48 protein-coding genes and 3 pseudogenes (1 of these 51 running past the window's edge) are annotated in these 57,671 nt (G+C 51.5%); 29 read left to right on the forward strand and 22 right to left on the reverse strand.

What is annotated here, in order from left to right; translation table 11 throughout:
* Window positions 1–206: 206 nt before the first annotated feature.
* Window positions 207–1,166: a tRNA 2-thiocytidine(32) synthetase TtcA gene (ttcA, locus tag Q9J80_RS06985; RefSeq protein WP_301673249.1), complete on the forward strand. Its 960-nt coding sequence runs from the start codon at window positions 207–209 to the stop codon at window positions 1,164–1,166.
* 238 nt (window positions 1,167–1,404) lie between these two features.
* On the opposite strand, the gene Q9J80_RS06995 is transcribed toward ttcA, so the two are convergent.
* The 6 genes from Q9J80_RS06995 to Q9J80_RS07020 form a co-directional block, all read right to left on the reverse strand.
* Window positions 1,405–1,959 (reverse strand): peptidylprolyl isomerase, encoded by a 555-nt coding sequence (locus Q9J80_RS06995; protein WP_301818716.1) that lies wholly within the window; start codon window positions 1,957–1,959, stop codon window positions 1,405–1,407.
* A gap of 63 nt (window positions 1,960–2,022) precedes the next feature.
* Window positions 2,023–2,949 (reverse strand): CobW family GTP-binding protein, encoded by a 927-nt coding sequence (locus tag Q9J80_RS07000; RefSeq protein WP_304671588.1) that lies wholly within the window; start codon window positions 2,947–2,949, stop codon window positions 2,023–2,025.
* Complete coding sequence (locus Q9J80_RS07005; RefSeq protein WP_002258597.1) at window positions 2,937–3,413, reverse strand: Fur family transcriptional regulator; 477 nt, start codon at window positions 3,411–3,413, stop codon at window positions 2,937–2,939. The genes Q9J80_RS07000 and Q9J80_RS07005 overlap by 13 nt, the downstream gene beginning before the upstream one ends.
* 229 nt (window positions 3,414–3,642) lie before the next feature.
* Entirely contained in the window at window positions 3,643–4,098 is a 456-nt protein-coding gene (locus Q9J80_RS07010; protein WP_441338256.1) for a low molecular weight protein-tyrosine-phosphatase, read from the reverse strand.
* A gap of 64 nt (window positions 4,099–4,162) precedes the next feature.
* On the reverse strand, window positions 4,163–5,269 hold the full coding sequence (locus Q9J80_RS07015) for a conjugal transfer protein (RefSeq protein ID WP_301673245.1): 1,107 nt from the start codon (window positions 5,267–5,269) through the stop codon (window positions 4,163–4,165).
* Window positions 5,270–5,350: 81 nt separating this feature from the next.
* Window positions 5,351–6,889 carry a class I SAM-dependent methyltransferase gene (locus tag Q9J80_RS07020; RefSeq protein ID WP_301673257.1) on the reverse strand — a complete coding sequence of 513 codons (1,539 nt, stop codon included), beginning with the start codon at window positions 6,887–6,889 and terminating at the stop codon, window positions 5,351–5,353.
* 301 nt (window positions 6,890–7,190) lie between these two features.
* Between Q9J80_RS07020 and Q9J80_RS07025 the strand changes: the two genes are divergently transcribed.
* Window positions 7,191–12,419: a RecQ family ATP-dependent DNA helicase gene (locus tag Q9J80_RS07025; RefSeq protein WP_301673244.1), complete on the forward strand. Its 5,229-nt coding sequence runs from the start codon at window positions 7,191–7,193 to the stop codon at window positions 12,417–12,419.
* 72 nt (window positions 12,420–12,491) lie between these two features.
* On the opposite strand, the gene Q9J80_RS07030 is transcribed toward Q9J80_RS07025, so the two are convergent.
* Window positions 12,492–12,710 (reverse strand): heavy-metal-associated domain-containing protein, encoded by a 219-nt coding sequence (locus Q9J80_RS07030; protein WP_301673243.1) that lies wholly within the window; start codon window positions 12,708–12,710, stop codon window positions 12,492–12,494.
* 147 nt (window positions 12,711–12,857) lie between these two features.
* Between Q9J80_RS07030 and Q9J80_RS07035 the strand changes: the two genes are divergently transcribed.
* The 4 genes from Q9J80_RS07035 (at window position 12,858) to Q9J80_RS07050 (ending at window position 17,750) form a co-directional block, all read left to right on the forward strand.
* Window positions 12,858–14,015 (forward strand): sugar transporter, encoded by a 1,158-nt coding sequence (locus Q9J80_RS07035; protein ID WP_301673242.1) that lies wholly within the window; start codon window positions 12,858–12,860, stop codon window positions 14,013–14,015.
* A 129-nt stretch (window positions 14,016–14,144) separates the two neighbouring features.
* Entirely contained in the window at window positions 14,145–15,581 is a 1,437-nt protein-coding gene (locus Q9J80_RS07040) for an MBOAT family O-acyltransferase (RefSeq protein ID WP_301673241.1), read from the forward strand.
* 10 nt (window positions 15,582–15,591) lie between these two features.
* Window positions 15,592–16,560, forward strand: coding sequence for a peptidoglycan O-acetyltransferase PatB (gene patB / locus Q9J80_RS07045; protein WP_301673240.1), 969 nt, complete (start codon window positions 15,592–15,594; stop codon window positions 16,558–16,560).
* On the forward strand, window positions 16,557–17,750 hold the full coding sequence (locus tag Q9J80_RS07050) for an SGNH/GDSL hydrolase family protein (protein ID WP_301673239.1): 1,194 nt from the start codon (window positions 16,557–16,559) through the stop codon (window positions 17,748–17,750). Before patB ends, Q9J80_RS07050 begins: the two co-directional genes overlap by 4 nt.
* 69 nt (window positions 17,751–17,819) lie before the next feature.
* Here Q9J80_RS07050 and Q9J80_RS07055 read toward each other — a convergent pair whose 3' ends face one another.
* Window positions 17,820–17,948, reverse strand: coding sequence for a hypothetical protein (locus Q9J80_RS07055; RefSeq protein WP_257623275.1), 129 nt, complete (start codon window positions 17,946–17,948; stop codon window positions 17,820–17,822).
* A gap of 50 nt (window positions 17,949–17,998) precedes the next feature.
* On the opposite strand from Q9J80_RS07055, the gene Q9J80_RS07060 reads away from it, so the two are divergent.
* Window positions 17,999–19,552 carry a fatty acid--CoA ligase gene (locus tag Q9J80_RS07060; protein ID WP_301670062.1) on the forward strand — a complete coding sequence of 518 codons (1,554 nt, stop codon included), beginning with the start codon at window positions 17,999–18,001 and terminating at the stop codon, window positions 19,550–19,552.
* 89 nt (window positions 19,553–19,641) lie between these two features.
* On the opposite strand, the gene Q9J80_RS07065 is transcribed toward Q9J80_RS07060, so the two are convergent.
* Window positions 19,642–21,669, reverse strand: a complete 2,028-nt coding sequence (locus Q9J80_RS07065; protein ID WP_301673238.1) for a BCCT family transporter — start codon at window positions 21,667–21,669, stop codon at window positions 19,642–19,644.
* A 297-nt stretch (window positions 21,670–21,966) separates the two neighbouring features.
* Between Q9J80_RS07065 and Q9J80_RS07070 the strand changes: the two genes are divergently transcribed.
* Entirely contained in the window at window positions 21,967–23,964 is a 1,998-nt protein-coding gene (locus Q9J80_RS07070; RefSeq protein ID WP_500796407.1) for a site-specific recombinase, read from the forward strand.
* Window positions 23,965–24,085: 121 nt separating this feature from the next.
* Here the strand turns inward: Q9J80_RS07070 and mltB are convergent, their stop codons facing one another.
* The 3 genes from mltB to Q9J80_RS07085 are packed head-to-tail and all read right to left on the reverse strand — an operon-like array spanning window position 24,086 to window position 26,763.
* Window positions 24,086–25,195 (reverse strand): lytic murein transglycosylase B, encoded by a 1,110-nt coding sequence (gene mltB, locus Q9J80_RS07075; RefSeq protein WP_301673236.1) that lies wholly within the window; start codon window positions 25,193–25,195, stop codon window positions 24,086–24,088.
* The gene (locus tag Q9J80_RS07080) at window positions 25,104–25,313 is read right to left on the reverse strand and encodes a hypothetical protein (RefSeq protein WP_301673235.1); all 210 of its coding nucleotides are present in this window, start codon (window positions 25,311–25,313) and stop codon (window positions 25,104–25,106) included. Before Q9J80_RS07080 ends, mltB begins: the two co-directional genes overlap by 92 nt.
* A 22-nt stretch (window positions 25,314–25,335) precedes the next feature.
* Entirely contained in the window at window positions 25,336–26,763 is a 1,428-nt protein-coding gene (locus tag Q9J80_RS07085; RefSeq protein WP_301673256.1) for an acyl-CoA dehydrogenase family protein, read from the reverse strand.
* A gap of 208 nt (window positions 26,764–26,971) precedes the next feature.
* Here Q9J80_RS07085 and mfd point away from each other — a divergent pair, with 208 nt between their 5' ends.
* From mfd to ftsB, 7 genes are all read left to right on the forward strand, one after another.
* Entirely contained in the window at window positions 26,972–30,385 is a 3,414-nt protein-coding gene (gene mfd / locus Q9J80_RS07090) for a transcription-repair coupling factor (protein ID WP_304671589.1), read from the forward strand.
* A gap of 7 nt (window positions 30,386–30,392) precedes the next feature.
* Complete coding sequence (locus tag Q9J80_RS07095; RefSeq protein WP_301673233.1) at window positions 30,393–30,914, forward strand: DUF2004 domain-containing protein; 522 nt, start codon at window positions 30,393–30,395, stop codon at window positions 30,912–30,914.
* A 161-nt stretch (window positions 30,915–31,075) separates the two neighbouring features.
* Entirely contained in the window at window positions 31,076–31,459 is a 384-nt protein-coding gene (gene panD, locus Q9J80_RS07100) for an aspartate 1-decarboxylase (protein ID WP_003752675.1), read from the forward strand.
* A 20-nt stretch (window positions 31,460–31,479) separates the two neighbouring features.
* Entirely contained in the window at window positions 31,480–32,322 is an 843-nt protein-coding gene (gene kdsA, locus Q9J80_RS07105) for a 3-deoxy-8-phosphooctulonate synthase (protein ID WP_301673232.1), read from the forward strand.
* Between the two features lie 14 nt (window positions 32,323–32,336).
* Window positions 32,337–32,777: a DUF4149 domain-containing protein gene (locus Q9J80_RS07110; RefSeq protein ID WP_301673231.1), complete on the forward strand. Its 441-nt coding sequence runs from the start codon at window positions 32,337–32,339 to the stop codon at window positions 32,775–32,777.
* A 44-nt stretch (window positions 32,778–32,821) separates the two neighbouring features.
* Window positions 32,822–34,108: a phosphopyruvate hydratase gene (gene eno, locus Q9J80_RS07115; protein ID WP_301673230.1), complete on the forward strand. Its 1,287-nt coding sequence runs from the start codon at window positions 32,822–32,824 to the stop codon at window positions 34,106–34,108.
* A gap of 14 nt (window positions 34,109–34,122) precedes the next feature.
* A complete protein-coding gene (gene ftsB, locus Q9J80_RS07120; protein WP_002213385.1) occupies window positions 34,123–34,401 on the forward strand; it encodes a cell division protein FtsB in 279 nt (92 codons plus the stop codon).
* 40 nt (window positions 34,402–34,441) lie between these two features.
* On the opposite strand, the gene yfaE is transcribed toward ftsB, so the two are convergent.
* The 6 genes and pseudogenes from yfaE to nrdA all read right to left on the reverse strand — a co-directional run bounded on the left by yfaE (window position 34,442) and on the right by nrdA (window position 40,684).
* A complete protein-coding gene (gene yfaE, locus Q9J80_RS07125; RefSeq protein ID WP_301673229.1) occupies window positions 34,442–34,732 on the reverse strand; it encodes a class I ribonucleotide reductase maintenance protein YfaE in 291 nt (96 codons plus the stop codon).
* A gap of 16 nt (window positions 34,733–34,748) precedes the next feature.
* Window positions 34,749–34,856, reverse strand: a pseudogene (locus Q9J80_RS07130) (IS5/IS1182 family transposase); the annotation flags it as partial.
* A 102-nt stretch (window positions 34,857–34,958) separates the two neighbouring features.
* Window positions 34,959–36,092 carry a class Ia ribonucleoside-diphosphate reductase subunit beta gene (gene nrdB / locus Q9J80_RS07135; RefSeq protein WP_003752662.1) on the reverse strand — a complete coding sequence of 378 codons (1,134 nt, stop codon included), beginning with the start codon at window positions 36,090–36,092 and terminating at the stop codon, window positions 34,959–34,961.
* A gap of 60 nt (window positions 36,093–36,152) precedes the next feature.
* On the reverse strand, window positions 36,153–37,340 hold the full coding sequence (locus Q9J80_RS07140; RefSeq protein ID WP_002213380.1) for a type II restriction endonuclease: 1,188 nt from the start codon (window positions 37,338–37,340) through the stop codon (window positions 36,153–36,155).
* On the reverse strand, window positions 37,333–38,346 hold the full coding sequence (gene dcm, locus Q9J80_RS07145) for a DNA (cytosine-5-)-methyltransferase (RefSeq protein WP_002222381.1): 1,014 nt from the start codon (window positions 38,344–38,346) through the stop codon (window positions 37,333–37,335). The genes Q9J80_RS07140 and dcm overlap by 8 nt, the downstream gene beginning before the upstream one ends.
* A 58-nt stretch (window positions 38,347–38,404) precedes the next feature.
* Window positions 38,405–40,684, reverse strand: a complete 2,280-nt coding sequence (gene nrdA, locus Q9J80_RS07150; protein ID WP_301673228.1) for a class 1a ribonucleoside-diphosphate reductase subunit alpha — start codon at window positions 40,682–40,684, stop codon at window positions 38,405–38,407.
* Between the two features lie 528 nt (window positions 40,685–41,212).
* On the opposite strand from nrdA, the gene Q9J80_RS07155 reads away from it, so the two are divergent.
* Window positions 41,213–41,524, forward strand: a complete 312-nt coding sequence (locus Q9J80_RS07155; RefSeq protein WP_301673255.1) for a stress response protein — start codon at window positions 41,213–41,215, stop codon at window positions 41,522–41,524.
* 111 nt (window positions 41,525–41,635) lie between these two features.
* Window positions 41,636–41,746: pseudogene (locus tag Q9J80_RS07160) on the forward strand (IS5/IS1182 family transposase); the annotation flags it as partial.
* Between the two features lie 40 nt (window positions 41,747–41,786).
* Here Q9J80_RS07160 and Q9J80_RS07165 read toward each other — a convergent pair.
* The 3 genes from Q9J80_RS07165 to Q9J80_RS07175 all read right to left on the reverse strand — a co-directional run bounded on the left by Q9J80_RS07165 (window position 41,787) and on the right by Q9J80_RS07175 (window position 44,187).
* Window positions 41,787–42,554 (reverse strand): 1-acyl-sn-glycerol-3-phosphate acyltransferase, encoded by a 768-nt coding sequence (locus tag Q9J80_RS07165; protein WP_301673227.1) that lies wholly within the window; start codon window positions 42,552–42,554, stop codon window positions 41,787–41,789.
* Window positions 42,555–42,641: 87 nt separating this feature from the next.
* Window positions 42,642–43,469, reverse strand: coding sequence for a DNA-formamidopyrimidine glycosylase (gene mutM / locus Q9J80_RS07170; RefSeq protein WP_301673226.1), 828 nt, complete (start codon window positions 43,467–43,469; stop codon window positions 42,642–42,644).
* A 52-nt stretch (window positions 43,470–43,521) separates the two neighbouring features.
* Window positions 43,522–44,187: a class I SAM-dependent methyltransferase gene (locus tag Q9J80_RS07175; protein ID WP_301673225.1), complete on the reverse strand. Its 666-nt coding sequence runs from the start codon at window positions 44,185–44,187 to the stop codon at window positions 43,522–43,524.
* A 177-nt stretch (window positions 44,188–44,364) separates the two neighbouring features.
* Between Q9J80_RS07175 and Q9J80_RS07180 the strand changes: the two genes are divergently transcribed.
* The 7 genes from Q9J80_RS07180 to Q9J80_RS07210 all read left to right on the forward strand — a co-directional run bounded on the left by Q9J80_RS07180 (window position 44,365) and on the right by Q9J80_RS07210 (window position 52,553).
* Window positions 44,365–46,338, forward strand: a complete 1,974-nt coding sequence (locus tag Q9J80_RS07180; protein WP_304671590.1) for a lytic transglycosylase — start codon at window positions 44,365–44,367, stop codon at window positions 46,336–46,338.
* Window positions 46,339–46,405: 67 nt separating this feature from the next.
* Window positions 46,406–47,098 (forward strand): 16S rRNA pseudouridine(516) synthase, encoded by a 693-nt coding sequence (locus Q9J80_RS07185; protein WP_301673223.1) that lies wholly within the window; start codon window positions 46,406–46,408, stop codon window positions 47,096–47,098.
* 340 nt (window positions 47,099–47,438) lie between these two features.
* On the forward strand, window positions 47,439–47,831 hold the full coding sequence (locus tag Q9J80_RS07190) for a DUF596 domain-containing protein (RefSeq protein WP_301673222.1): 393 nt from the start codon (window positions 47,439–47,441) through the stop codon (window positions 47,829–47,831).
* 290 nt (window positions 47,832–48,121) lie between these two features.
* Window positions 48,122–49,486: a sodium-dependent transporter gene (locus Q9J80_RS07195; protein ID WP_301673221.1), complete on the forward strand. Its 1,365-nt coding sequence runs from the start codon at window positions 48,122–48,124 to the stop codon at window positions 49,484–49,486.
* A 244-nt stretch (window positions 49,487–49,730) separates the two neighbouring features.
* Window positions 49,731–50,387, forward strand: a complete 657-nt coding sequence (cmk, locus tag Q9J80_RS07200) for a (d)CMP kinase (RefSeq protein WP_301673220.1) — start codon at window positions 49,731–49,733, stop codon at window positions 50,385–50,387.
* 155 nt (window positions 50,388–50,542) lie between these two features.
* Window positions 50,543–52,228 (forward strand): 30S ribosomal protein S1, encoded by a 1,686-nt coding sequence (gene rpsA, locus Q9J80_RS07205; RefSeq protein ID WP_196428203.1) that lies wholly within the window; start codon window positions 50,543–50,545, stop codon window positions 52,226–52,228.
* Window positions 52,229–52,238: 10 nt separating this feature from the next.
* Window positions 52,239–52,553: an integration host factor subunit beta gene (locus Q9J80_RS07210; RefSeq protein WP_301668896.1), complete on the forward strand. Its 315-nt coding sequence runs from the start codon at window positions 52,239–52,241 to the stop codon at window positions 52,551–52,553.
* 198 nt (window positions 52,554–52,751) lie between these two features.
* On the opposite strand, the pseudogene Q9J80_RS07215 reads toward Q9J80_RS07210, so the two are convergent.
* Window positions 52,752–53,160: pseudogene (locus Q9J80_RS07215) on the reverse strand (MerR family transcriptional regulator).
* 121 nt (window positions 53,161–53,281) lie between these two features.
* Between Q9J80_RS07215 and Q9J80_RS07220 the strand changes: the two are divergent.
* The 5 genes from Q9J80_RS07220 to rlmN form a co-directional block, all read left to right on the forward strand.
* On the forward strand, window positions 53,282–54,418 hold the full coding sequence (locus tag Q9J80_RS07220) for an S-(hydroxymethyl)glutathione dehydrogenase/class III alcohol dehydrogenase (RefSeq protein ID WP_439652350.1): 1,137 nt from the start codon (window positions 53,282–53,284) through the stop codon (window positions 54,416–54,418).
* Between the two features lie 8 nt (window positions 54,419–54,426).
* The gene (fghA, locus tag Q9J80_RS07225; RefSeq protein ID WP_301673219.1) at window positions 54,427–55,254 is read left to right on the forward strand and encodes an S-formylglutathione hydrolase; all 828 of its coding nucleotides are present in this window, start codon (window positions 54,427–54,429) and stop codon (window positions 55,252–55,254) included.
* Between the two features lie 526 nt (window positions 55,255–55,780).
* Entirely contained in the window at window positions 55,781–56,932 is a 1,152-nt protein-coding gene (zapE, locus tag Q9J80_RS07230; RefSeq protein WP_117373714.1) for a cell division protein ZapE, read from the forward strand.
* A gap of 57 nt (window positions 56,933–56,989) precedes the next feature.
* The gene (gene ndk, locus Q9J80_RS07235; protein WP_301673217.1) at window positions 56,990–57,415 is read left to right on the forward strand and encodes a nucleoside-diphosphate kinase; all 426 of its coding nucleotides are present in this window, start codon (window positions 56,990–56,992) and stop codon (window positions 57,413–57,415) included.
* Window positions 57,416–57,558: 143 nt separating this feature from the next.
* On the forward strand, window positions 57,559–57,671 hold the 5' end (the start) of the coding sequence (gene rlmN / locus Q9J80_RS07240; RefSeq protein WP_301668898.1) for a dual-specificity RNA methyltransferase RlmN. The gene runs 982 nt beyond the window's last position; only the first 113 of its 1,095 coding nucleotides appear in the window; its start codon is at window positions 57,559–57,561; its stop codon lies off the right edge, out of view.

A 57,671-nucleotide genomic window follows, 5' to 3' on the forward strand; every position in this document is an offset into this window, starting at 1 on the left:
CTACCTATCCCCTTAGAATACAAAGAGTATATTGAGATCATATCAACCTAGAATCAACGACTTAAAGGGCTGAAATAATACACTCAAAAAAACCGAAAATGCAGAATAATCCCTCTAATGCCGTCTGAACCTTTTTCAGACGGCATTTTAAAACCTCCCCTGTTTTCGGTTACAATGCCGCATCCCTAATTTTTCAAACCACCGCCATGTCCAAAAAAACCAAACAAGAACTGGAAAACAACAAACTCAGCAAACGCCTGCGCCACGCCGTCGGCGACGCCATTAACGATTTCAACATGATCGAGCCGGGCGACAAAATCATGGTCTGCCTCTCCGGCGGCAAAGACAGCTACGCCCTATTAGACATTCTGCGCCAGCTTCAAGCTAGTGCGCCGATTGATTTCGAGCTGGTTGCCGTCAATCTCGACCAAAAGCAGCCGGGCTTCCCCGAAGAAGTGCTGCCGACCTATCTCGAAAGCATTGGCGTTCCCTACAAAATCGTTGAAGAAGACACCTACTCCACCGTCAAACGCGTGTTGGACGAAGGCAAAACGACTTGTTCGCTGTGCAGCCGCCTGCGCCGCGGCATCCTCTACCGCACCGCAAAAGAATTGGGCTGCACCAAAATCGCCTTGGGACACCACCGCGATGACATCCTTGCCACCATGTTCCTGAATATGTTCTACGGCGGCAAACTCAAAGCCATGCCGCCCAAACTGGTTAGCGACAACGGCGAACACATCGTCATCCGCCCACTAGCGTATGTGAAAGAAAAAGACTTAATCAAATACGCCGAATTGAAACAGTTCCCGATTATCCCGTGCAACCTCTGCGGCTCGCAGCCCAATCTGCAACGCCAAGTCATCGGCGACATGCTGCGCGATTGGGACAAACGCTTCCCCGGCCGTATCGAATCGATGTTCTCCGCCCTGCAAAACATCGTCCCTTCCCACCTTGCCGATACCGAACTCTTTGACTTTGCCGGATTGGAACGCGGTCAAACCCTGAAACACGGCGGCGATTTGGCGTTTGACAGCGAAAAAATGCCCGAACGTTTTTCAGACGGCAGCGAAGAAGACGAAAGCGAAATCAAAATCGCGCCGCAAAAAGCCGAACGCAAAGTCATCAACATTCTGGCGAACAAGCCGAAAACCTGCGGCGCGTAAACCTCCGCCGTCAAAAATGCCGTCTGAAGCCCGTTTGGCGTTTCAGACGGCATTTTATAGTGGATTAAATTTAAATCAGGACAAGGCGACGAAGCCGCAGACAGTACAGATAGTACGGCAAGGCGAGGCAACGCCGTACTGGTTTAAATTTAATCCACTATAAAATCCCGAAGCAGACGCTTTTCAACCCCAAACGCCTGCTTTTTCCGTTTCAGCTTTCTGAAGGTTTCCCGTTATATTACTCGACAACAACGCGGCGGATTTTGACGGGCTGTACGGGTACGTTTTGGTAAAGGCCGCGCGTGGCGGTTTTGACGCGGGCGATTTTGGAAACGGTGTCCATTCCGCTTTCGACCCTGCCGAAAACGGTGTAGCCGTATTGTCCGTTTTTGTAGTTGAGTGAATCATTGTCCGCCAAATTGATAAAGAATTGGCTGGTGGCGGAATCCGGATCGGCCGTCCGCGCCATAGCGATGGTACCGGCGGTGTTTTTCAAGCCGTTGCCGGATTCGTTGGCAACGGCCTTATCGGTTGCCTTTTGTACCAAGTCTTCGGTAAATCCGCCGCCCTGGATAACAAAACCGTCGATAACGCGGTGAAAAATCGTATTGTCGTAAAAGCCTTTTCGGGCATAACGCACGAAATTGGCAACGGTTTTGGGTGCTTTGGATTCGTCCAAAACCAAACGGATATTGCCCATATCAGTTTCCATCAAAACATGAGTTGCCGCCATAGACGGCAGGGAAGCCGCCAAAAGCAGCGCGGTTAAAACGGTTTTGAATTTGGGTTTCATCCCGTCCTCCTAAAGCTTTCAGACGGCATTTTCATTTCCTATGCCGTCTGAAGCGCGTGAACGCTATTCCAATGCGTCTTTGAGCTTTTGTTCGATTAAATCCGCATCAAACGATTTGGCAATCAATTCAAAACGCGAATCGCGCCGCCAAGACACTTGGTTCGCGCCCCATTGCCCGTCCACCCAGTTGAGCCACACCCACGTTCCCAATACTTGAAACACGCCTTTGGCGCGGACGAGTCCTTCGGTCATTTTGGGCAGGTCGTTGAAGAAGTTGGTCAATTTTTCGCCGTCGAAATCGCGTCCGGCGGGGAATGTGAAACCTTGCGATTGGAAGCCCATCGTGTTGTCCGGCAGGGCTTTGAGGCGGTAGCGTGATTTTTCGATGACGGGAATATCGAGCCACCGGATGTCGAGTTGTGCGTTTTGGACTTCAACCACTTTGGCTTTGGGCGGGAACAGTTTTGCCGCTTTGTCGTGAAATTCAGCAAGCTGTTCGGGTGTGCATAAATCGGTTTTGCTGGCGACCAATACGTCGCAGATGCCGATTTGGTCTTTATACAACGCCTGCTGCGCGTAATCGGGGTTGACGAACTGGCGCGGATCGACGACGGTAAAGACGGCGCCGATTTCCAAAAGGCTGTCCAGCGGTTTGGCTTTCAATTCGTCGATGACGCTGGCTGCGTGCGCCAGTCCGCTTGCTTCAATCATCAGGCGGTCGGGCTTGGCGTCGCGCAGCATTTTCTGCACGGTTACGCCCATTTGCGGGCCTGCGGTGCAACACAAACAGCCGCCGGCGATTTCTGCCACAGGGATGCCGTTGTCGCTCAATACCGCGCCGTCAATACCGATTTCGCCGAACTCGTTGACGATGATGACCCATTTTTCGTTCGGCTCTTTTTGCGCCATCAGGCTTTTAAGCGCGGTGGTTTTGCCTGTTCCCAGAAAACCTGAAATCAGGTGGACTTTGGTTTTTTTCATTTCTGACATTTTTTACAGATTCCGGTTAAAACAACGTGTTCTTCTTTCAGCGCAAAGCCGCTTTCGGCAACGCCTGCGCGCAGTGCCGCCCACTCGTGGCTGAGGGTTTGCTCGTCCGCCGTGCCGCATTCGGTGCAGACCAAAATAAACGCGCTGTGGTGCGCTTCGGCTTCTTCGTGGTCGTGGCAATGGTCGTTGCACTCGTGCTGCGCGTGGCTGCACAAAATATAGCCGTTGACCGCCGCCACTTTGTGCAAAACGCCCTGCTCCGCCCAAAAATCAAGGGCGCGGTAGGCGGTAGGCGGCGCAACCGCGCCCTCGCTTTGCTGCTGCATCTGCGACAAGACGTTGTAGGCTTTAATCACGCCGCTTTGCTGCAAGACAATATCCAATACCTGCTCGCGCAAAGCGGTTACCTGCAAGCCTTCGCTGCGTGCCTGATCGATGATTTTCTGTTTGAAGTTTGTTTTCATAAATTTCCTGTTTATGCCGTCTGAACGACCGATACGGCAGGAGGCGGTTTTATAGTGGATTAACAAAAATCAGGACAAGGCGACGAAGCCGCAGACAGTACAAATAGTACGGAACCGATTCACTTGGTGCTTCAGCACCTTAGAGAATCGTTCTCTTTGAGCTAAGGCGAGGCAACGCTGTACTGGTTTTTGTTAATCCACTATATATTTGTGTTTGTATTCAATTACTTTATTTGGAAATCTTTTCCAACAATGCCCGACAGCCCGCATCCGCAAGCCTGTATGTTTCTTCAAAATCGCCCGTGTACCACGGATCGGGGACATGGTCGTAACCGCTTTCGGGTATCAGGTCGGTCAGTTTGAATATTTTTTCCGGCTGCCTGCCGAAGGTTTTTTCCAATTCGGACAAATTATTGCCGTCCATCGCGATGATGTAGTCAAACGCCGCCGCATCGCTTTTCCGTATTTTGCGGCTGGTAAAGCCTGAAGCATCGATACCGTGTTTTTTCAATATTTTCGCCGTCTCGCGGTGCATATCTTCGCCGTCGTGCCAGCCCGATGTCCCCGCGCTGTCCGTTTCAAGGGGAATGCCCGCTTCGGCGGCACGGCGGCGCAAAATGTATTCCGCCATCGGCGAACGGCAGATGTTGCCGAGGCAGACAAAAAGGATTTTCGGTTTTCTCATATCTACGCCCTGTTCCAACGCGATGCCGTCTGAAGCGGAAACCCTTTCAGACTGCATCGGCAGGTCAATCGTATTGTGTACTGAAAAACGGATTGTGCCCTTCCCGTTTCAACGCTTCCGCATAGCTCGGGATGTTTTCCTGTTCGCCCAAGGCATTATGCAGCAGGTAAACGTGTTCCACGCGGCATTCTGCCATTAAATCCAAAAAATTTTGCTGAACAACGGCGATGTTGTCGGTAAAGGAAAGCTGCCACGAAAACACCTGCGGCACGACTTCAAACGCGCCGTCGGTCGCATTAAATCCGAATAAAACCTGTCCGCCCGCCTTTGCAGCAACGACTACGCCGACGCGCGGACTCTGCATCCGCACGGCGCGTATCGCGTTTGCCGCAAAAACATCCATCGCCATACGTTGGCGCGTGTGGCTGCCGTCTGAAAGCGCGCGTACCGGAGAATCCGGGGAAAGCGGATTGGCAAACAGTGTAACGCCTTCCGATGCAAGATTTTCCTGCCATACCTGCATTAAGGGCAGGCCTGCCTGAAGAAGGTTCTGACCCAATGCCGTCTGAACCTTGCCGCTGCCGAAACCCAGCGCATAGACCACATGGACAGATTGTCCTTCAGGCATGACGAGCGGACGTTCCTCAAAACTGCGCAAATGTCTGGCAGCCGCCTCTTCGTTCTGTTTTGCGCGCCACCATATATCGGGGGTAACGGCACTCAAATCGGAAGAATGCACAAGATAAGGCAGCCATTGTGTCTCTTGCGTCAACGCGCGCAGCTGCGGATAGTTTTGCAAACAGGCAAACAATGCCTCCGTCGGCAGCTTCATCTCGATTGCCCGTTCTTTCTTGCAGCCGGACACCAGCACGACCGGCAGGGCGAACCACTGCACTTCGCCTTCTTTCTCGCAATCGAGTACCGCGTTCACACTGGAAAGCAGCGCGGCATAAGTTCCGGCATCGGGCGACATCGTCAGCGCGAGGGAAAGGTTGATATAGTGGTTTTGCTCAAGCATCCCCCTGATTTCGGTTTGAAGTTGGCCGGACGAGAGTTTGCGCGAAGCCTGTGAGGAATTGTGCGCCAACTGGTAGGCATTGAGCAGCAGGTGGTTTTTAATCGGATTTTGGGGATACGGGCGCGTATCGGGCAAGGTAAATGTCTGGTTCATATGTGTCGCGTACCGCTTTTCGCAGTGTGTGTCTTTCCTGTCTGAAAATATATCGGACGGATTGCCGCCGGGACTTGCCCGTCAATCCGCCGAAACGAGAAAATGCCTGTCTGCCAAGTCTGCCAATATTTCTTCCACATACACTTCGGCAGGCGGATGGAATGTCAAACCGTCGGGCGTGGTGCTGACGATGTTCAAGTTTTCGGCAACCGCATCTATCACCGCCTGTTTGGTCGTCGGCTGCGACAATTGCCGCATAATGTACAAGTGCCCGTATCCGAACGAGGGCGTGCTTTCGTTGTAACGGTTGGCAGGCCGGACAAACGCTTCCGCACCGTGTTCCACAAAGGCGGCAACATAGTCTGTAAAGCGTGCAGGTACGTAGGTTTTATGGTCTTCGAAAAATTGTTTGCCCGCATTGTCTGATGAAACAGAAAAACGCCCGAGAATGGTTTGCAATAAAAGCTGGGAATTGATTTTCATGCGGTCGAATTCCAAACCGGGAAACCGGCGGGCAAGATTTGCTGCAACATCTTCCGTTTTAAACGGCTCTCCGGTTTTCATCACATCGCGTATGCCCGAAAGCAGAGTATCGTTTTCATCAAAATCAATCCTTTCCCCTCTTGCCGGGCGGAAATTCAAACTTTCTATCACTTCGACAGCAACTGACTCATCACGCCTGACAGCATCCCCGACTTCCTCACGGCATAAAAGCGAACGACGGAATTGGCGGTCGGATAAAATATCGCTATAAAATTCCTTGGCAATATAATCGCCCCCGGCCAACGCCAGAATCCGCTCCCGCGTATGCTCCGCCATCCAAGAAACAAAAGACACGTGCAAATCGGTATCCCCGATATACGCCAGCCGGTGGCGGTTTGCCCATTCAATGAAGCCGTTGACGTAAATCGGGTCGTTAAACGCCTCCATATATTCGTGTGCGATGTAATAAAAATTATGATTCAATATTTTTTGAATCGCCGGAAGTTTGCCGCCGCCGCCCAAGCCCTTGTCGTTTTCCAAAATTTCCGCCAGCGCCTTGAGCGCGTCCAAGCCTTTCCGCGTCCGTGCTTCCAAGGTTTCTTCAAGCACATCCCTGCCGGCAAAGTACATAATTTCGCGCAACTGCTCCTGCCGTTTCCAGCCGGGGTAAACATTGTATGAAATATAGGCAATGCCGTGTTCGGTCAGGTTGTTCCGGCAAATCGAAAAGATTTTGTCTTTAACTGCGTCAGGCACCCACGACCAAATGCCGTGGACGATGATATAGTCGAACTTCCCGAATGATTCATCGATGGTCAAAATATCTTTTTCTTCCAGGCGAACATTTTTCAAGCCCATTTTTTCAATGATGGCGTTGCCCTGCGCAACCTGCCTGCCGGACAAGTCGATACCGGTAAATTCCGCATCCGGGTAATAAAGTGCCTGCGTGATGATATTGCCGCCCATCGAACAGCCCAGCTCCAAGACCTTGGCATTGGCGGCGGGCGCGGGCTGCAAACCCATCAGGCGGGCGCGTGCCTCCAAATTATTGATGGCTGTTTGAGGGAACGCGCCGGATTCGTACATCAAATCATCATATGAATTTTTGATGTCCGATATTTCCGAAGGTTCCGCCATATGGGAGGCGAGACTGCCGACAACCGTCTGCTGCGCTTTCTTCGCCATAACGGGGTGTGCGGAAGCGGCTTTTTTCTTCTTGCTCGACATATTTTGTTCACTCTAAAGACAATATGCCCGCAAGTTTAACCAATTCGCCTGCCTACTTCAACCGCACGAAAATTATCGGGCTTCCGAACAAGTATGCCGTCTGAAGGTATGCGCATACGTCCGGACGCATCCCTCCGCCATCTTCCGAAATCAGGGATAAAGACTCAACACTATGGTATATTGACCGTTTTATGCTAGCATCCCGACCACCATGGATTTTGCCGTACCTGCCGTTTTAATCATCGACTTGGAAATTAACCCCAAAACCGATACCGTCTTCAAAATCGGTGCATACCGGCCCGACCTTGACCTCGGGTTTGAACGAAGCTTCCGCCATGAAGAAGGATTCAGGAAGGCATTGGCGGAAATGCAGCCCCTTGCGGAAGGTGCGGAATGGCTGATGGGACACAACTTCCTCGAACATGACCTGCTGTATTTGAAAAAAGCCGCGCCCGACCAGGCATGGCTTTCATTGCCCGTTATCGATACGCTGAAGCTGTCGCCACTCGCCTTTCCGCAAAACCCGTACCACCGCCTGATTAAAAACTACAAAATCATCTCTTCCGAACTCAACTCTCCGTTGGCGGATTGCCGCGCCTGTTGGCAGCTTTTTCAAGACCAGTGTGCCGCATTCGGCAAAATCAAAACCGAAAGACCCGATGAATTTACCCTGTGGGCGGCATTGTCCGATATGCGTCTGCCGTATCGTTCTTCAGACGGCATCTCCTTCGCCGAACGTACCGAACACCCAGATACCAACCGATTGATACGCATTATTTGGATGATGATGCAGGACAACGAAGGAAAAGGGCGTTTGAAAGTCTGCCGCACGCGTTTTTTAGAGTTGATGAAAACCGACATCCGCAATCGCGACATCTATCCTTCGCTTGCCTATGCCCTGTCATGGCTAAACGTCTCCGGCGGCAACTCCGTGCTTGCCCCGTGGGTGCGGAGCCGTTTTCCTGAAACGGCGCGGCTGATTGCCGAACTGCGCGATCACGACTGCGGCGACAGCAACTGCAACTACTGCGCCGACATGCTCAATCCCGAAGCCCAGTTGCAGCGTTATTTCAAACTGTCCGAATTCCGCCATTTCAAAGGTTTCAAAGGCGGTCAGCGCGCCATTGTGCAGTCGGGGATGAAAGGTCTGCACACGCTGGCAGTCCTGCCCACGGGCGGCGGAAAATCCCTGTGTTATCAAGTTCCCGCACTCAACCGCTATTACCGTAACGGCGGGCTGACCGTCGTCATTTCGCCCCTACAGTCGCTAATGAAAGACCAGCTGGACGGAATGCTCAGAAAAAACATTACCTGCGTCGCCATGCTCAACGGCCTGGTCGAAGTGGTCGAACGTGCCGAAATATTGGACAAAACCGCATTGGGCGACATCGGCATCCTGCTGGTCGCCCCCGAACAGTTCCGCAACGACAGTTTCATTTCCGCCATTTCCCAACGTCAAATCAACGGCTGGGTATTCGATGAGGCGCACTGCCTGTCCAAATGGGGGCACGATTTCCGACCAGATTACCTGTATGCGGTCAAATTCATCGCCGAACACGGCAGGAAAAACGGCGGCACCGCACCGGTAAGCTGCTTTACCGCCACCGCCAAACCCGATGTACTTGCCGACATTACCGATAATTTCCGCGAGCAGGCCGGCATAGAATTTAGGCAATTTATCGGCGACAACGCGCGCGACAACCTGTCTTACGAAGTTTTCGAAGCTTCAGACGGCATCAAAAAACAAAAAATCGACGAACTGCTCCACCGAGAACTCGACCATCAAAGGGGCGGCGCAGTCGTTTTCGTCGGCAGGCGCAAAAGTGCGGAAGGCTATAACGAATACCTCCAAAAACAAGGCTGGGCATGCGAATACTTCCATGCAGGCCTGGAAACCAATGCCAAAGCAGACATACAGAACCGCTTTATCGAGGGCGGGTTGCGCGTCATCGTCGCAACCAACGCCTTCGGCATGGGCGTGGACAAACCTGATGTACGGCTGGTCATTCATGCCGAAATCACCGGTTCGCTGGAAAACTACCTTCAAGAAGCCGGGCGCGCCGGACGGGACCGTGCAGAGGCAAAATGCATCCTGCTTTATGAAAAAAGCGATGTGGATACCCAATTCGGCATCAGTAAAATGTCGCAAATAGAATTGCGCGACCTCAAAACGGTATGGCGCAAAATCAGCATGCTCAACGCGGCGGCACACGGCAAGGACGGTTGCGGCGAAGTCATCGCCACCGGCGGCGAGATTCTGAAAGACAGCGAAGAATATATGAGCTTCGACAGGGACGACCGCCAGTCGGACACCAAAATCAAAACCGCCATTTCCTGGCTGGAACGTGCCGAACTGCTCGACCGCAAAGAAAACCGCACCAAAATATTCCCCTCCCGCTCTGGCAAACTGACTCTGGAACAGGCTTCAGAGCTGATTCAAAAAGGCCGGTTCGCCCGACGGCTCAAAGAAATCTACCTAACCATTGCCGAAATCGTATTCAACGCACCGGATGACAAGCCGCTCAGTACCGACGACCTGATACAGGCGACCGCATGCAGCTTGGAAGAATTGCGCGGACACCTGCACAGCCTCGAAGAAATGGGCATATTGACCAACGATACGCGTATGACCGTCATCCTGCGTACCGATAATGTCAAACCGTCGTCGGGGCTTTTGGAAAAAATAACCCGATGGGAAGAAAAACTCTGGCAGATATTGAAAACGGAAATTCCCGATGCCGACCAAGGAATATGGCAAAATCTCGCCGTCAATGCCGTCTGCTACGAAATGCACGATTCGGGACTGGAAAGCACGCCCGCCGAAATCAAGCAACTCATCCTGTCTTTTGCGGACGACAAATCCGCACTCAAATCCAATAAAAACGGCAGCTTTGAAATCCGCGACTTAGGCAACGGCTGCCTGAAAATCCGCTTCAAAAACAATGACAGCTGGGAAGATATTCAGGAAACCGCCCTTTTGCGCCGCAACATCTGCGCCCGCATCCTGTCCTTTCTCGTCGGCAAGACAGAGGGTGTCCGGCGGAAAGATGTCGTCGTGGAAACCGGAATCGGCGAAATGGTGCAGCAGCTTGCCGACGATATGCAATTGTCGGTACAGATTCCGGCAAACCGCCGCGAAACCCTGCTCAAGCAGGCGCTGCTGTTCATGCACAAACTGGGCATCATCAAACTGAACCACGGCATTACCATCCTGCGCCACGCGATGACCATCGTCCCCAACCGGAACGCGCTGGAATCCAAACGGCAATACCTCAAATCTGACTACCGCCCCTTGGAAACGTTTTACGGGGAAAAACGTTTCCAAATCCACGTCATGCGCGAATATGCGGAACGCGCGCTCAAAAACATCACCGAAGCCTTAAACCTGGTCGCCGACTATTTTAAAACGGATGAAAAATCATTTAAGGACAAATGGTTCTCAGGAAGGCTGAAAGAATTAGAAGAACCCGTCTCTCCGGGTACCCTCCATGCCGTCACGGACGGTCTGAACAGCGTGCAAAAAGCCGTCGTTACCGATCAGAGCGGCAGGAACCGCCTGGTGCTTGCCGGCCCCGGTTCCGGCAAAACGCGCATCATCGTCCACCGCGTCGCCTATCTTCTGCGTGTCCAGCACGTTCCGGCATCCTCCATCATCGTCCTGACCTTTACCCGGCTTGCCGCACTGGAAGTCAAACGCCGCCTGCACGGACTGGTCGGCAACCTTGCCCGGGCCGTTACCGTCCTGACTTACGACGGTATGGCAATGCGGCTTTTAGGCGTACGTTTCGACAGCAAAGGCTTCGACAGCAAAAGCAGAGAACAGGAGGAACAGAAAACCAAAGAACAGTTTGAAAAATGGTGCGAAGAAGCCACCGCCATGCTTTCAGATGGCATCAGCGGCGTCGACGGGGATGAAGCGCGCGAGCGCATCATGTCGGGATTCCGCTATATCCTCGTAGACGAGTACCAAGACATCAGCGAACGGCATTACAGGCTGGTTTCCGCACTGGCAGGCAGGAAACGCGATGATGAAGACAAGCTGACCATTCTTGCAGTCGGCGACGACGACCAAAATATCTTTGCCTACAACGGCAGCAGCAACGAATACATCCGCCGTTTTCAGGAGGAATACGGCGTGGATTCGCCCGATTTCCTGACTTTCAACTACCGCAGCACGCAAAACATCATCACCGCCGCCAACTGCGTGATAAGCGGAATGCCCGACCGCCTGAAAAACCTGCACCCTATTGCCGTCAATCCCGAAAGGCGGCAAGACCCCGACGGCGGCGGCTGGGCGAAAACCGACCCCGAACGCCAAGGCCGCGTCCTCGTTATCCGCCTGCACCCCGAGTTCCACCGGAGAAAACGCTTCAACATCCAATCCCAAGCCGTCATTGCGGAAATACAGCGTTTGCGGAATTTGGCGGATATCTCTTGGAACAGCATCGCCGTCCTTGCCCGCAACAACGACACACTCAACCCCATGCAGGCATGGTGCGAACAAAACGGCATTCCCTACTTCCTGAAAAACGAACAAAGCCTGTCTTTATGCAAAACACGCGAATTTGTCCGTCTGGTGCACGGCATCGAAACGGCGGTGGACGGTATGCTTTCTTCGGCGGATTTCTGTCGGCTGATAGAGAAAGAAATCGGGCGCAGCGGCAAGAAATGGGAAAACTGGTTCGTACAGCTTAAAACCGACTTCCTCAACGAATTCCCCATTGCCCGGCCGTCTGAAAACACTGACGCGCAACAACATCCTGCGGCATTTCTGAAAAACTGGCTGTACGAATATGTCGGCAACGAAAAAATCAGCCGTTTAGACGGCATATTCTTGGGAACGGCGCATTCATCCAAAGGTTTGGAGTTCGACCACGTCTTTATCCTGGACGACGGCTGGGAAGAGCGCAGCGACGAAAACCGCCGCCTCTATTATGTCGCAATGACCCGTGCCAAAAAGACGCTGACGCTGATCCACCACACGCCACACCACCCATGGATAAACACATTGCCCGAAGACGTAGAGCGCATAGACCGCACCTTTGCCGAACTGCCTGAATTGAATGTCGAATATAGGATGCTTTCCAACTATGGCGAACTTGATATCGGATTCATAGCGAGGGATAAAGAAAGCGATAATCCAAGCTATGAAAACGTCCGCCAACGCATTGAAGCTGCTGAACAACTGGAAGTTGGAGACAGTTTGACCATCAAACCTTTCTATTACGGAGGTTATCTGTTCTGCTCAGGAGATATTCCTGTCGCTCTCACAGCTAAAGACTTCCGAGAGAAGATTCCCCATCATACCAAAGCAGTGGTGGCTGCCATTACTGTCGGCTATAGAAAAAATAACGATGAGGAGTATATCCACGAGTTTCCTGAAGAAGCCGATATGTGGTCAATCATCATCCCCATGCTGGTCATTCCGCCCAAACCGTAGGCGGCACAAAGAAAAATGCCGTCTGAAACCCCGAATCCGAGGCTTCAGACGACATTGCCTTGCCATATGGTTTCAACCTTGCTTCACCGCCGCATCATAACCGCCGTCTTCTACGGCTTCAATCAACGCCCCTGCATCGGTTTGCGCGGGGTCGTAACCGACGGTCGCACTTTTGTTTTCAAGGCTGACTTCGACGCTAGCCACGCCTTTGACGCTTTCCAGTATCCGGGTAACGCTTTTGACGCAGCCGCCGCAGCTCATACCGCCGATGTCGAGGATAAGGGTTTCCATGATTTTCCTTTCGTTGGAACTGCAATCTGACAAACGTTATTGTAGGACGGTTCGCAAACTCGGGCAAACGCTGAAACCGCACGGCAGGTTTGGAAAAAGACGGCCGCTTGCGCCATAATGACAACACTGCCCATCAGGACGACAACAATGAACGCTTCACACAAACCCTGGTTGAGCGTCGTTGCCTTGGCAATCGGCGCGTTCATCTTCAACACGACGGAATTTATCCCCATCGCACTTTTGAGCGACATCGGACAAAGCTTCGGCATGGCGGCGACCGAAACAGGCATAATGATTACGATTTACGCATGGATTGTCGCGCTGACTTCGCTGCCGCTCATGCTGCTGACGCGCCATATGGAACGGCGCGGCCTGCTGCTGGTTCTGTTTGCGCTGTTTACCGTCAGCCACATCCTGTCGTTTGCCTCGTGGCGTTTTGAAATCCTGCTTGCCAGCCGCGTGGGGATTGCGCTGACCCATGCGGTATTCTGGTCCATTACGGCTTCGCTGGCAGTACGCATCGCCCCCGCCGGAAAAGGAAATCAGGCTTTAGGCCTGCTCAGTACGGGAACGGTGATGGCGATGGTGGCGGGGATTCCGCTCGGACGCATGGTCGGACAATATTTGGGCTGGCAGGCGAGTTTTCTGCTGATTGGTTGGTGTGCGGCGGCGGTGATGGCAGTGCTTGCCAAAAGCCTGCCGCGCCTGCCGAGCGTGAATGCCGGTTCTTTAAGCAGCCTGCCCCTGCTTTTAAAACGGAAAAAACTGATGCTGCTGTATGCGATGACGGTACTGGTCATCACGGCGCACTTTACCGCATACAGCTACATCGAGCCCTTCGTCATCCAAATCGGCGGCTTCTCCGCGCGGCAGGTTACGGTGGTTTTGGGGCTGTACGGCCTGGCGGGTTTTGCAGCTTCGTACCTGTTCGGCAAATGGTTTGCCAAACATCCGCGCGCATTTTTGGCGGGCGCGGTGTCGCTTATCGCTCTGTCCTCTGGGCTTTTGCTGCCTTTAGTGCATTTGCCTGCCGCCATTTACGCGCTGGTGTTCGTATGGGGGACGGCGATTGTGGTCGTCAGTCTGGGGATGGTTTCCAAAGTTTTGGATTTCGCCTCCGATGCCGCAGACCTTGCCAACTCGATTTACTCGGGGCTTTACAACGTCGGTATCGGCGGCGGCGCACTGCTGGGACATTGGGTAACGCAATATGCCGGCATTTCCCGTATCGGCATCGTCGGTATGTTTGCGGCGGCGGCCGGGCTGTGGTTGTGCCTGAACCTGAACCGCCATATCCGAACCTGACCGCGCGATGCCGTCTGAAGCCCCTCCCACCCTTCAGACGGCATTTTGATTGAAGAAATATCCGCCCCTGCTTAAAATAGCTGGCTTTGCCGTGTTTTAACGCCTATTTTCTTATTCCAAGGATGGTTTATGCCGCTGCTGTCTGTCGAGTTCGCACTGTTCTTTCTCGCCTTCCTGCCGATTTACTGGGGCTTGGCGAAATACCCGTCCGTCCAAAACCTGCTGCTTTTGGCTGCCGGTATGGGCTGGCTCTACCATATCGGCCCCGTATTTGCGGCAATCGTCGTCCTTTATTCCTCCTGCGTGTACCTTTTGGGCGAACTGCTCCGTTCCGATCGCGAAAATACGCGCCGTTTCTGGCTGGGGTGCGGCATTGCCGCCTCGCTGACCGTCTTGGGCTTTTTCAAATATTTCGACTTTTTCCGTCCACTGATTGCACAATATGCGGGTAAGGGCGGCGCAATCGACATCCTGATGCCGCTGGGGCTTTCGTATTACACCTTCCAGTCGCTCGCCTATCTGGTTTACTGCTTCCGCGCCCCGCACGCCGCGCGTTTCGGCTGGCACGAGCTGCTGCTGCACCTGAGTTTTTTCCCCACCGTTACCTCCGGCCCGATTATCCGCGCCGCCGCATTCAAAAGCGCGGACGGCGAACAGGCGGGCGCACTGGCGCAAATCCGCACCCGCCAACCGCGCTCACCCGTCCGCCCCGCACTCGCCGTTTCCCTGATTCTGCTGGGTATTGCCAAAAAATGGTGGCTGGCGGGGATGCTGGCGGAAAACTGGGTGTCGCCCGTATTTGAAAACCCCGCCCAATTCGACGGCTGGGGCGTATTGGCGGGCGTGTACGGCTATACCTTCCAACTCTTTTTAGACTTTTCTGGATATTCCGACTTGGTTATCGGCATGGCAATGCTGCTGGGCTTTAGGCTGCCCAAAAACTTCTCCGCACCGCTTCGTGCTTTAAACATCCGCGCATTTTGGGACAAATGGCACATCAGCCTTTCCACCTGGATACGCGACTACATCTACATCCCCTTGGGCGGCAGCAAAAAAGGCTTTTTACGGACACAGCTCAACCTGATGGCGGCAATGGTACTCTCGGGTATCTGGCACGGCTACGGCTGGAACTTCCTCATTTGGGGCGCGCTGCACGGCGCGGCGCTGGTGCTGCTCAACACGGGAGACCGCTATTTCGGACGCGACGCGCTATGCCGTCTGAAATACCTCGCGCCGCTCTCGTGGTTTGTTACCTTCCATTTTGTCTGCCTCAGCTTCGTCGTTTTCAATACCGCAAGCCCCGACGATGCAGGCGCGGTTTTCAGCGCGCTCTTTGCCAATGCCGGCGGCTGGAACGCGCCGCAACGAGCGGATATGCTGCTGCTTGCCTCGTTTGCATCCGTGATGCTGCTCTACCCTTACCTGCAACGCGCTTTCGACGGCGTGGTCAAAGGTTTGGAAAAAATCCCAATGTGGCTGTGGTTTATCCCGATTTCCATCATCCTGCTGCTGATTATCGTCCTCGCCCCCTCGGGGATTCCCGGCTTTATTTATGCCAATTTTTAAGGGTTTGGACATGAAACACTTTCTTTCCCTTTTCACCTCCATACTGATGTCTGCCCTGATTGCCGTGTGGTTTGCCCAAAACCCCATCAACGCCTACTGGCAGCAGACCTACCACCGCAACAGCCCGCTCGAACCGCTTGCCGCCTACGGATGGTGGCGGAGCGGTGCGGCGTTGCAAGAAAACGCCTACGCCCTTTCAGACGGCATCAAAGCCTTCCTGTCCGGCGAAACGCCGACGACGACTCAAGACGGCGGTTCGGCAGATATGCCGTCTGAAGCCGCCGCATCCGAAGCCGTCCCTCAAACCGGTGAAACAGAATGGAAACAAGACACCGAAGCCGCCGCCGTCCGCAGCGGCGACAAAGTCTTTTTTGCCGGCGATTCGCTGATGCAGGGTGTTGCACCCTTCGTGCAAAAAAGCCTGAAACAGCAATACGGCATCGAATCCGTCAACCTCAGCAAACAAAGCACGGGGCTGTCCTACCCCTCATTCTTCGACTGGCCGAAAACGATTGAAGAAACCCTGAAAAAACATCCCGAAATCAGCGTGCTCGCCGTCTTCCTCGGTCCGAACGACCCGTGGGATTTCCCCGTCGGCAAACGCTACCTCAAATTCGCTTCCGACGAATGGGCGCAAGAATACCTGAAACGCGTCGACCGCATCCTCGAAGCCGCACACACGCACCACGTCCAAGTCGTCTGGCTCGGCATCCCCTACATGAAAAAAGCCAAGCTCGACGGGCAGATGCGCTACCTCGACAAACTGCTTTCAGAACACTTTGAAGGCAAAATCATCCTGATTCCCACCGCGCAAACACTGAGCGGCGGGGAAGGCCGCTACGCCGATTCCGTCAACGTCAACGGCAAACCCGTCCGCTACCGCAGCAAGGACGGCATACACTTTACCGCCGAAGGACAAAAACTGCTGGCGGAAAAAATAATGGAAAAACTCACTTTTACACCAAGCCGACAACCATGAACCTCAGACACTTCATCACATTTTCCGCACTGTTCGCCGCAACCCAGGCAAACGCCCTGCCCGTTGCCTCCGTCAGCCTCGACACCGTTACCGTTTCCCCGTCCACGCCCTACACCGGCGAAGACGGCCTCTTGACCGATTACAGCAACGCCGCCGCCTCTCCTTGGATGAAAAAACTCCAATCCGTCGCACAAGGCAGCGGCGAAACCTTCCGCATCCTGCAAATCGGCGACTCACATACCGCCGGCGACTTCTTTACCGACACCCTGCGCAAACGCCTGCAAAAAACATGGGGCGACGGCGGCATAGGCTGGGTTTACCCCGCCAACGTCAAAGGGCAGCGCATGGCGGCCGTCCGTTACAGCGGCAACTGGCAAAGCCTCACCAGCAGGAACAATACCGGAGACTTCCCGCTCGGCGGCATCCTTGCCCGGACAGGCGATAACGGCAGCATGACCCTGACCGCATCCGACGGCAAAACCGGCAAACAGCGCATTTCCCTGTTTGCCAAACCGCTGCTCGCCGAACAAACCCTGACCGTCAACGGCAACACCGTCTCCGCCAACGGCGGCGGCTGGCAGGTACTGGACACCCGCGCGGCACTACCCCTGACCATACAGACCGAAATGCCGTGGGACATCGGATTTATCAATATCGAAAATCCCGCCGGCGGCATTACCGTTTCCGCCATGGGCATCAACGGCGCACAATTGACCCAGTGGTCGAAATGGCGTGCCGACCGTATGAACGACCTTGCCCAAACCGGTGCCGATCTGGTCATCCTTGCCTACGGTACCAACGAAGCCTTCGGCGACAACATCGACATTGCCGACACCGAACAGAAATGGCTGGATACCGTCCGCCAAATCCACGATAGCCTGCCTGCCGCCGGCATCCTTATCCTCGGCGCACCCGAATCCCTGAAAAACACGCTCGGCGTATGCGGCACACGCCCCGTCCGCCTGACCGAAGTCCAACAGATGCAGCGGCGCGTCGCCCGTCAGGGACAAACCATGTTCTGGTCTTGGCAAAACGCCATGGGCGGCATATGCAGCATGAAAAACTGGCTCAACCAAGGATGGGCCGCCAAAGACGGCGTACACTTCTCCGCCAAAGGCTACCGGCGCGCGGCGGAAATGCTCGCCGACAGCCTCGAAGAACTCGTCCGCTCCGCCGCAATCAGGCAATAATCGGACAGGGTTCGGACGGTATTTCCACAACAGGGGGATGCCGTCTGAAACGCATACCTTCATATTGCTTCAGACGGCATTCAGGTCAGACATAGGAAGGACGGGGGCGAACCTCCGGCATACGGCGCAAAGGCGGCGTTTGATATGCCGTCTGAAGGCAAAGATGATAAACTGCCGCCTTCCGTTTTCAGACGGCATATTGTTTTCAAATGAGGGCGTTCTCCGTCCGCAACCATAAAGGAAGTTTCATGAACCGGACTTATGCCAATTTCTACGAAATGCTGACCGCCGCCTGCCGCAAAAACGGCAACGGCACGGCAGTGTTCGACGGCAAGGAAAAAACCGCCTACCGCGCGCTCAAGCAGGAAGCCGAAGCCGTCGCGGCGTATCTGCAAAATATCGGCGTGAAGTTCGGCGACACAGTCGCGCTGGCGGTTTCCAATTCCACAGAATTTATTACCGCCTATTTCGCCGTCTCCGCCATCGGCGCGGTCGCCGTACCGATGAACACATTTTTGAAAAACAGCGAATACGCGTATATCCTGAACGACTGCAAGGCGCGCTTCCTGTTCGCCTCGGCCGGCCTGTCCAAAGAATTAGCGGGCTTGAAGGCGCAAACGCCCGTCGAAAAAATCATTTGGACGGGACAAAGCCGGCCGGCCGGCGAAACGGCGGAAGGCGATGCCTTTTTTGAAGACGTGCGCCGCTTCCCCGAAAAACCCGACTTGGGCCGCCAACCCCGGATAAATGATTTGGCACATATCATCTATACCTCCGGCACGACGGGGCATCCCAAAGGCGCGCTAATCAGCTACGCCAACCTGTTCGCCAACCTGAACGGCATCGAACGCATCTTTAAAATCTCCAAGCGCGACCGCTTTATCGTTTTCCTGCCGATGTTCCACAGCTTCACGCTGACGGCTATGGTGCTGCTGCCGATTTATATGGCGTGTTCGATTATTTTGGTCAAATCCGTTTTCCCGTTTTCCAACGTTTTGAAACAGGCACTGCTCAAACGCGCGACCGTGTTTTTGGGCGTACCCGCGATTTACACCGCGATGAGCAAGGCGAAAATCCCTTGGTATTTCAGATGGTTCAACCGCATCCGCCTGTTTATCAGCGGCGGCGCGCCTTTGGCGGAACAAACCATCCTCGATTTCAAAGCCAAGTTCCCCCGCGCCAAATTGCTGGAAGGATACGGACTGAGCGAAGCCTCGCCCGTCGTCGCCGTCAATACGCCCGAGAGGCAAAAAGCCCGCAGCGTCGGCATCCCCCTTCCCGGTTTGGAAGTCAAAGCCGTCGATGAAGAACTGGTCGAAGTGCCGCGCGGCGAAGTGGGCGAACTGATTGTCAGGGGCGGTTCGGTGATGCGGGGCTACCTCAATATGCCTGCCGCCACCGATGAAACCATCGTCAACGGCTGGTTGAAAACGGGCGATTTCGTTACCATAGACGAGGACGGCTTCATCTTTATCGTCGACCGCAAAAAAGATTTGATTATTTCCAAAGGTCAAAATGTCTATCCGCGCGAGATCGAAGAAGAAATCTACAAACTCGATGCCGTCGAAGCCGCCGCCGTCATCGGCGTGAAAGACCGTTATGCCGACGAGGAAATCGTCGCCTTCGTCCAATTGAAGGAAGGTATGAATCTGGGCGAGGACGAAATCCGCCGCCACCTGCGTACCGTGCTGGCAAATTTCAAAATCCCCAAACAGATCCACTTTAAAGACGCGCTGCCGCGCAACGCTACGGGCAAAGTATTGAAACGGGTGCTGAAGGAGCAGTTTGAAGGAAACAAATGAACGCCGTGCCGTCTGAAGCCACGTCCGGCAAAAAAATGCGGTGAATCTGATTCACCGCATTTTTTTGGCAAACGCCGGAGAAAAGGCATTTACTCTGCCAATTCCACCTGCTCGTGCGCCATCAGTTCCTGACCGACATCATCCAACAACATCAAATAACGTTCGTAATTTTTCAAAATGTCGGCAATCAGCTCGTCCTTGTTCATATACTGCACATCGTACCCGACGCGCCCGTCGAAAAAATAAGCGTAGGGTTTGTAAGTTGTCTGGTGCCGGATATGCGGCAGCTTGCCGTCGTTAATCAACTGGTCGGATACATCCTGCCCGACAGACTTAATCCCGTACATAAAATCGCGCATCGTCTCTTTCCGAATAACGAACTCGATTGCAGGCTCGTCCTGATGAAACATCTTATCGACCCGGACGCTCAAACCGTATTCTTCCGAAAGCTCCCGTTGCAACTCGTGCATAGCGGGCGATGCGGTATGTTTGAGGAATTTTAAAATATCCTGCTCCTGTGTCTGGCTCATTATCCGCACCAGCCGTTCTTTCCACTTGCCGCCCGTCCAAAATACACTGGTAGGGTTAACCCGGGTCTCAAAATATTTCTTATCCGCACTCAAGCCTTTCCACAGGCTGAAACACATTATCAGCATCAGCAGGGCAAACGGCAGGGAAACAATCAGGGTCATAGATTGCAGGTTGCCTAACCCGCCCGAGCGCATCAGCAAAACGGCAACGGCAGACATCAGCACGCCCCACATAACCGCCTGCCACCGTGGCGCGCTCAAGCCTTTGTCCCGAGAGGTAATATTGTTCAGGACATAAATCCCGGAATCGGCAGAAGTTACAAAAAACAGGGAAATGACCAGCAGGCTGACGATGCTCGTCAATTCGGGCAGGGGGAGGTAATTAAAGAATTTAAAAAGCAGCGTTTCCGGAGAGGAGGTCATCTTTTCGAGCATTCCCCCCGCAACCCCGTCATTCAGCCAAATCGCCGTATTGCCGAAGACGGTAAACCACAAAACGCCGAACAGGCCGGGGATGAGCAAAACCCCGAAGACAAACTCGCGGATGGTGCGCCCCTTTGAAATACGCGCGATAAACAAACCCACAAACGGCGCCCAAGAACACCACCACGCCCAATAAAGCACCGTCCAAGACTCAAACCACGGCTTGTGTTCCCGTTCGTACGCATAAGTTTTAAAACTGAGGCGCACCAGATTTCCGAGGTAGTTCCCTATGTTGTCGCCGAATGCCGACAACAGGTAAACGGTGGGTCCCGCCGCCAAAACAAAAAACAGCAGCAAAAACGCAAGGCCCAGGTTCAACTCGCTCAACACCTTCACGCCCTTCCCCACGCCGGATATTGCCGAAACGACGGCGAGGGACATGACGGCGGCGATAATCAAAACCTGCACGCTGAAGCTGTTTTCGGCAATCCAGCCCATTTCCTGCAATCCGGCGCCCAGTTGCGAAGCCCCGAACCCCAATGTGGTGATGATGCCGAAAAAAGTAGCAAGCAACGCCATAATATCAATGGCATCGCCGAACCTTCCGGAAATTTTTTCTTTCAACAGGGGGTAAAAACAAGAACGCAGGGCAAGCGGCAGCTTGTAGCGGAAACCGAAATAAGCCAAAGCCAATGCAATCGTACCGTACACCGACCAGGCGTGAACGCCCCAATGGAACACCGTGTACAGCAATGCCTGCTGCTGCCTGTGTTCCGGCGTACCGGCCGTAATGTCCGAAAAATAATGCATCAACGGCTCTGCCACGCCGAAAAACATCAGACCCACGCCCATCCCGGCCGCAAACAGCATCGCCAGCCACGACAGGAAGCCGAATTCCGGCACATCTTCATCCCGTCCGAGCCTGATGTTTCCCAAACTGCTGACCGAGAGTATCAGCAGGAAACCCAGAAAAATGGAAAACGTTAAAACATAAAACCAGCTGAACTCGGTAAAAATGACTTCTTTTGCCCGGTCGAGCCACATCTGCACCTGATCCGGCACGGTTAAAACCAATACCACCAAAACACACACGAAAAACAAAGTCGTCAAAATAACCATCGGATTAAATGACGTTCGGCTTTCTATAAATTCAGACAGGGACAAACCTTCTCACTCCTTTGTTAAAAACAGACAAACCCGGTCATCGGGCAAAGCGGTCAAAACCTGCCGGCAAAATACCGGCTTCCGGATGACGAAATGCACAAACCGGCCGAAATTGTTATAATCGAAAAAATTAAAAATCAATACAGATTATTCTATCAGATTGATTTATCGATATTTATTATATCATTAATATAGTTTGATTTCAAACCGGCGGAAAATGCGCCGCCTTCCGCAGGCGCGCCCTCCCCTCCATCGGGGCGTTTAACGCCGGATTGCCGATGCGGTACAATGGCTGATATGAAGAAAATTACCCCTCAAAACCTGCGCCCCCTGCTTTCGGAAAGCTTGGGACATACCGATTTTGTCAACGTCCTCAACGCATTGATTAAATTTTTGCGCCGTGGCGGCAAAAAATGCGCGGGGGAGCGTTTCGACCTGATCATCGACACATTCAAACAAGACAGGGAATTGCTGTCCCGCTTCAGCCGGTGTTTTTACATCTGGCTCGCGCAAATACACATTTATCCGGCACTTATCAAACTCGGCATCTTCTCGCGCCACAGCTTTGCCCGGGAAATGGGCATACGCATCTACGAACGCTTCAGCCCGTCATATAAAGATTTTGCCAACTTGGGCGAAGTCTTCCTTTATCTTTTCCATTCCGAAAACGACGACAAATGGCTGCAAACGCTCAATATCCGCCAATGGCTGGTTTTATACGAACTCATCCGGAGCCACGCCGAACCGTCCAAATTGCAGACGGCGGGCATCCGCCTTGCCGATGCCCGTTTGCGCGCCATCGAAATGCTGTCTGTCTGGACGGCATCCGAAGCCATCGAACCCGACCTCATCCGCATCGCCCCGCGCCTGCTGGAAGCCGATTCTTCCTTCGTCGCCCTCCAACGCGAAACCGCCAAACTGGTCGAACACTACCGCAACGGCACCGCGCCTTACGACACCGCCCACCTCGAAGTGATGTTCGACCAATGTTTCAGCCAAATTGACTATTTGCGCCGCAAAGGGACGGGCGCCGGCTCCGGTTCGTCGGTCAAAGTCGCCCATCTGCTCGAACGGCTCCGGCAGACCGTAGGCCGTCTGAAGCTGCTCACCGACATCCAAACCGGTGCCGGCAACAGCAACCGCCTGACCATCGCGCTGATGAACTCCCTCATCTACGCGGCGGTCGAACAATACAGCACCCGCCACCTGCGCCGCAGCAGCATCCGTATGCTCGCCCGCAGCATTACCGAAAACAAAAGCCACCACGGCGAACACTACATTACCCGCAACCGCAAAGAATATTTCAAAATGTTCTACTCGGCGGCAGGCGGCGGCATCATCATCGCCCTGATGGCGCTGCTCAAAATCCACATCGGCACACTCGGCCTCAGCCCCTTCCTCGCCTCCTTGTCGGCGGGGTTCAACTACGGCATCGGCTTTATGATCATCCATATGCTGCACTGCACCGTCGCCACCAAGCAGCCCGCGATGACTGCCGCCAGCTTTGCCGAACAGGTCGATCTCAACGAAGGCGGCAAAGCGGTGGACAACAAGCTCGCCAAGCTCCTCATCGACGTATGTCGCTCCCAAAGCGTCGCTGTCTTCGGCAACGTTTCCATCGCCATCCTTTTGGCGTGTGCCATATCGTTTGGCTATGCCCATCTGCACCAACAGCCCATACTCGATGCCCGCACCGCCGCCTACCAGTTCAAATCCATAGACATCATCGCTTACCCGACGCTGTGGTATGCCGCCATTGCAGGTCTGTGGCTGTTCTGCTCCGGCATCATCGCAGGTTTTTTCGACAACCGCGCCGACTACCTCAACCTGCGCCAACGCCTGCCCTTCAACCCCTTGCTGCGTAAAATCATGCGCCCCGGCCCCCGCCGCGTCCTCGCCGCCTACATCCACAAACACTACGGCTCGCTGGCAGGCAACTTCATCTTCGGGATGCTCTTGGGTATGACCGGCTATTTCGGACACCTCCTCGGGCTGCCGCTGGACATCCGCCACGTCGCCTTTTCCTCCGCCAACCTCGGCTATGCCGCCGTCAGCGGCAACGTCGGCTTGGGCACGTTCGTACTCGGCATTTTCAGCGTCCTCGCCATCGGCCTGGTCAACCTCTGCGTCAGCTTCAGCCTCGCCCTCTTCGTCGCCCTGCGCTCGCGCGGCACGAAAATCGGCAGCATCCGAAACCTGATCAAAAGTTTTTGGAATCAGATTAAAAGCAATCCCTGCATACTTTTCCTCCCGCCCGCCAAAGGACAGGAACACCCTCCTTCGGACAAGCCTTGACCGGCAATGCCGTCTGAAGCGGGCTTCGCCACGAATACCGCCCTGATGCGGAAATCCCCACAAAAGGATGCAAAAATGCCGTCCGAACCGAAACGTGGTTCAGACGGCATTTTAAAAAACACTACAATCCTGGGCCGCCAAGCGAATTGGCAATGTCCCTGACCGCCGTTACATACATCCGGCTGTGGTTGTACTGCCATACCGTATAAAAATTGTTCAAACCCAAATAATATTCAAACACGCCCGGTGCGGTTTCCAGTTTGAACAAAACCGCCTTTTCATCATCTGCGAGCGTTTCCCCAGGGATGATGCCGTACGCCTTCAAATCCGCCACCGTCCGCGTCAGGGCGGTTTTTTCGCCAATGATTTCCTGAACATCCGCACCCGGTGCCAACGTCGCCGGCACCAGCATTTTCCCGCCCGTGCGCCAACCGTGCTGCTTCATATAATTGGCAACCGATGCCGCGACATCGCCGACGTTGCCCCATATGTCCCGATGTCCGTCCCCGTCATAATCCACCGCCCATTTCCGGTAGCTCGAAGGCATAAATTGCGGCATCCCCATTGCGCCCGCATAGCTGCCTTTAAAGGCGAAAACATCGCCGCCCTCTTCTTTTGCCAGCTTTAAAAGCTCGACCAATTCGTTTTGGAAAAACCCGGCGCGGCGGGGGTAATCGAAACCTAAAGTCGCCAATGCGTCCGCCACACAGAAACTGCCCGTATTTTTGCCGTAATTCGTTTCAATCCCTATAACCGCCACGATAAGCTCGGCAGGCACGCCGTATTTTTGCGCCACATCATCGATAACCGCGCGGTTTTCCGCATAAAACCGGCGCGCGCCGCGAAATTTCGCCCTACCCGAATTTCCCGTGCGGAACACATACCACGGACGCGATGTGGAAGGACGGTGCATAATATTGATGATGCCGGCCTTGTAAGCCGCTTTGTCAAAAAAATCCTGCCATTCCGCCCGGGAAAAATCCCCTTTCCCGACTTCATCGTCCACAAAACGGCGGACATTTGCATTGGCGGCAAACCCGCTGTCGGATACCGGTACGGCTGCCGCGTCAAATACGGCTGCCACGTCAAACGCGGGGCGGCTTTCTTTTTTCATTTCATCCGCGCGGGGGGCTTGGGCTTCATTTGCCCTGGGTGGGCGTGCCTCCATCGCCGTACAGGCAGACAAAGCCGCCAAACAAATTACCGGGAGCAGTATTTTTCTCTTTTTCATAAATATGTTCCGAACAAATAGGGTAAGTGGGAAAGCAGCGCAAGGGGGCGCGGCGCGAAATGCGGCATCCGCCGCCTGAAATGCCGTCTGAAAGCACGTTTCCCCCTTCAGACGGCATTGCCTGCCGCCGCATTTGTCCGCTATCCGCAATATCGGCAGTCCAATATATCTTTGCGGATGTCGTTCAGCAGGAAGGCTGCGGTGTCTTCGTGTTCCGCCTGTACGAAGACAAAGAGTCGGGCGATGATTTTGCCGATGAAGACTTTTTGCAGGGCGCAGGCGTCGGTCAGCGTGTGTTCCTGCAGGAAGCTGCGGATGTCTTCGGACAAGGTGTAGTTGCTTGCAACGGCGGCAAAGCGGGCATCGGTTTGCAGGCGGTCGAGCAGGGTTTGGTTTTTGTCCAATTTAATGCCTGCTTCTTTTTCTTCGGCGGTGGCGCGGACGAACTGGTCGTAAATTTCGGCATAAAGCATATCGTTCGGGCCTTCAAAAATCGTGAAGGGGCGGATGTCGATAGCGATATTGCCGGCGGTGTGTCCGCGTTCAAAACCCTTCGCACCCAAGAGTTTTTGCAACATTTGCGCGGCGGCGTAAGTGTATTCCGTGGCGAGGGTTTTGACGATATTTGCCTCCATCAGTTGATGGGCGACGGGGGCAACAGGCGAAACGGAACGGCAGACATAGCGGTAAAGAATCTCGGAAACCTGATGGCGGCGTTGGATTTCGCGGCGTTCGTAATCGACGAATTTGATGTCGTGGCGGACATATCGGTCCAGGTTTTCAAGGATGTATTCCATAATGCCGTGCGTCATGCCGATCAGTTGCAGGCGGCTGCGGATAAAGATGTTTTGGAACGCGCGCAAACCGACGGCATCGCCCTGAGAGAGTTTCATCACGGCGATTGCAGGCATTTGGGCATCGATGCGGTTGACGGCGTAACGGACGGCGCGCAGGCCTTCGGATGCGAGGGTTTCGCAGCGGATGTATGTTTTGGGGACAAGCAGCAGGTCGATGACTTTGGCTAGTTTGCCGTTTTTGCGCTCTTTGGCGGCAACGAGGAGGAAGTCGCTTTGCGAGTTGCCCTGCCAGTATTTCGCGGCGTTGACGTAAATGGTTTTATCGTCGGTATATTCGTAGTAGGACTGCATTTCGCGGGCAATCGCCGCGCCGGAGGTTTCGGGTTCGGTAATGCCCAAACCGCCGCCCTCGCCTTTGAAAATCATCTCCAAACCTTGCGCGACTTGCGCTTCGCCGCCGAACTCTTGCAGAGGCTGCAACACCAGCGCGCCTTCGATGCCGGTACGCAGCGTAACGGGCACGCCGTAATGCCCCGCAATCCGCAATACTTCCTGAATTTCAAACTGGCTGCCCTTGCGCCCCCCGTGTTTTTTGTCGAGGAAGGGCAACAGCAAACCCGCCTGCTTCAAGGCAAGCCATTTGTCTTCGGGCAGGTATTGCATCAGGTCGATGCCGTCTGAAAAAATGCAGCGGAATGCGGATTCGATGTGCTTTAAAAAAGCAGCCGTGTCCATAGTTGACGGCTGCGCGCTTGATTCAGTGTGTGTCATCATATTTTCCGGTTAATTTCTATTAACGGGCAGTTTTATCAAACCGCCGCCCATAATTTAGAGTTTAGTTTCTAAAATTTACCACAAAGTATGACAGCTAACAATCCACTTCACTGTTTGCATGCTAATCAATCTTTCAGACGGCATCAGATTATCGCCATCGTGTTAAAATTGCCGTTTGCCTCCGTATCTAAAACATTCCCACGCCATGAACTACCCTATCCCCAAACCCCGTGAAAAATCCCGTTGGCTCAATCTGTCTCAAGGCTCCTTGCCTTTGGCTTTGGCGCGTCATTTGCCGCATAAGCAGCTCAAGGTTGTCTTGACCCAAAATGCGGAACAGGCGTTGCGCCTTCAGACGGCGTGGAGGTTTTTCCGTCCGCACGACACGGCGGTGTTCCTGCCGGACTGGGAAACGCTGCCTTACGAGCGTTTTTCGCCGCATCAGGATTTGGTGTCGGAGCGGCTGTCGGCGTTGTGGCAGATTAAAAGCGGCGCGGCGGATGTGTTGTTCGTACCGGTTGCTACGGCGATGCAGAAGCTGCCGCCTGTGCCGTTTCTGGCAGGGCGCACGTTTTGGCTGAAAACAGGGCAGACTTTGGATATAGGCCGTCTGAAAAGCGATTTGGTGGATGCGGGCTACAACCATGTTTCCCATGTTGTCGCGGCGGGCGAGTTTGCCGTGCGCGGCGGCATTGTGGATTTATTCCCGATGGGCAGCGAGATGCCCTACCGCATCGATTTGTTCGACGATGAAATCGACAGCATCAAAACCTTTGACACCGACACGCAGCGCACCATCTCCCCCGTTTCCGAAATCCGCCTGCTGCCGGCGCACGAATTCCCCACCGACAGCGAGGCGCAAAAAATCTTCCGCAGCCGCTTCCGCGAGGAAGTCGATGGCAATCCGAACGATGCCGCCGTGTACAAAGCCGTCAGCAACGGCCACTTCGGCGCGGGCGTGGAATACTACCTGCCGCTGTTTTTTGAAAACGAGCTGGAAACGCTGTTTGACTATATCGGCGAAGATGCGTTGTTTGTCTCTTTGGGCGATGTTCACGCCGAGGCAAACCGCTTTTGGGGCGACGTCAAATCGCGTTACGCCATGGCGCAGGGCGATGAAACTTATCCGCCTTTACTTTCACAGCATTTGTATCTCTCTGCCGATGTTTTTGCAGGCCGTCTGAAAAACTACGGACAAGTACTGCCCGATGTTTCCGGCAAGGAACACACCCTGCCCGACCTTGCCGTCAACCGCCAGTCCGACGAGCCTTTGCAGGCATTGAAGGATTTTCAGACGGCCTTTAACGGACGGATTCTGCTGTGTGCCGAAAGTTTGGGACGGCGCGAAACCATGCTCGGCTTCTTGCAGCAAAACGGTTTGAAAGCCAAAAGCGTGTCCGACTGGCAGGGATTTTTATCAGCGCATGAGCCGCTGATGATTACGGTCGCGCCGTTGGCATACGGGTTTAAGTTAGAAGATCAAAACATCGCGGTTATTACCGAATCCGATCTTTATCAATACGTCGCCCGTTCGCGCGTCCATAACCGCCGCAAGAAACACGCCGCCGTTTCAGACGGCCTGTTGCGCGACCTTGCCGAAATCAACATCGGCGACCCCGTCGTGCACGAGGAACACGGCATCGGGCGGTATATGGGCTTGGTAACGATGGACTTGGGCGGAGAAACCAACGAAATGATGTTGCTCGAATACGCGGGCGAAGCGCAGCTTTATGTGCCTGTTTCGCAACTGCATTTAATCAGCCGCTACTCCGGTCAGGCGCATGAAAACGTTGCTTTGCACAAGCTCGGCAGCGGCGCGTGGAACAAGGCGAAACGCAAAGCCGCCGAAAAGGCGCGCGACACCGCCGCCGAGTTGCTCAACCTCTACGCCCGACGCGCCGCCCAATCGGGACACAAGTTTGAAATCAACGAGTTGGACTATCAGGCGTTTGCCGACGGTTTCGGCTACGAAGAAACCGAAGACCAAGCCGCCGCCATCGCCGCCGTGATTAAGGATTTGACCCAGGAGAAGCCAATGGACCGCCTCGTGTGTGGCGATGTTGGCTTCGGCAAAACCGAAGTCGCCCTGCGCGCCGCGTTTGTGGCGGTGATGGGCGGCAAACAGGTCGCCGTACTCGCCCCGACCACGCTTCTGGTCGAGCAACACGCGCAAAACTTCGCCGACCGCTTTGCCGATTTCCCCGTAAAAGTCGCCAGCCTTTCGCGTTTCAACAACAGCAAAGCCACCAAAGCCGCGCTGGAAGGTATGGCGGACGGCACGGTCGATATCGTTATCGGTACGCACAAACTGGTACAAGACGATATAAAATTCAAAAACTTAGGCTTAGTGATTATTGATGAAGAACACCGCTTCGGTGTGCGCCAGAAAGAGCAGCTCAAACGCCTGCGCGCCAATGTCGACATCCTCACCATGACCGCCACGCCGATTCCGCGCACCCTCAGCATGGCGCTCGAAGGACTGCGCGACTTCTCGCTGATTACCACCGCGCCGAGCCGCCGCCTTGCCGTGAAAACCTTTATCAAACCGTTCAGCGAAGGCAGCGTGCGCGAAGCCGTATTGCGCGAACTCAAACGCGGCGGGCAGGTATTTTTCCTGCACAATGAAGTGGATACGATTGAGAATATGCGCGAGCGGCTGGAAACCCTGCTGCCCGAAGCCCGCATCGGCGTGGCGCACGGACAACTGCGCGAGCGCGAGCTGGAGCAAGTCATGCGCGACTTTTTGCAGCAAAGATTCAACGTGTTGCTCTGTTCCACCATCATCGAAACCGGCATCGACATCCCCAACGCCAACACCATCATCATCAACCGCGCCGACAAATTCGGGCTGGCGCAACTGCACCAGCTTCGCGGGCGCGTCGGCCGCAGCCACCACCAAGCCTACGCCTACCTGCTCACGCCCGAATACATCACCAAAGACGCAGAAAAACGCCTCGACGCCATTGCGGCGGCAGACGAACTCGGCGCAGGTTTCACCCTCGCCATGCAGGATTTGGAAATCCGCGGCGCAGGCGAAATCCTCGGCGAAGGGCAGTCCGGCGAAATGATACAGGTCGGCTTCACGCTCTACACCGAAATGCTCAAACAAGCCGTGCGCGACCTCAAAAAAGGCCGCCAGCCCGATCTCGACGCACCGCTGGGCATCACCACTGAAATCAAACTGCACAGCCCGGCATTACTGCCTGAAGATTACTGCCCCGACATCCACGAACGGCTCGTCCTCTACAAACGCCTTGCCGTCTGCGAAACCGTGCAGCAAATCAATGCCATACACGAAGAACTGGTCGACCGCTTCGGCCTGCCCGAACAACCCGTCAAAACCCTCATCGAAAGCCACCACTTACGGCTTGCGGCAAAAGAATTGGGTATCGATGCCATTGATGCGACCAGCGAAGCCGTAACCGTTACCTTCGGCAAACACCACTGTATCGACCCGACGGAGATTATCCTGCTGATTCAGACGGATAAAAAATACCGGCTGGCAGGGGCAGACAAATTGAGGTTTGCAGCGGAAATGGAAAACATCGAAGTCAGGATCAACACCGTCAAAACCGTGCTAAAAACCCTGCAAGGCAAACGCCTGCCCAAAGGAAATTGATGTAACGATGCCGTCTGAAGAACACCGTTCAGACGGCATACAATCCCCCCAATCCTCACCAAAAGGAACAATCATGTCGATTTTTCACCCCTATTTCCGACAACTGTCCACCGAAGGTTTTGACGGAGAAGAAGATGTCCTCTGGGAAGACGAGCTGACCGTCAAAGGCAATCTTGTCGAGGTATCCCTGTGGGCAGAAAATGAAAACCGCCTGCCAACCGAAACATTGGATGCATTTGCCGCCTTCCTGTCCGAATTGGAAAAAGCCGACGACGCTGCACGCGCCGCACTGACGGAATATTTGAAACGGGACAGCCGCTATATCGACTTTCACACCGAAGATACCCAAACAAGCCGCGATGCGGCAAAGTTTGTCCGCACAATGCAGTTGACCTATATCAGCCTATGGGCAGAAAGTCCGGCTTTTGCCGTTATGGATTATATGCCCGCCAATATGGAAAGCGACGGAATCCTTGCCGTCAAACTGCATTTGGACGGCAGCATTTTCTCAATCGATTGGGAGAGTTGAGCCGGATTGCCAATCGGCAAAAATAAAATGCCGTCTGAAAACAGCTTCCCTGCCCGAAGCCTTGCCATTATGAATTTGAAGGAAACTCCACTATAATACGGCATTCAGATTTTCAGACGGCATCCTGTCCGTCAGACCGCACACAAACCAAAAGGAAATACATGTTCCGTACTATGCTTGGCGGAAAAATCCACCGCGCCACCGTAACCGAAGCCGATTTGAACTACGTCGGCAGCATTACCGTCGATCAAGACCTGTTGGACGCGGCAGGCATCTATCCCAACGAAAAAGTCGCCATCGTCAACAACAACAACGGCGAACGTTTTGAAACCTATACCATTTCAGGCAAACGCGGCAGCGGCGTGGTCTGCCTGAACGGGGCGGCGGCAAGGCTGGTACAGAAAGGCGACATCGTCATCATTATGTCTTATATCCAACTTTCCGAACCGGAAATCGCCGCACACGAACCCAAAGTCGTCCTGGTGGACGGAAACAACAAAATCCGCGACATCATCTCCTATGAGCCGCCGCACACCGTACTGTAATCCCGCAACGGACATCGATTATGGATATTAAAATCAACGACATCACCCTCGGCAACAACTTGCCCTTCGTCCTATTCGGCGGCATCAACGTTTTAGAAGATTTGGATTCTACCCTCCAAACCTGCGCGCATTACGTCGAAGTTACCCGAAAACTCGGCATTCCCTATATCTTTAAAGCCTCTTTCGACAAGGCAAACCGTTCCTCCATCCATTCTTATCGCGGCGTAGGCTTGGAAGAAGGCTTAAAGATTTTCGAAAAAGTCAAAGCGGAATTCGGCATCCCCGTCATTACCGACGTACACGAACCCTATCAGTGCCAACCCGTTGCCGAAGTGTGCGATGTCATCCAGCTTCCCGCATTCCTTGCGCGGCAGACCGATTTAGTGGCTGCAATGGCGGAAACGGGCAATGTCGTCAACATCAAAAAACCGCAGTTCCTCAGCCCTTCGCAAATGAAAAACATCGTGGAAAAATTCCGCGAAGTCGGCAACGGACAAATAATCCTGTGCGAACGCGGCAGCAGCTTCGGCTACGACAACCTCGTTGTCGATATGCTCGGCTTCGGCGTGATGAAACAAACCTGCGATAATCTGCCGGTTATTTTCGACGTTACCCATTCCCTGCAAACCCGCGATGCCGGTTCTGCCGCATCCGGCGGTCGTCGCGCACAGGCTTTGGATTTGGCACTTGCAGGCATGGCAACCCGCCTTGCCGGCCTGTTTCTCGAATCGCACCCCGATCCGAAACTGGCAAAATGCGACGGCCCCAGCGCGCTGCCGCTGCACCTTTTAGAAGATTTTTTAATCCGCATCAAAGCATTGGACGATTTAATCAAATCACAACCGATTTTAACAATCGAGTAACACGGTTTCGCCTTATGATGCAGACTTTCCGAAAAATCAGCCTGTATGCCGCAACCTTGTGGCTCGGTATGCAGATTATGGCGGGTTATATCGTCGCACCGGTGCTGTTCAAAATGCTGCCCAAAATGCAGGCGGGCGAAATTGCCGGCGTATTGTTCGACATCCTCTCTTTGAGCGGGCTTGCCGTTTGGGGCGCGGTACTGGTTGCCGCCTTTGCCGTCCTGACCCGGCTGCAAACCGCCCTGCTGATTTTTTTATTGTCCGCCCTTGCCGCCAACCAATTTTTGGTTACTCCCGTTATCGAGGCACTGAAATACGGACATGAAAATTGGCTGTTGTCGGCTTTAGGCGGATCTTTCGGAATGTGGCACGGCATTTCCAGTATTGTTTTTATGGCGGCCGCCCTACTTTCGATTTACTTAAGTTGGCGGCTCTACGGCAAAAATGCCGTCTGAAGCCTACCGTTTTACCTCACGTCACTTTAATTTGGAGAACATTCATGAGCGCAATCGTTGATATTTTCGCCCGCGAAATTTTGGACTCACGCGGCAACCCCACCGTAGAATGCGACGTACTGTTGGAATCCGGCGTAATGGGACGCGCAGCCGTACCAAGCGGCGCATCAACCGGTCAGAAAGAAGCTTTGGAACTGCGCGACGGCGACAAATCCCGCTATTCCGGCAAAGGCGTATTGAAGGCGGTCGAACACGTCAACAACCAAATCGCCCAAGCCCTCATCGGTATCGATGCCAACGAACAATCTTATATCGACCAAATTATGATTGAATTGGACGGTACTGAAAACAAAGGCAATTTGGGTGCAAATGCGACTTTGGCGGTCTCTATGGCGGTTGCACGCGCCGCTGCCGAAGACTCAGGCCTGCCGCTTTACCGCTACTTGGGCGGCGCAGGTCCGATGTCCCTGCCCGTACCGATGATGAACGTCATCAACGGTGGCGAACACGCCAACAACAGCCTGAACATCCAAGAATTTATGATTATGCCCGTCGGCGCAAAATCTTTCCGCGAAGCGTTGCGCTGCGGTGCGGAAATTTTCCACGCCTTGAAAAAACTGTGCGACAGCAAAGGCTTCCCGACCACAGTCGGCGACGAAGGCGGTTTCGCTCCCAACCTGAACAGCCACAAAGAAGCCCTGCAACTGATGGTCGAAGCCACCGAAGCCGCCGGCTACAAAGCAGGCGAAGACGTATTATTCGCATTGGACTGCGCGTCCAGCGAGTTCTACAAAGACGGCAAATACCACTTGGAAGCCGAAGGCCGCTCCTATACCAACGCGGAGTTTGCCGAATACTTGGAAGGCTTGGTTAACGAATTCCCGATTATCTCCATCGAAGACGGAATGGACGAAAACGACTGGGAAGGCTGGAAACTGCTGACCGAAAAATTGGGCAAAAAAGTTCAATTGGTCGGCGACGACTTGTTCGTAACCAATCCGAAAATCCTTGCCGAAGGCATTGAAAAAGGCGTGGCAAACGCATTGCTGGTCAAAGTCAACCAAATCGGTACTTTGAGCGAAACCCTGAAAGCCGTCGATTTGGCAAAACGCAACCGCTACGCCTGCGTAATGAGCCACCGCTCCGGCGAAACCGAAGACAGCACCATTGCCGACTTGGCAGTCGCCACCAACTGTATGCAGATCAAAACTGGGTCTTTGAGCCGTTCCGACCGCATGGCAAAATACAACCAACTGCTGCGTATCGAGGAAGAATTGGCAGAAGCCGCCTACTACCCCGGCAAAGCTGCATTCTACCAACTGGGCAAATAAGAAAAGGTTAAGGTATGAAGTGGGTAACTGTCGTTTTATCCTTCGCACTTGTCTGTTGCCAATACAGCCTCTGGTTCGGCAAAGGCAGCATCGGACGCAACAGCAGTCTGAGAGAACAGATTGCCGTTCAAGAAGAAAAAAACCAGACGCTCGCCCTACGCAATCATTCCCTTGCCGCCGAAGTCTATGATTTGGAAAACGGTCAAGAAGCCATTTCGGAAATCGCCCGGGTAGAACTGGGTTATATCCAAGACGGCGAAACCTTTTACCGACTCATCAGGCATAACCGGTAATACCGTCAAAAAGCCGTCCGAACCAATGTTCGGACGGCTTTTATTTCAGCAAACTGTCAGACAGCCCCTCATCCTCCCCCGCCAAACCGCAATCCAGCCTGACATCCCCATCGACGCAACAGCAGCACGGCAGTATCTCGTCCCGCCCCAAAAAAGCCAAAGGCGGCTCCCGATAAGTAACGCTTCCCTCCAAAATCTTTACCCGGCACGATCCGCAATATCCGCTTCGGCACTGATATTCCACCATATGCCCCGTCCGTTCCAAGCCTTCCAACAGGGTCTCACCCTCCAAGAGCTCAAAAAGACCCTTATTCGTACCAATGTGCGCCATTTCCAACCAATCAAAAATATAGTGGATTAAATTTAAACCAGTACGGCGTTGCCTCGCCTTGCCGTACTATCTGTACTGTCTGCGGCTTCGTCGCCTTGTCCTGATTTAAATTTAATCCACTATAAAAGGAACAATAACCGATCCTACCCGCTGTTTTTCCCATCATACAACATACAAATGCCGTCTGAAACATCCGGCTTCAGACGGCATTTTTTCAAAAAAACGTTTACAACTCAAAATCGCCCAAATCATCCGTATTCACTTCAGAATCGATCTGACCGATCAAATAAGAAGATATTTCCACTTCCTGCGGCGCGACCTGTACGTTGTCGGACGACAGCCACGCATTAATCCACGGAATCGGGTTTTGATTTGCGCCTTCAAATCCGGCCGGCAACCCCACCGCCTGCATACGTAGATTGGTAATATATTCGACGTATTGGGATAAGATTTCTTTGTTCAAACCGATCATCGAACCGTCTTTAAACAAATATGCCGCCCATTCTTTTTCCTGTTCCGCCGCTTTTTTGAAGAGTTGGAAACATTCGTCCTGCAACTCGGCGGCAATTTCTGCCATTTCAGAATCATCGACACCCGAACGCATCAGATTAAGCATATGCTGCGTGCCGGTCAGGTGCAGGGCTTCGTCGCGGGCAATCAGTTTGATGATTTTGGCGTTGCCTTCCATCAACTCGCGCTCGGCAAAAGCAAACGAGCAGGCAAATGAAACATAGAAACGGATAGCTTCCAACACGTTGACGCACATCAGGCAGAGATAGAGTTTTTTCTTCAACCCGCGCAAAGATACGGTAACGGGTTTTCCGCCGACATTGTGCACCCCTTCGCCCAACAGATTGTAATACTGGGTGTATTCGATTAAGTCATCGTAATAGCAGGCAATGTCTTCGGCGCGGGCGGTAATATATTCGTTTTCGACAATATCATCAAACACGACCGACGGATCATTCACAATATTGCGGATGATGTGGGTATAGCTGCGCGAGTGGATAGTTTCGCTGAAGCTCCACGTTTCAATCCACGTTTCCAGCTCGGGAATCGAAACCAAAGGCAGCAAGGCAACATTCGGACTGCGCCCTTGAATGGAATCGAGCAGTGTTTGATATTTCAGATTGCTGATGAAAATATGTTTTTCGTGTTCAGGCAGGTTGGCGTAGTCGATACGGTCGCGCGACACGTCGATTTCTTCCGGTCGCCAGAAGAAAGACAATTGTTTTTCAATCAGTTTTTCAAATACTTCGTATTTCTGCTGGTCATAACGGGCGACATTTACCGGCTGACCGAAAAACATCGGCTCTTTCAGCGCGTCGTTTTTGGTTTTGGGAAAGGTGCTGTATGACATGACTAGGTGTTCGCAGGACATAATCTATTCTCTATATTAATTAAAAATGATCTGTAAGTTTTAACTAACCTGCTGAGACTTTATATATTTAATAAAATTTTCTAAAGTTAAAACATGGGTTTTCCCAAAAGTTCCAAATGTTTTTACGGATTCTTTAGGGACAACTAAGGTTAAATTCTCATCACTCATTTCCTGAATTTGAGTATCAGATATACCTTCTTGTAGAGTAAATAAATGCTTATGAGGAATTCGATCTGCTTCATTTAAAACTTGGCGCCAGCGATCCTTACAAGTAGTCTTTGAACCTAGCATTGTCAGCTTTTCAGTTTGAAATATGAAATTCCCTGATTCATCCATCGCATGGTACTCTTCACTTCCAGGAAATAAAAAATCTGGTTTCTTTTTCCCTTCTGTCTTCGCTTGCGTCTCAAATTTTAAGGAAAATTCGTCAAATATTCTTGATAAATGTAACTCTAAAGATTTTCCTGCTCTTGCTTTTCTGCGATTTGTAAAAGAATGTGCAAAATTAATGAAGCTATCCAAATCAGTAATTTTTGATTTGATAATTTCAAATTCACGTTTTTCAAAAATGGAAAATAATTCATATTCCTTTGAAACCCATTGTTTTAACACATTACTAACGTTAGTTTTATTTAATGCAATATTTTCCCTTGCCAAAACTGCCATTTCTTCAGTTTTGGGGAAGTTAGGAAATAGTGAAAATAATTTTGTTAGGTTATCCTCTACTTCTTGTTTTTTAGGTAAATATAAACTTCCTGGTAAAATGTTAGTTTCTGCGATAAATATTTCAATATCTTCATCTGAAGATAAAACAAAAGCATGGAATAATAAATCTTTATAACAAGCTCTGCACAATACCAATAAGGAACCACTATATTTATCACTTAAAAATTCAAAATTCTTGCCAAAACCCGTAATTCTCGCCTCATTTCTCGTGCCTTGGCCGTAATATTTAAAATTGCTATTAGTGACGCTTCCATCTTGCCAATTAATTTTGATTGAAATAGTTTTATTTGTTCCCTTTTGGCAAACTACATCAAAGAGGTCGTCTGAAAAATGTTTTTGAATATAAAATCCTGATTGGTGACTACCAGTAGTACCAACATCATTGGGACGAATATAACGACAGTATACTGCAATTGATTTATTTGCTGTCTGTATTGCTGAAGCTACTAAGTCATCGGATTTATTTACTACTTGTATTGTCTGAGCTGCCAAGTCATTCATTTTTTAACTCATTTATAATTTGTTTAGCAATAGCTTGAACCAACGGTACAGCAATTGAATTGCCAAACTGCTTGTATGCAGCTGTCTTGGATACTGCATCAATAACAAAATCTTTAGGAAATCCCATTAAACGCGAGCACTCCCTAGGTGTCAGCTTCCTAGGATTTTTTCCTTTCTGAGGGATGAGTATTTCGGAACCATCTTTGTAATATCGTGCAGATAGAGTTCGTGATATTCCATCTAAATCAACTAATCCAAAACCAAATCCATTACCCTTTGCCTTATGTTTTTTAGCGTAATTTTGAAGGTAAAGCCATAAGTTATCAGAAAGAGTAAAAGAATTATCTACATCATCTTCCAAAATTTGCTTTAATTTTGGTTGTGATTCTGGTGGGGAAGGAAAATTGAAATTTATTTCCTTATTAAAATATTGTCTATCAAAACCTACAATAAAAATACGCTCCCTATTTTGAGGAACATAATATTTTGCATTCATAACTTGATAAAATATCTGATAGTCAAGCTCTTCTAAAGTCCCTTTAATTACTTTAAATGTATTTCCTTTGTCATGCGAAACAAGATTTTTCACATTCTCTAAAAGAAAAATTTTAGGTCGATGTTTTCCAATAATTTCAGCAACGTCAAAAAATAGAGTTCCCTGCGCCTTATCTAAGAAGCCTGTTTCTCGTCCTAGGCTTTTTTTCTTTGAAACACCAGCTATAGAGAATGGCTGACACGGGAATCCTGCTGTTAATACATCAAACTTACTTGGAATAGCTGCTTTGGTTTCCTTTAATGTAATATCTCCATAAGGAATATCATTAAAATTTACTTGGTAGGTTTGACGGGCTTTATCATCCCATTCACTAGAAAATACACATCGCCCACCAACATTCTCCATTGCAATGCGAAAACCACCTATTCCCGCAAATAAATCAATAAAAGTAAATTTCTCATTATTTAAGGTAACTATATTATCTAATTGATTTTGTATTTTATTTTTCATATTTTATATTTCAGATGATTTATTAATCTAAAGGCCATCTGAAAACTCCCCCTTTTCATCAAATCTTACAAGCCCCGCCCGCGCAACCGTCATCCTGAATATCGGCCTGCGTATCGTCCGCGCCGTCGCGGGTGTTGTGGTAGTACAGGGTTTTGACGCCGTATTTGTAGGCGGTCAACAGGTCTTTGAGCATTTGTTTCATGGAAACTTTGCCGCCTTCGAATTTACCCGGGTCGTAGGCGGTGTTGGCGGAAATCGCCTGATCGACGAATTTTTGCATTACGCCGACAAGTTTCAGGTAGCCTTCGTTGCCGGGAAGCTGCCACAGGGTTTCGTAGGCATTTTTCAGGGTTTCAAACTCCGGCACGACTTGTTTCAAAATGCCGTCTTTCGATGCTTTGACCGTTACCAATCCGCGCGGCGGCTCGATGCCGTTGGTGGCGTTGGCGATTTGAGAGCTGGTTTCAGACGGCATGAGCGCGGTCAGAGTAGAGTTGCGCAGGCCGTATTTGACGATGTCGGCACGCAGGCTTTCCCAGTCGTAATGCAAAGGCTCGCCGCAGACGGCATCCAAATCTTTTTTGTAGGTATCGATGGGCAGTTTGCCTTGCGAATAAACGGTTTGCTTAAAGAGTGTGCACGCGCCGTATTCTTTGGCAAGGTTTGCCGATGCTTTGAGCAGGTAATACTGCATGGCTTCAAAGGTACGGTGGGTCAGACCGAGCGCGGAACCATCGCTGTAACGGACACCGTTTTTCGCCAAATAATACGCATAGTTAATCACGCCGATGCCGAGCGAACGGCGACCCATAGTGGAGGTACGGGCGGCCTCTACCGGATATCCCTGATAATCTAAAAGTGCATCGAGTGCGCGCACGGTCAAATCGGCAAGCCCTTCCAATTCATCCAAGCTGTTTAATGCGCCCAAATTGAAGGCGGACAGTGTACACAGGGCGATTTCGCCGTCAGGGTCGTTGATGTTGTCCAGAGGTTTGGTCGGCAGCGCGATTTCCATACACAGGTTGGACTGGTGCACGGGGGCGATGCGCGGATCGAACGGGCTGTGCGTATTGCAGTGGTCGACGTTTTGGATGTAGATGCGCCCGGTTCCGGCACGCTCCTGCATCAGCGTGGAAAACAGGTCGGCAGCCGGAACAATGCGCTTGCGTATATTCGGATCTTGCTCGTATTTCGTATAAAGCTGCTCAAATTCGTCTTGGTCGGCAAAAAACGCTTCGTACAACCCCGGAACCTCGTTGGGCGAAAACAGCGTAATATTGCCTCCCTTAATCAGGCGGGTATAGAGCAGGCGGTTGATTTGCACGCCGTAGTCCAACTGGCGGATACGGTTGTCTTCCACACCCCGGTTGTTTTTCAACACCAGTAGGCTTTCGGCTTCGATGTGCCACAAGGGGTAGAACAAGGTTGCCGCGCCGCCGCGCACGCCGCCCTGCGAACAGGATTTGACTGCCGCCTGAAACATTTTGAAAAACGGAATGCAGCCGGTATGCCGCGCTTCGCCGCCCCGGATTTCGCTGTCCAAACCGCGGATACGTCCGGCATTGATGCCGATGCCCGCGCGTTGGGAAACGTATTTCACAATCGCGCTGGTAGTGGCGTTGATGGAATCCAGGCTGTCGTCACATTCAATCAGCACACAGCTTGAGAACTGGCGCGTAGGCGTACGCACGCCGCTCATAATCGGCGTGGGCAGCGATACTTTAAATGTGGAAACGGCATCGTAAAAACGTTTGACGTAACCCAGGCGTGCCTCTTTCGGGTATTTGCTGAAAAGGCACATCGCCACCAAAACATATAAGAACTGCGGCGTTTCGTAAATCTGGCGGGTAACGCGGTTCTGTACCAGATATTTGCCTTCGAGCTGTTTGACGGCGGCATAGGAAAAGGACATATCGCGTTCGTGGTCGATATAGGCGTTCAGCTCGTCAAATTCTTCGCGGCTGTAATCCTCAAGGATATGCCTATCGTATTTTCCGGCATCGGTGAGCTTTTTAACGTGGTCGTAAAGGTGCGGCGGCTCGTATTCGCCATAGGCTATTTTACGAAGATGGAAAATCGCCAGGCGCGCGGCAAGGTATTGGTAGTCCGGGGTATCTTCCGAAATTAAATCGGCAGCGGCTTTGATGATGGTTTCGTGGATGTCGTCGGTGCGGATGCCGTTGTAGAACTGGATGTGCGATTTCAACTCGACCTGCGACACGGAAACATTTTCCAACCCTTCCGCCGCCCAAGTAACGACACGGTGAATCTTATCCAAATCAATGGTTTCCAATCTCCCGTCTCGTTTGGTTACTTTCAAATCAGTCGGTGTATTCATCGCTTCCTCTTCCACTCTTGATATTCAAGACACGGTCTTTTCAAATAAATTAAGGCAGACAATATAGTGGATTTTTGGCATTTTCTCCAGTCTTGACAACGGTTGCATTTTTCAGTTTCAGGCAATGCGCGATAAAACCCGCCTGTCGTATTTTTCCTATAATATTTGTTTTATCTGATAATTCTTTACCGATAAAAAACGGGTAAATTTTTTGCCTTTTGACCGGCTCCTGCTACAAGGCGATGAAATAAGGATTTTCCGACGGAAAAGGAAAGCTTCCGGTTTTCTGCCCTTGTAAATTGTTAAATTTTGCAAAGTATGATTTTGCCGCGCCGCCGCCGACAAATTCCATTTTCTTACCGATTGGAATTTATTATTGAGATTAATGTGTTATTTGAATCTGTATATCAAACGGCAAGTTTTGCCGGGTGAACGAGTCTGAAACTGCCGACAGTTTGCCCGTTCCATCCTTCCATCCTATACTGGAAGGAATTGCAAACTGAAAGGATCGTCATGTCTGTCAAAAAAATGCTTGCCATACTGTTGTCTGCAATACTGGGACCGGTATCGGCAACTGCCGCTGCCGGTACGTCAGAACCCGCCCACCACCATACCAAACATATCCGCAAGGCAAACAAGCAGATGCTGCACCCCGAATGCAGGAAATATTTGGAACGCCGTGCCGCGTGGTACCGATTGCAAGGCAACGTGCAGGAATTGCGAGAAAACAAAAAGGCGCGCAAAGCATTCCGCTCCCTGCCTTATAAGGAACAGAAAACCCAATGCCGGGCGGCTTATGAGGCTTTCGATGATTTCGACGGCGGCAGATTCCGCCGTTAATCCCATATAAAATATGCCGTCTGAACACAGGTTCAGACGGCATTTTCCATAGATACAACAAACCGTCCTTACGCCATTTTGTTTGAGGTACTCCCGTTGCCGCAGCCTTAATATAGTGGATTAAATTTAAATCAGGACAAGGCGACGAAGCCGCAGACAGTACGGATAATACGGCAAGGCGAGGCAACGCTGTACTGGTTTAAAGTTAATCCACTATACATCCGCAAAAGCGAATCATACCGCCATATTCCGGCAATCGGTTTCAGACGGCAACATCCGCATCGCCGGCGACAACGGCACGGATGCTTTCTTCGATTTTATCTTTTAAAGCATAACGGTCTTCGCTTTCCGCCGCGTCCGCCACGCAAACGAAATCGACTTTGATGGTCAGTTTTTTCATAGACACAATGCGCCACAGACAGGTCGGCAAACCGACATCGGCATACGACGGACGGGCCGTCCTTTTTCCCGTTTCGTCATAATAACGCAGCGCGACCGCCAAAACCTTTGCCCCCGCATCGATGGCAGATTGGAACAGCGCGGCTTTAAACGGCAGAAGCCCCAAGCCCGAAGAAGTCCGCGCCTCAGGGAAAAAACTGACGTTTTGACCGCGTTGCAAGGTTTCGCAGACGGCGCGGTTAATCGGTTCGATGTCGCGCCGCGAATTGCGGTTGATGAACACCGTTCCCGCGTTCTGCCCCATCTTGCCCAATACCGGCCAGCTTTTGATTTCCTGCTTGGCGATAAAGCTGCTCGGATAAACCGCGCTCATCGCGAAAATATCCAGCCAGGACACGTGGTTGGCGGCAACCAAGACACCGTTCGGATGTTCGGGTGCGGGCCTGCCCACCTCCAATCCGATATCCAAAGCCGCCAAAGCCCCCCTGCCCAATTCGATTACCGCCCGATTGCGCGACTCTGGACAGCCGCCGTCAATACCGCGCAGGTTTTTGCCGGTTTTGAACAGCCAGACCGTCAAGCGGCACAAGCGGCGCAGACGTGTAAAAAATGAAGCTTTATTTGAAGACATGAGCAATTCTTTCCCGATAATCGGTGTTTGTTGTTGAAGCGTTCGGACGGCATACCGATAAAATGCCGTCTGAAACCGTGTTCCGCCCTATTTCTGACAGTTCGGGCAATAAAACGTGCCGCGCTGCCCCAAAGTTTCTTTCACAATCAAGCCGCCGCACCGGGGGCACGGCTGATTGTGCCGCCCGTACACCGTATATTCCTGTTGGAAGTAGCCGCTTTTGCCGTCGCTGTCCACAAAATCCCTCAAGGTGCTGCCGCCCGTTTCAATGGCACGCCGCAACACCGCTTTGACGGTTTCAACCAAAAGAGCGCACTCTTTCTTTTTCAGGCGGTTGGCAGGACGGCGGGGCGAAATGCCCGCCCTAAACAGGCTCTCGTTGGCATAAATATTGCCCACGCCGACCACGACGGCATTGTCCATCAGGGCAAGTTTGACCGCCCGTTTCTGCGCCTTCAGCCCCGCATACAGATAATCCGTGCAAAATGCCTCCGACAAAGGCTCAGGCCCCAGTTTTTCCAACAGCGGATGATGTTCTTCGATTCCCTCATACCAAAGTATCGCGCCGAACTTTCTCGGATCGCGGTAACGCATGACCGTGCCGTCTGAAAACACAATATCGACGTGATCGTGCCTGTCCGGCCTGCCGATACGTCCGTCCGACGGCGTAAAAATCCGCAAGCTGCCCGACATCCCCAAGTGAATCAGCAGTACGCCCGTTTGAAAGCGGATAAGCAGGTATTTCGCCCGCCTGCCGCAGGACAAAACCTGCCGGCCGGACAAAATCTCCCCCAAATCGGGATTGACCTGCCAGCGCAGCTTCGATTGGCGCAATATCACGGTTTCCACCGTTTTCCCTTCAATATGCGGCGCGATGCCGCGCAACGTCATTTCCACTTCCGGCAATTCAGGCATAACCCCTCCCGATATTTCTTCTGACAGATGCCGTCTGAAAGACGGCCGTCCCTTAATCCGCAACCCTTGCCGCACCCGCCGCAAGGGCTTTGCCGCCCAAATACCCGTCCCACGCGGGCAGGGGCATTACGCCCGCCGCCCTTTTGACCAAAACCAAGCCGTACACTGCGGCACATTGCGGCCACCAGCGGTCGCCCGCCTTTTCCATAAACTGCCAAAAATGTATTTGCCCGGGCGACGAAACCGGCGGCAGATACACCATAAATTTCCCAAGTTCGATATCAAAACCGGTGTCGGCAAGCTGTCTTTTCAGCCCGCGAAGCGTCAGGCAGAAGCGTTTTTCCGACAGACGTTCGCCGTCAAACCAACGGCTGAATCCCCAAAGCGAATGCGGATTAAAACCCGTCAGCATCACACGCCCGGACGGTTTCAATATCCGGTGCGCCTCGGACAAGATTTGCGAAGGTGCGCCGCATTCCAGCGTATGCGGAAAAAGCAGCATATCCGCAGAAACATCTGCCAAAGCCATATTTTCCGCCGACATCGACATATCTCGCGGCACACAGGCAACATCTTCAGACGGCATCAGCCACCTGCCGCCCACCTGAACCGCACACATTCCCGAAAAACGGTATGAATCCAGATACCGCCCGAAGAAGTCCTGTTCCAATTTTGCAACATACCGCCCCATCGCCGTATCTTCAAACCATGCATCCATATTGCGTCCGTTTCAAACAGATTGCCTACCGATATTCTATTCCAAACAGAGTTTCTGTCAAAAAACACATCGGCCGCCCATTTCCGAATCCGCATAAAGTTCCTGTAAAACTTGACGCTTTTTCAGTCAAACAGTACCATCGGACGATAAAATATGTTTATTCCGCCGATATAAATCATGTCCAAACTCAAAACCATCGTCCTGACTGCCTCGGGCCTCTCCGTCTGTTCCGGCCCACTGTACGCCCAAAACACCTCTTCACACCAAATCGGTTTGGCGATTATGCGCTTAAACTCTTCAATACTCGACCTACCCCCGACAAAACAATATTTCCAATCGGGCAGCCTGTGGGGCGAGCTGCGCCAAGGCTTCCGGATGGACGAAGTCAATCCCGAACTGGTGCGCCGCCACGAAAGCAAATTCATCGCAAGCCGCAGCTATTTCGACAGGGTCGTCAACCGGAGCCGGCCCTATATGTACCATATTGCCAACGAAGTCAAAAAGCGCAATATGCCCGCCGAAGCCGCCCTGCTTCCCTTCATCGAAAGCGCGTTCGTTACCAAAGCTAAATCACACGTTGGCGCATCGGGTCTGTGGCAGTTTATGCCCGCTACCGGCAGACATTACGGCTTGGAAAAAACACCGGTTTACGACGGCAGACACGACGTTTACGCCGCCACCGATGCCGCACTCAACTATCTGCAATACCTCTATGGACTGTTCGACGACTGGTCTCTTGCCTTTGCCGCCTACAACTGGGGCGAAGGCAACGTCGGACGCGCCATCAACCGCGCCCGCGCACAGGGTCTCGAACCGACCTACGAAAATCTGCGTATGCCCAACGAAACGCGCAACTATGTCCCCAAGCTGCTCGCCGTGCGCAACATTATCGCCAATCCCCAATCCTTCGGCATCAGCATCGGCGATATAGACAACAAACCCTATTTTCAGGCAGTCGAACCTGACCGCCCCATCGATAACGAAGCCATCGCCCGGCTCGCCGGCATCACGCAAAGCGAGCTGCTCGCCCTGAATCCGGCATTCAACGTCCCCGCGTTCATCCCCAAAAACAAACGTAAACTGCTGCTTCCCGCCGCGTCCGTCCAAACTTTCCAAAGCAACTACCTCAACGCCGCGCCCGACAGCCTGTTTTCATGGGAAGTCTATACGCCTGCCGCCAAAACCAGCCTGTCCGACATCTCGACGGCAATCGGTATGAGCGTTGCCGACATCAAACGCCTCAACAACCTGAACGGCAACCTTGTCAACGCAGGACGCAGCATCCTTGTCGCCAAGAACGGCAAGACCCTTCAGACGGCATCAGAATCCGTCGTTTCCATCGACATCGACAATACGCCCGACACCTACCGCTCCAATATGCCGGCAGGCACGGTAAACGTCGGCATTGCCCGAATCCAATCCGCCGCCGCACAGACAGCGGACATTACCGTCGCACCTTTGCCGCAGGAAACCGTCCGTACGGAACCCGACCACCTTGTCCGCATTGCCGAACCCGCCCTTGCAACAGCCGCAGCGCAACCTCAAACCGAAAAACAGACCGCCATGCCGTCTGAAACCCAAACCGCAACACTCGCGCAGATCGTCCCCCAAAACGACATGCAGGCGGCAGACGAACTCATGCAGCTTGTTGCCCGAAACAACCTGCGCCGTCAGGCTGAAGAAACCATCTCAGCCGTCATCGGCACACCTGACACAGTTGCCGAACACAAAATTTCCGCATCTCCGCAACATACCGTTGCCGCCGACGGCAAACGCCGCGTCCGTTTGGAAACGCGCGTAGCCAAAGCCGCCGACAGCGGAACAGACCCCGCCGCCCGCACCGGAATCCACCGTGTTGTAGAAGGCGACACCCTGTTCAACATTGCCAAACGCTACAACGTCAGCGTAGCCGACCTGATTGTCGCCAACAACATCAAAGGCAACACCATCCAAAAAGGACAGGTACTCCGCCTGGCGCAGGCAGCCCCCGCCCAAACCCGTATTGAAAAAGTATCCTACACCGCACGCAAAGGCGACACCTTCAAAAGTATCGCCGCGCGCTTCAATATCCATATCGACGACATCCGCCGGCTCAATCCCAACCTGAACACCATCAATCCGGGACAGAGGGTCAAACTGATTGGAAGCTGATTCGGATACGGCACATGACAGGACTTTCTCAGTCCTGTCTTTTTCATCCCACATTTCCCATACCATCATGAAACTCATCAAATACCTGCAATATCAAGGCATAGGAAGCCGCAAGCAGTGCCAATGGCTGATTAGGGGTGGCTACGTCTCCATCAACGGAACCTGCATGGACGACACCGATGCAGACATCGATTCCTCATCCGTCGAAACGTTGGACATTGACGGCGAAGCGGTTACCGTCGTTCCCGAACCCTATTTCTATATCCTGCTCAACAAGCCTGAAGATTACGAAACTTCGCACAAACCGAAACACTACCGCAGCGTATTCAGCCTGTTCCCCGACAATATGCGCAATATTGACATGCAGGCAGTCGGCAGGCTAGATGCAGATACGACCGGCGTATTACTGATTACCAACGATGGCAAACTGAATCACAACCTTACCTCTCCGAGCCGTAAGATTCCCAAATTATACGAGGTAACACTCAAGCATCCTGCTGACGGAATGCTCTGTGAAACTCTAAAAAGCGGCGTCCTGCTTCATGATGAAAATGAAACTGTTTGCGCCGCTGATGCCGTTTTGGAAAACCCGACCACCCTGCTGCTGACCATTACCGAAGGAAAATACCACCAAGTTAAACGCATGATCGCCGCCGCCGGCAACCGCGTGCAGCACCTTCACCGCAGGCAATTCGCACATTTGGAAACAGGAAACCTCAAACCCGGGGAATGGAAATTTATCGGATGCCCCAAATTCTGAAAAAATCCATTATTTCATTATATTCAAATACATACCTTTAAAATGAATCATTTAACCGAAATTAACTCAAAAAAACAACCGGTTTGCGATATAATCCCCCTGTCTGAGCAATGCCTGTGCAAGCAGGCTTATGAGTAAGACGTTTTCCCCGTAATGTGTTTGGCCATCTATACTTCCCCTTGTATAGATGGTTTTTTTTATCTTCGTTTACTACACATACTACATATGTTACTGACGCAGCATTCCCGATCATATGACATATGAAATTTCATTTCACCGTCCCAGTGTAGAAAAATAAACGATTCATCTATTAAAACTAAAGTTTGGATAGGAATCTTATATGGACATTAAATTAAAATATGAATTATCAAAAAAATGTGAATTTTTAGGTGATATTTTTAATGAATATAAAGATTATTTGAATTTAGATATACAAGATCCATTATTAAAAATAAATTTTTTTAAATTCTTAGAGGAACTTCTTGCAGATTGTGTTATTGAGTTGTGCGATTATCGGGAAAATCCAAAAAAAATACTGACTGGATCACCAAAAACACAGGTAAACGAATTAAGAAAAATTTGGCCTAAAGATGTAGATGAAATGCGATTGTATTTTCCAGATAATCCTTGGTATTACGTTGAATGGTTTTGGTGGAGAGCAACATGTCCTATTGAACTGACACAATTGCCTAAAATAGAAATTTACGAAGAACAAATAAAACAAGGTAAGTAAGCGTATTAGTATAAACCACAATCATATATAACAAAATTAATCAGTTAGCAAATTGGCTTAATTCGGTTATATTCCAATGTAAGTAGATGAGAAATATTTGATTTATGTAAACAATATTCAGGCTACAAAATCTGATTCAATCCTTGTTGATTTATGCAAATTAGAAATATCCACTATAAAATATAACTCTATTAGTGAAAATAACTATACACTTAAAAAACAATCAGTCAGTTCCTGTTAAAAAACGCGTGTAGAATTTCCACCCCATCTTAATCAAACACTGTTGCAATATGTCTTCCAACACCAATCGTCAAACCTGGTCCAGCCGATTAACCTATATTCTGACCGTTGCCGGAGCAACCGTCGGCTTTGGCGCAACTTGGCGTTTTCCCTACCTTGTCGGCGAAAACGGCGGCGGCGCGTATGTGTTTTTATTCTGTATCGCGATGCTGGTTATCGGCATCCCGATGATTTTGGTGGAAAACGTCATCGGACGGCGCAAAGGCGTGAACGCGCTGGATGCGTTCGGCGGCTCGATGAACGGCAAACCCGTTGCCAAAATTTGGAAACTGGTCGGCTGGATGGGGCTACTCGGCGCGTTCGGCATCATGGCTTATTACATGGTGCTCGGCGGCTGGGTCATCAGCTACATCGTCAACATCATTGGCGGCAATTTGGACATTTCCAGCCCCGTTTCCGGTGAAGTTACCAAAAGCTTCTTTACCGAACACATCGAAAACAGCCCTTGGGAAATTGCGTTCTACACTTTCTTATTTGTCGTTGTGAACCAATGGATTTTGGTCAAAGGCGTTATCGGCGGTATTGAAAAAGCAGCGAAATACCTGATGCCGCTGCTGTTTTTGTTCCTAATCGCGATGGTCGTACGCAACGTTACTCTGCCTGGTGCAATGGAAGGGATTACTTTCTATCTGAAGCCTGATTTCAGCAAGATTACCACCGAACTTTTCGTCTTCGTTTTGGGACAAGTATTTTTCGCCTTGAGCTTGGGTTTCGGCGTGATGATTACCTTATCCAGCTATCTGGATAAAAACGAAAATCTGGTTCAGACGGCAGTTATCACGGCAATTACCAATACCATCATCGCCGTACTTGCGGGCTTTATGATTTTCCCGTCGCTCTTCAGCTTCGGCGTCGCGCCCAATTCCGGCCCGACTTTGGTATTCCAAAGCCTGCCGATTGTGTTTTCGCATATGTGGGCGGGACCTGTGTTCGCCGTGATTTTCTTCTCGCTGCTCCTGATTGCCGCGCTGACGACTTCGCTGACGATTTATGAAGTGTTGATTACGACCATTCAGGAAAAAACCAAAATCCGCCGTACTGCCGCGATTACGATTGTACTGGCTGCTATCTTTATCTTCGGTAACATTCCGTCCATTCTGAGCTATGGTCCATGGAAAGACGTTTCCGTGTTCGGCAAAAATATTTTCGATGCCTTCGACTACATCAGCGGCAACATCTTGTTTATGCTGACCGCGCTCGGCTCCGCGCTGTTTGTCGGTTTCGTGATGAAGGACGAAGCGAAGGACGAATTACTTTATAAAGGCAACCATAAGACGGTCAATATTTGGTTTGCCTATGTGAAATACCTTGTGCCGCTGGTGATTTTGCTGATTTTCGTCAGCAACCTGTTCTAATCCGCAGCAATCGATGCCGTCTGAAGGTCATACCTCTTTCAGACGGCATTGCATTGATGTCCGCCACAATACCCGCAACGCCGGAATCCGAACCGGCTTGCCGGCTTCTGTCGGACGCTTTCCGGGCAGGCGGCGTTTCGTCTGCTTAGACAATCGTCCTTTAAAACAGGTAGAATCCGCCCCAACGGGAAACACACCCTTCAGACGGCAAAACCCATACCCCAAACCATCAGGAATCCCCCTTATGAACAGACAAAAAGTCATCGCCATCGACGGCCCGGGCGCATCGGGCAAAGGCACGGTCGCCGCCCGCGTCGCCGCCGCATTGGGATACGATTATCTCGACACCGGCGCGCTCTACCGCCTGACCGCTCTATATGCACAAAAACAAGGCGTGGAATGGCACGATGAAGAAAACGTTTCCGCACTTGCCGAAAAACTGCCCGCCGTATTTTCAGGCAGCCGCATCCTGCTCGGCGGCGAAGACGTTTCAGACGACATCCGGACAGAAGCCATCGGCATGAGCGCATCCGCAGTCGCACAGTTGCCTAAAGTCCGCGCCGCCCTGCTGCAACGCCAACGCGATTTTCTGACCGAAAAAGGACTGGTCGCCGATGGACGGGATACCGGATCGGTCGTCTTCCCCCAAGCCGAACTTAAAATCTTCCTGACGGCAGAGTCCAAAATCAGGGCGGAACGCCGCGCCAAACAAATCGGCATCCCCTGCGAAGGTTTGGCATTCGAGCGCATCCTGTCCGACATCGAAGCCAGAGACGAGGCAGACCGAAACCGCAAGGTTGCCCCCCTGAAACAACAGCCCGATGCCCTGCTTTTGGATACGAGCCTCCTAACCATAGAAGAAACTGTAAAAAAAGTGCTTGATTGGTATCGTAAAGTTTAAATTTTCAGGTATAATCGCCCACGTTCTGCTTCAGACGGCATAAAAACACACGGATGCCGTCTGAAACCTTTATTTGCCCGTCTGCCCTGCCAAGGATGGCAGACATCCACCAACCCACCCCGCACCCCTTGGCGGTGTACCGAAAAGAGTTATATATGTCTATGGAAAATTTTGCCCAACTGTTGGAAGAAAGCTTTACCCTGCAAGAAATGAACCCGGGTGAGGTGATTACCGCTGAAGTAGTGGCAATCGACCAAAACTTCGTTACCGTAAACGCAGGTCTGAAATCAGAATCCCTGATCGATGTAGCTGAATTCAAAAACGCTCAAGGCGAAATTGAAGTTAAAGTCGGCGACTTCGTTACCGTTACCATCGAATCCGTCGAAAACGGCTTCGGCGAAACCAAACTGTCCCGCGAAAAAGCCAAACGCGCAGCCGATTGGATTGCCCTGGAAGAAGCCATGGAAAACGGCGACATCCTGTCCGGCATCATCAACGGCAAAGTCAAAGGCGGTCTGACCGTTATGATCAACAGTATCCGCGCATTCCTGCCGGGTTCTTTGGTTGACGTACGTCCTGTAAAAGACACTTCCCACTTTGAAGGCAAAGAGATCGAATTCAAAGTGATCAAACTGGACAAAAAACGCAACAACGTCGTTGTTTCCCGCCGCGCCGTTCTGGAAGCCACTTTGGGTGAAGAACGCAAAGCCCTGCTGGAAAACCTGCAAGAAGGCTCCGTCATCAAAGGCATCGTCAAAAACATCACCGACTACGGCGCATTCGTTGACCTGGGCGGTATCGACGGCCTGCTGCACATCACCGATTTGGCATGGCGCCGTGTGAAACACCCGAGCGAAGTCTTGGAAGTCGGTCAGGAAGTTGAAGCCAAAGTATTGAAATTCGACCAAGAAAAACAACGCGTTTCCTTGGGTATGAAACAACTGGGCGAAGATCCTTGGAGCGGTCTGACCCGCCGTTATCCGCAAGGCACCCGCCTGTTCGGCAAAGTATCCAACCTGACCGACTACGGCGCATTCGTCGAAATCGAACAAGGCATCGAAGGTTTGGTACACGTCTCCGAAATGGACTGGACCAACAAAAACGTACACCCGAGCAAAGTCGTACAACTGGGTGACGAAGTCGAAGTCATGATTTTGGAAATCGACGAAGGCCGCCGCCGTATCTCTTTGGGTATGAAACAATGCCAAGCCAATCCTTGGGAAGAATTTGCCGCCAACCACAACAAAGGCGACAAAATCTCCGGTGCGGTTAAATCCATTACCGATTTCGGCGTATTCGTCGGCCTGCCCGGCGGCATCGACGGTCTGGTTCACCTGTCCGACCTGTCCTGGACCGAATCCGGCGAAGAAGCCGTACGCAAATACAAAAAAGGAGAAGAAGTCGAAGCCGTCGTATTGGCAATCGATGTGGAAAAAGAACGCATCTCCTTGGGTATCAAACAACTGGAAGGCGATCCTTTCGGTAACTTCATCAGCGTGAACGACAAAGGTTCTTTGGTTAAAGGTTCTGTGAAATCTGTTGACGCCAAAGGTGCTGTTATCGCCCTGTCTGACGAAGTAGAAGGCTACCTGCCTGCTTCCGAATTTGCAGCCGACCGCGTTGAAGACTTGACCACCAAACTGAAAGAAGGCGACGAAGTTGAAGCCGTCATCGTTACCGTTGACCGCAAAAACCGCAGCATCAAACTTTCCGTTAAAGCCAAAGATGCCAAAGAAAGCCGCGAAGCACTGAACTCCGTCAATGCCGCCGCCAATGCGAATGCCGGCACCACCAGCTTGGGCGACCTGCTGAAAGCCAAACTCTCCGGCGAGCAAGAATAAGGTTGCAGACATGACAAAGTCTGAGTTAATGGTTCGCCTGGCAGAAGTATTTGCCGCCAAAAACGGCACGCATCTTCAGGCAAAAGACGTAGAGTACAGCGTAAAAGTCCTGGTTGACACCATGACCCGATCGCTTGCCCGAGGTCAACGCATCGAAATTCGCGGTTTCGGCAGCTTCGATTTGAACCATCGTCCTGCCCGCATCGGTCGCAATCCCAAAACCGGCGAGCGTGTGGAAGTACCTGAAAAACATGTACCCCACTTCAAGCCCGGTAAAGAATTGCGCGAACGGGTCGACTTGGCTTTAAAAGAAAATGCCAATTAAACCTTAGCATCAAAACGCCGCTTCCAAGCGGCGTTTTTTTCTGTGGTTTAACTTCATCCGCTGCTTCAATACCTTGAGCCAAGCAAGCAACGGATTAGAGCGTGGATTTTTTTATCATTGCTTACAATCCGCTTTTTAAACAACAAATTGTTGATTTCTATTACGAACAGGACAAAAATCCTGCTTATTGCACTAAAACTAAGCCGTTTCAGGAATTTGCGGCAAATTTACGGCTTTTACCGAACCTAATGCTTTCGCTTTTTGGTAAAACGCTAATTTGTATTCAAGCAAATCTAAATAGCGTTTTAATTCGGCAATTTGACACTTCACATTTTCTATTTGATTTTCAAACAAAGAAAGGCGTTCTTCAATGGTATTGTCGCCAATGACGGTACATTCCGCAAAGCGTTTGATGTCTTTTAAACTCATTCCCGTATTTTTCAAGCATTGCAATAAGCCCAACCATTGCAAATCGTTATCGGTAAAACAGCGGTTACCATATTCATCACGTCCGATATTAGGCAACAAGCCTTCTTTGTCGTAAAAACGTAGGGTGTGGGCGGAGATGCCTATTTTTTTCGGCAGCTTTGGCAGTGGTATAAGTCATTTTCCCTCCCTCTAAACAAAAAACAATAAAAAACACTTGCCTTAGAGTGAACTCTAAAGTGTAAACTGTTGCTATGTTGCTCAGGCAAGGCTGTTTTGTCAATGAATTAAGAGGAAAGGCAATGAAAATGAAACAAACCGATTCAACCATCAAATCTCGTGCGGCGGTGGCATTCGCACCAAATCAACCCTTACAAATTGTGGAAATCGACGTAGAAATGCCACGCAAAGGCGAGGTGTTAATTCGTAACACGCACACGGGGGTGTGCCATACTGATGCATTTACGTTATCAGGAAGCGATCCTGAAGGCGTATTCCCTGTGGTGCTTGGACACGAAGGTGCGGGTGTGGTTGTTGCGGTTGGCGAAGGTGTGTCAAGCGTAAAACCGGGCGATCACGTCATTCCTCTTTATACCGCTGAATGTGGCGAATGTGAGTTTTGCCGTTCAGGCAAAACCAACTTATGCGTTGCGGTACGTGAGACGCAAGGTAAAGGTTTAATGCCGGACGGCACGACGCGTTTTTCTTATCAAGGTCAGCCGATCTATCACTATATGGGCTGTTCGACTTTCAGTGAATACTCAGTTGTTGCCGAAGTTTCACTGGCGAAAATCAACCCGGAAGCGAACCACGAACAAGTATGCTTACTCGGCTGCGGCGTTACCACAGGTATTGGTGCGGTACATAACACAGCAAAAGTGCAAGAAGGCGACTCTGTTGCCGTGTTTGGCTTGGGGGCAATTGGTTTAGCGGTGGTGCAAGGTGCACGTCAAGCCAAAGCCGGCCGCATTATCGCTATTGATACCAATCCCGCAAAATTCGAGTTGGCAAAACAGTTTGGTGCAACGGATTGTTTGAATCCGAACGATTACGATAAACCGATCAAAGATGTGTTGTTAGACATCAACAAATGGGGCATAGACCATACCTTTGAATGTATCGGCAATGTAAATGTAATGCGTCAGGCATTAGAAAGCGCACACCGTGGCTGGGGACAATCCATTATTATCGGCGTAGCGGGTGCAGGACAAGAAATTTCAACGCGTCCGTTCCAGTTGGTAACCGGCCGTGTTTGGAAAGGCACGGCATTTGGCGGCGTGAAAGGCCGTTCCGAGCTTCCGAAAATGGTGGAAGATTCAATGAAAGGCGACATTGAGTTAGAACCGTTTGTAACCCACACAATGACACTTGATCAAATCAATGAAGCCTTTGATTTAATGCACGAAGGTAAATCGATCCGCGCTGTTATTCATTACTAAGGTACGCGATGAAACTGATTGAACAACATCAAATTTTTGGTGGTTTGCAACAAGTTTGGGCACACCATGCCCAAACACTTCAATGTGAAATGAAATTTGCCGTTTATTTGCCAAATAACCCGGAAAATCGACCGCTTGGTGTGATTTATTGGCTTTCCGGCTTGACGTGTACGGAACAAAATTTCATTACCAAATCAGGCTTCCAGCGTTATGCGGCAGAACATCAAGTGATTGTGGTTGCGCCTGATACCAGCCCTCGCGGAGAGCAAGTGCCGAACGATGATGCTTATGATTTGGGGCAAGGTGCAGGCTTTTATTTGAATGCGACCGAACAGCCTTGGGCAGCGAATTATCAAATGTATGATTACATTTTGAACGAGTTGCCCCGTCTGATTGAGGAACATTTTCCTACCAACGGCAAATGTTCCATTATGGGACACTCAATGGGCGGACACGGCGCATTGGTATTGGCATTGCGAAACCGGGAACGTTATCAAAGTGTTTCTGCCTTTTCGCCCATTTTGTCGCCAAGCCTCGTACCGTGGGGAGAAAAAGCCTTTACTGCTTATTTAGGGAAAGACCGTGAAAAATGGCAGCAATATGATGCTAACTCACTCATCCAACAAGGCTATAAGGTGCAAGGTATACGTATCGATCAGGGCTTGGAAGATGAGTTTTTGCCGACACAATTGTGTACCGAAAATTTTATTGAAACCTGCCGTGCGGCAAATCAATCAGTCGATGTGCGCTTCCACAAAGGATACGATCACAGCTATTACTTCATCGCCAGTTTTATTGGCGAGCATATTGCTTATCACGCCGCATTTTTGAAGTAAACCGAAGAGCGGTCAGTATTCAAAGCAGTTTGGGATAGCCGGCACGAGGAATAGGAAGTGCCGGCATAAACGTATGCCGTCTGAACCAGAAGGAGCTGACCCTACGGATTACCAAACCCTGCCCTTGATTTGATTAGTATGATTTTTGAGCTTAAACCCCGATTGGTCAAACATTAAAATCACCCGTATTTCCTACTTCACTTCCAGGCTTCGTATTATTCGTTGCCGAATTTGCATAAGCAGCCTGTTCCTGTTGTGTTTTCGCCTCCTCTAAGCTGACGGGGCGTAACAGCTTCGCGATTCATCATCTGTTTCATCTGTCCTCCTTCAATATTAAAACGCAGCCTGAAATAAAAGGCATTTGGGCTCATATCTGCACCATATTGAAACGCCGCCTTTGCTTATACCTCCCTTGTGCGTGTCATTATTCTTTTCCACGGAAAACGCCAAGTTTGAAGGAAATCATTTATAATACCGACGGTAAGCATTTTCTTTCTTAGCCGCAAGAAGTATAACAAGGTTAAATATGAGTAATAGAGACCAACTTTTTAAAGCCCCGCCGTTTGAAAACCACAGCCCGCTGACCTGGTATCAAGCCGCCTCACAACTGCCCAACTTTATCCGCGACGACGCACAGGCTGCCGCCATCGAACACCTCGATCGGCTTTGGACCGAATTGATGATGTTCAAACGCAAAAGAAACCGTTTTTTAGGCAGGAGTTTGCGTTCCCCGCAAGTCCCCAAAGGGCTTTATTTCTATGGCGGGGTCGGACGCGGCAAAAGCTTTCTGATGGACGCTTTTTTCGGCTGCCTCCCTTACCGCCGCAAACGCCGCGTCCACTTTCATGCCTTTATGGCAGAAATCCACCGGCGGCTGAAAGCCCTGAAAAGCGAAAGCAACCCGTTGAAATCCGTTGCCGCCGAGATTGCCAAAGAAACCCGCGTATTGTGTTTTGACGAATTTCATGTCAGCGATATTGCGGATGCAATGATTTTAGGCCGTCTGCTGGAAAACCTGCTTAACGAGGGCGTTGTTTTGGTGGCGACTTCAAACTACGCGCCTTCCGAACTCTACCCGCAAGGTCAAAACCGGAGCAGTTTTCTTCCCACAATCGCGCTCATCGAGTCCAGCCTGACCGTCTTAAACGTTGACGGAGGGGAAGACTACCGGCTGCGTACCCTCCGCCCCGCCGAGATTTTCTTTACACCTGCCAATGAAGAAAATGAGGCAAAACTGGCAAAACTGTTCAAAGAAATGACAGGCATTACCGATTTGAACCCCGGCATCAGCACCATCCACGGTCGGGAGATTCCCCACAAAGCCGAGTCCGGCCGTGCCATATGGTTTGATTTCCGCGCACTGTGCTTCGGTCCCCGCTCGCAGTCCGACTATCTGTATTTGGCCGAACATTATGAAATGGTTTTTATTTCAGGTTTGGAACAACTCTCACCGCAAGAAAAGGCAGAGGCGCGGCGGCTGACTTGGCTGATTGACGTGCTCTACGATTTCCGGGTCAAACTGTGTGCCACCGGCGCGGTAGATGTCAACCATATCTACACGGAAGGCGATTTTGCCGAAGAATTTACCCGCACCGCCAGCCGGATGGTCGAAATGCAGTCCGAAGTTTATTTGGAACAGCCGCACCTGACCCTGTCTCCCAAGGCTTCAGGCGGATAAGTTATTTTTTGGTAGAATACCGATTTGATTCTTCTTAAGTAAAAATAAGGATATAGCATGGCGATTGAACGCACCGTTTCCATCATCAAACCCGATGCCGTCGGCAAAAACGTTATCGGCAAAATATACAGCCGCTTTGAGGAGAACGGTCTGAAAATCGTTGCCGCCAAAATGAAGCAGCTTACCCTCCAAGAGGCGCAAGAATTTTATGCGGTTCACAAAGACCGCCCCTTCTACGCCGGATTGGTTGAATTTATGACCGGCGGCCCGGTTATGATTCAAGTACTGGAAGGCGAAAACGCCGTTCTGAAAAACCGCGAACTGATGGGGGCGACCAATCCCGCCGAAGCCGCCGAAGGCACAATACGCGCGGACTTTGCCACATCAGTCAGCATTAACGCCGTACACGGTTCCGACAGCGTGGAAAATGCCGCTTTGGAAATTGCCTACTTTTTCAGCCAAACCGAAATCTGCCCCCGTTGATACAATACACCGCACAACTCCTCTTCAGACGGCATAAAATATATCCATGCCGTCTGAAAACCCTGTTGCAAAAGGCTTCAAATCAAACTTGCCTGCCCTGCAATTTTTTATTTGAAGCCTTAATTTAAGAAAAACACAAACACATGAAAACCAATCTGCTCAACTACGACCTTCAAGGGCTGACCCGACATTTTGCCGATATGGGCGAAAAACCTTTCCGTGCCAAACAGGTTATGCGTTGGATGCACCAATCCGG

Origin of the sequence: Neisseria blantyrii (assembly GCF_962747855.1) — a bacterium.
In the GTDB taxonomy this organism is placed as follows: domain Bacteria; phylum Pseudomonadota; class Gammaproteobacteria; order Burkholderiales; family Neisseriaceae; genus Neisseria; species Neisseria viridiae.

Bases quoted from the DNA above. Each gene is read 5' to 3' on its own strand.
- ttcA (WP_301673249.1), top strand. From the start codon at position 207: ATGTCCAAAAAAACCAAACAAGAACTGGAAAACAACAAACTCAGCAAA.
- Q9J80_RS06995 (WP_301818716.1), bottom strand. From the start codon at position 1,959: ATGAAACCCAAATTCAAAACCGTTTTAACCGCGCTGCTTTTGGCGGCT.
- Q9J80_RS07000 (WP_304671588.1), bottom strand. From the start codon at position 2,949: ATGTCAGAAATGAAAAAAACCAAAGTCCACCTGATTTCAGGTTTTCTG.
- Q9J80_RS07005 (WP_002258597.1), bottom strand. From the start codon at position 3,413: ATGAAAACAAACTTCAAACAGAAAATCATCGATCAGGCACGCAGCGAA.
- Q9J80_RS07010 (WP_441338256.1), bottom strand. From the start codon at position 4,098: ATGAGAAAACCGAAAATCCTTTTTGTCTGCCTCGGCAACATCTGCCGT.
- Q9J80_RS07015 (WP_301673245.1), bottom strand. From the start codon at position 5,269: ATGAACCAGACATTTACCTTGCCCGATACGCGCCCGTATCCCCAAAAT.
- Q9J80_RS07020 (WP_301673257.1), bottom strand. From the start codon at position 6,889: ATGGCGGAACCTTCGGAAATATCGGACATCAAAAATTCATATGATGAT.
- Q9J80_RS07025 (WP_301673244.1), top strand. From the start codon at position 7,191: ATGGATTTTGCCGTACCTGCCGTTTTAATCATCGACTTGGAAATTAAC.
- Q9J80_RS07030 (WP_301673243.1), bottom strand. From the start codon at position 12,710: ATGGAAACCCTTATCCTCGACATCGGCGGTATGAGCTGCGGCGGCTGC.
- Q9J80_RS07035 (WP_301673242.1), top strand. From the start codon at position 12,858: ATGAACGCTTCACACAAACCCTGGTTGAGCGTCGTTGCCTTGGCAATC.
- Q9J80_RS07040 (WP_301673241.1), top strand. From the start codon at position 14,145: ATGCCGCTGCTGTCTGTCGAGTTCGCACTGTTCTTTCTCGCCTTCCTG.
- patB (WP_301673240.1), top strand. From the start codon at position 15,592: ATGAAACACTTTCTTTCCCTTTTCACCTCCATACTGATGTCTGCCCTG.
- Q9J80_RS07050 (WP_301673239.1), top strand. From the start codon at position 16,557: ATGAACCTCAGACACTTCATCACATTTTCCGCACTGTTCGCCGCAACC.
- Q9J80_RS07055 (WP_257623275.1), bottom strand. From the start codon at position 17,948: ATGCCGTCTGAAAACGGAAGGCGGCAGTTTATCATCTTTGCCTTCAGA.
- Q9J80_RS07060 (WP_301670062.1), top strand. From the start codon at position 17,999: ATGAACCGGACTTATGCCAATTTCTACGAAATGCTGACCGCCGCCTGC.
- Q9J80_RS07070 (WP_500796407.1), top strand. From the start codon at position 21,967: ATGAAGAAAATTACCCCTCAAAACCTGCGCCCCCTGCTTTCGGAAAGC.
- mltB (WP_301673236.1), bottom strand. From the start codon at position 25,195: ATGAAAAAGAGAAAAATACTGCTCCCGGTAATTTGTTTGGCGGCTTTG.
- Q9J80_RS07080 (WP_301673235.1), bottom strand. From the start codon at position 25,313: ATGCCGTCTGAAGGGGGAAACGTGCTTTCAGACGGCATTTCAGGCGGC.
- Q9J80_RS07085 (WP_301673256.1), bottom strand. From the start codon at position 26,763: ATGACACACACTGAATCAAGCGCGCAGCCGTCAACTATGGACACGGCT.
- mfd (WP_304671589.1), top strand. From the start codon at position 26,972: ATGAACTACCCTATCCCCAAACCCCGTGAAAAATCCCGTTGGCTCAAT.
- Q9J80_RS07095 (WP_301673233.1), top strand. From the start codon at position 30,393: ATGCCGTCTGAAGAACACCGTTCAGACGGCATACAATCCCCCCAATCC.
- panD (WP_003752675.1), top strand. From the start codon at position 31,076: ATGTTCCGTACTATGCTTGGCGGAAAAATCCACCGCGCCACCGTAACC.
- kdsA (WP_301673232.1), top strand. From the start codon at position 31,480: ATGGATATTAAAATCAACGACATCACCCTCGGCAACAACTTGCCCTTC.
- Q9J80_RS07110 (WP_301673231.1), top strand. From the start codon at position 32,337: ATGATGCAGACTTTCCGAAAAATCAGCCTGTATGCCGCAACCTTGTGG.
- eno (WP_301673230.1), top strand. From the start codon at position 32,822: ATGAGCGCAATCGTTGATATTTTCGCCCGCGAAATTTTGGACTCACGC.
- ftsB (WP_002213385.1), top strand. From the start codon at position 34,123: ATGAAGTGGGTAACTGTCGTTTTATCCTTCGCACTTGTCTGTTGCCAA.
- yfaE (WP_301673229.1), bottom strand. From the start codon at position 34,732: ATGGCGCACATTGGTACGAATAAGGGTCTTTTTGAGCTCTTGGAGGGT.
- nrdB (WP_003752662.1), bottom strand. From the start codon at position 36,092: ATGTCATACAGCACCTTTCCCAAAACCAAAAACGACGCGCTGAAAGAG.
- Q9J80_RS07140 (WP_002213380.1), bottom strand. From the start codon at position 37,340: ATGAATGACTTGGCAGCTCAGACAATACAAGTAGTAAATAAATCCGAT.
- dcm (WP_002222381.1), bottom strand. From the start codon at position 38,346: ATGAAAAATAAAATACAAAATCAATTAGATAATATAGTTACCTTAAAT.
- nrdA (WP_301673228.1), bottom strand. From the start codon at position 40,684: ATGAATACACCGACTGATTTGAAAGTAACCAAACGAGACGGGAGATTG.
- Q9J80_RS07155 (WP_301673255.1), top strand. From the start codon at position 41,213: ATGCTTGCCATACTGTTGTCTGCAATACTGGGACCGGTATCGGCAACT.
- Q9J80_RS07165 (WP_301673227.1), bottom strand. From the start codon at position 42,554: ATGTCTTCAAATAAAGCTTCATTTTTTACACGTCTGCGCCGCTTGTGC.
- mutM (WP_301673226.1), bottom strand. From the start codon at position 43,469: ATGCCTGAATTGCCGGAAGTGGAAATGACGTTGCGCGGCATCGCGCCG.
- Q9J80_RS07175 (WP_301673225.1), bottom strand. From the start codon at position 44,187: ATGGATGCATGGTTTGAAGATACGGCGATGGGGCGGTATGTTGCAAAA.
- Q9J80_RS07180 (WP_304671590.1), top strand. From the start codon at position 44,365: ATGTCCAAACTCAAAACCATCGTCCTGACTGCCTCGGGCCTCTCCGTC.
- Q9J80_RS07185 (WP_301673223.1), top strand. From the start codon at position 46,406: ATGAAACTCATCAAATACCTGCAATATCAAGGCATAGGAAGCCGCAAG.
- Q9J80_RS07190 (WP_301673222.1), top strand. From the start codon at position 47,439: ATGGACATTAAATTAAAATATGAATTATCAAAAAAATGTGAATTTTTA.
- Q9J80_RS07195 (WP_301673221.1), top strand. From the start codon at position 48,122: ATGTCTTCCAACACCAATCGTCAAACCTGGTCCAGCCGATTAACCTAT.
- cmk (WP_301673220.1), top strand. From the start codon at position 49,731: ATGAACAGACAAAAAGTCATCGCCATCGACGGCCCGGGCGCATCGGGC.
- rpsA (WP_196428203.1), top strand. From the start codon at position 50,543: ATGTCTATGGAAAATTTTGCCCAACTGTTGGAAGAAAGCTTTACCCTG.
- Q9J80_RS07210 (WP_301668896.1), top strand. From the start codon at position 52,239: ATGACAAAGTCTGAGTTAATGGTTCGCCTGGCAGAAGTATTTGCCGCC.
- Q9J80_RS07220 (WP_439652350.1), top strand. From the start codon at position 53,282: ATGAAAATGAAACAAACCGATTCAACCATCAAATCTCGTGCGGCGGTG.
- fghA (WP_301673219.1), top strand. From the start codon at position 54,427: ATGAAACTGATTGAACAACATCAAATTTTTGGTGGTTTGCAACAAGTT.
- zapE (WP_117373714.1), top strand. From the start codon at position 55,781: ATGAGTAATAGAGACCAACTTTTTAAAGCCCCGCCGTTTGAAAACCAC.
- ndk (WP_301673217.1), top strand. From the start codon at position 56,990: ATGGCGATTGAACGCACCGTTTCCATCATCAAACCCGATGCCGTCGGC.